The 55606-nt window shown below is 65.5% G+C and carries 56 protein-coding genes and 1 pseudogene (1 of these 57 cut by a window edge); 28 read left to right on the forward strand and 29 right to left on the reverse strand.

What is annotated here, in order from left to right; all coding sequences use genetic code 11:
* On the reverse strand, positions 1–988 hold a 988-nt coding region (gene apbC / locus ACLV74_RS00005), incomplete at its 3' end, for an iron-sulfur cluster carrier protein ApbC (protein ID WP_411877309.1).
* 156 nt (positions 989–1144) lie between these two features.
* Between apbC and metG the strand changes: the two genes are divergently transcribed.
* Complete coding sequence (gene metG, locus ACLV74_RS00010; RefSeq protein WP_411877310.1) at positions 1145–3223, forward strand: methionine--tRNA ligase; 2079 nt, start codon at positions 1145–1147, stop codon at positions 3221–3223.
* Positions 3224–3229: 6 nt separating this feature from the next.
* Here metG and ACLV74_RS00015 read toward each other — a convergent pair whose 3' ends face one another.
* On the reverse strand, positions 3230–5017 hold the full coding sequence (locus ACLV74_RS00015; RefSeq protein ID WP_411877311.1) for a 7TM diverse intracellular signaling domain-containing protein: 1788 nt from the start codon (positions 5015–5017) through the stop codon (positions 3230–3232).
* A gap of 256 nt (positions 5018–5273) precedes the next feature.
* On the opposite strand from ACLV74_RS00015, the gene ACLV74_RS00020 reads away from it, so the two are divergent.
* Entirely contained in the window at positions 5274–6944 is a 1671-nt protein-coding gene (locus tag ACLV74_RS00020; RefSeq protein WP_411877312.1) for a SulP family inorganic anion transporter, read from the forward strand.
* Here the strand turns inward: ACLV74_RS00020 and bamE are convergent.
* On the reverse strand, positions 6941–7462 hold the full coding sequence (gene bamE / locus ACLV74_RS00025) for an outer membrane protein assembly factor BamE (RefSeq protein ID WP_411877313.1): 522 nt from the start codon (positions 7460–7462) through the stop codon (positions 6941–6943). The two genes, ACLV74_RS00020 and bamE, sit on opposite strands and share 4 nt — an antisense overlap.
* Before the next feature lie 129 nt (positions 7463–7591).
* On the opposite strand from bamE, the gene ACLV74_RS00030 reads away from it, so the two are divergent.
* The 6 genes from ACLV74_RS00030 to nadB all read left to right on the forward strand — a co-directional run bounded on the left by ACLV74_RS00030 (position 7592) and on the right by nadB (position 15604).
* Positions 7592–7819, forward strand: coding sequence for a DUF3460 family protein (locus tag ACLV74_RS00030; protein ID WP_411877314.1), 228 nt, complete (start codon positions 7592–7594; stop codon positions 7817–7819).
* A 39-nt stretch (positions 7820–7858) separates the two neighbouring features.
* Positions 7859–8740: a segregation and condensation protein A gene (locus ACLV74_RS00035; protein WP_411877315.1), complete on the forward strand. Its 882-nt coding sequence runs from the start codon at positions 7859–7861 to the stop codon at positions 8738–8740.
* Between the two features lie 357 nt (positions 8741–9097).
* The gene (locus tag ACLV74_RS00040) at positions 9098–10762 is read left to right on the forward strand and encodes a ShlB/FhaC/HecB family hemolysin secretion/activation protein (protein ID WP_411877316.1); all 1665 of its coding nucleotides are present in this window, start codon (positions 9098–9100) and stop codon (positions 10760–10762) included.
* Positions 10763–10817: 55 nt separating this feature from the next.
* The gene (locus tag ACLV74_RS00045; RefSeq protein WP_411877317.1) at positions 10818–13004 is read left to right on the forward strand and encodes a filamentous hemagglutinin N-terminal domain-containing protein; all 2187 of its coding nucleotides are present in this window, start codon (positions 10818–10820) and stop codon (positions 13002–13004) included.
* A gap of 15 nt (positions 13005–13019) precedes the next feature.
* Complete coding sequence (locus tag ACLV74_RS00050; protein WP_411877318.1) at positions 13020–13817, forward strand: hypothetical protein; 798 nt, start codon at positions 13020–13022, stop codon at positions 13815–13817.
* Positions 13818–13984: 167 nt separating this feature from the next.
* On the forward strand, positions 13985–15604 hold the full coding sequence (nadB, locus tag ACLV74_RS00055) for an L-aspartate oxidase (RefSeq protein WP_411877319.1): 1620 nt from the start codon (positions 13985–13987) through the stop codon (positions 15602–15604).
* Here the strand turns inward: nadB and pabB are convergent.
* The 3 genes and pseudogenes from pabB to nadC all read right to left on the reverse strand — a co-directional run bounded on the left by pabB (position 15605) and on the right by nadC (position 19369).
* Positions 15605–17376 (reverse strand): annotated as a pseudogene (gene pabB / locus ACLV74_RS00060) (aminodeoxychorismate synthase component I).
* A gap of 5 nt (positions 17377–17381) precedes the next feature.
* The gene (gene nadA, locus ACLV74_RS00065) at positions 17382–18497 is read right to left on the reverse strand and encodes a quinolinate synthase NadA (RefSeq protein ID WP_411877320.1); all 1116 of its coding nucleotides are present in this window, start codon (positions 18495–18497) and stop codon (positions 17382–17384) included.
* Positions 18498–18499: 2 nt separating this feature from the next.
* Entirely contained in the window at positions 18500–19369 is an 870-nt protein-coding gene (gene nadC / locus ACLV74_RS00070) for a carboxylating nicotinate-nucleotide diphosphorylase (protein ID WP_411877321.1), read from the reverse strand.
* A 171-nt stretch (positions 19370–19540) separates the two neighbouring features.
* Here nadC and panD point away from each other — a divergent pair, with 171 nt between their 5' ends.
* From panD to ACLV74_RS00115, 9 genes are all read left to right on the forward strand, one after another.
* Positions 19541–19921, forward strand: a complete 381-nt coding sequence (gene panD / locus ACLV74_RS00075) for an aspartate 1-decarboxylase (RefSeq protein WP_411877322.1) — start codon at positions 19541–19543, stop codon at positions 19919–19921.
* Between the two features lie 62 nt (positions 19922–19983).
* Positions 19984–21318: an adenosylmethionine--8-amino-7-oxononanoate transaminase gene (locus ACLV74_RS00080; RefSeq protein ID WP_411877323.1), complete on the forward strand. Its 1335-nt coding sequence runs from the start codon at positions 19984–19986 to the stop codon at positions 21316–21318.
* A complete protein-coding gene (bioD, locus tag ACLV74_RS00085; protein ID WP_411877324.1) occupies positions 21311–22003 on the forward strand; it encodes a dethiobiotin synthase in 693 nt (230 codons plus the stop codon). Before ACLV74_RS00080 ends, bioD begins: the two co-directional genes overlap by 8 nt.
* A complete protein-coding gene (gene bioF, locus ACLV74_RS00090; protein WP_411877325.1) occupies positions 21994–23199 on the forward strand; it encodes an 8-amino-7-oxononanoate synthase in 1206 nt (401 codons plus the stop codon). The genes bioD and bioF overlap by 10 nt, the downstream gene beginning before the upstream one ends.
* Positions 23200–23255: 56 nt before the next feature.
* Positions 23256–24275: a biotin synthase BioB gene (bioB, locus tag ACLV74_RS00095; protein WP_411877326.1), complete on the forward strand. Its 1020-nt coding sequence runs from the start codon at positions 23256–23258 to the stop codon at positions 24273–24275.
* A gap of 100 nt (positions 24276–24375) precedes the next feature.
* On the forward strand, positions 24376–25269 hold the full coding sequence (gene panB, locus ACLV74_RS00100; RefSeq protein ID WP_411877327.1) for a 3-methyl-2-oxobutanoate hydroxymethyltransferase: 894 nt from the start codon (positions 24376–24378) through the stop codon (positions 25267–25269).
* A gap of 38 nt (positions 25270–25307) precedes the next feature.
* Entirely contained in the window at positions 25308–26156 is an 849-nt protein-coding gene (gene panC, locus ACLV74_RS00105) for a pantoate--beta-alanine ligase (protein ID WP_411877328.1), read from the forward strand.
* A gap of 9 nt (positions 26157–26165) precedes the next feature.
* Positions 26166–26636, forward strand: coding sequence for an N-acetyltransferase family protein (locus ACLV74_RS00110; protein ID WP_411877329.1), 471 nt, complete (start codon positions 26166–26168; stop codon positions 26634–26636).
* 87 nt (positions 26637–26723) lie between these two features.
* Positions 26724–27053, forward strand: coding sequence for a cupin domain-containing protein (locus ACLV74_RS00115; protein WP_411877330.1), 330 nt, complete (start codon positions 26724–26726; stop codon positions 27051–27053).
* Between the two features lie 24 nt (positions 27054–27077).
* On the opposite strand, the gene ACLV74_RS00120 is transcribed toward ACLV74_RS00115, so the two are convergent.
* The 4 genes from ACLV74_RS00120 to ACLV74_RS00135 all read right to left on the reverse strand — a co-directional run bounded on the left by ACLV74_RS00120 (position 27078) and on the right by ACLV74_RS00135 (position 29588).
* On the reverse strand, positions 27078–28106 hold the full coding sequence (locus tag ACLV74_RS00120) for an NAD(P)H-dependent glycerol-3-phosphate dehydrogenase (protein WP_411877331.1): 1029 nt from the start codon (positions 28104–28106) through the stop codon (positions 27078–27080).
* A 43-nt stretch (positions 28107–28149) separates the two neighbouring features.
* A complete protein-coding gene (secB, locus tag ACLV74_RS00125; protein WP_411877332.1) occupies positions 28150–28614 on the reverse strand; it encodes a protein-export chaperone SecB in 465 nt (154 codons plus the stop codon).
* Positions 28615–28806: 192 nt separating this feature from the next.
* Complete coding sequence (gene grxC, locus ACLV74_RS00130) at positions 28807–29070, reverse strand: glutaredoxin 3 (protein ID WP_411877333.1); 264 nt, start codon at positions 29068–29070, stop codon at positions 28807–28809.
* 107 nt (positions 29071–29177) lie between these two features.
* A complete protein-coding gene (locus ACLV74_RS00135) occupies positions 29178–29588 on the reverse strand; it encodes a rhodanese-like domain-containing protein (RefSeq protein ID WP_411877334.1) in 411 nt (136 codons plus the stop codon).
* A 135-nt stretch (positions 29589–29723) separates the two neighbouring features.
* Between ACLV74_RS00135 and gpmA the strand changes: the two genes are divergently transcribed.
* The 3 genes from gpmA (at position 29724) to ACLV74_RS00150 (ending at position 32968) form a co-directional block, all read left to right on the forward strand.
* Positions 29724–30467 carry a 2,3-diphosphoglycerate-dependent phosphoglycerate mutase gene (gene gpmA / locus ACLV74_RS00140; protein ID WP_411877335.1) on the forward strand — a complete coding sequence of 248 codons (744 nt, stop codon included), beginning with the start codon at positions 29724–29726 and terminating at the stop codon, positions 30465–30467.
* 190 nt (positions 30468–30657) lie between these two features.
* Positions 30658–32097, forward strand: a complete 1440-nt coding sequence (locus ACLV74_RS00145; RefSeq protein ID WP_411877336.1) for a S41 family peptidase — start codon at positions 30658–30660, stop codon at positions 32095–32097.
* A gap of 115 nt (positions 32098–32212) precedes the next feature.
* Entirely contained in the window at positions 32213–32968 is a 756-nt protein-coding gene (locus ACLV74_RS00150; RefSeq protein WP_411877337.1) for a HesA/MoeB/ThiF family protein, read from the forward strand.
* A gap of 6 nt (positions 32969–32974) precedes the next feature.
* Here ACLV74_RS00150 and ACLV74_RS00155 read toward each other — a convergent pair whose 3' ends face one another.
* On the reverse strand, positions 32975–34987 hold the full coding sequence (locus tag ACLV74_RS00155; protein WP_411877338.1) for an AsmA family protein: 2013 nt from the start codon (positions 34985–34987) through the stop codon (positions 32975–32977).
* 325 nt (positions 34988–35312) lie between these two features.
* Between ACLV74_RS00155 and ACLV74_RS00160 the strand changes: the two genes are divergently transcribed.
* The gene (locus ACLV74_RS00160) at positions 35313–35693 is read left to right on the forward strand and encodes a response regulator (protein WP_411877339.1); all 381 of its coding nucleotides are present in this window, start codon (positions 35313–35315) and stop codon (positions 35691–35693) included.
* Between the two features lie 2 nt (positions 35694–35695).
* Here the strand turns inward: ACLV74_RS00160 and ACLV74_RS00165 are convergent, their stop codons facing one another.
* A complete protein-coding gene (locus tag ACLV74_RS00165; RefSeq protein ID WP_007867910.1) occupies positions 35696–36328 on the reverse strand; it encodes a response regulator transcription factor in 633 nt (210 codons plus the stop codon).
* A gap of 156 nt (positions 36329–36484) precedes the next feature.
* On the opposite strand from ACLV74_RS00165, the gene ACLV74_RS00170 reads away from it, so the two are divergent.
* From ACLV74_RS00170 to ACLV74_RS00200, 7 genes are all read left to right on the forward strand, one after another.
* A complete protein-coding gene (locus ACLV74_RS00170; protein ID WP_411877572.1) occupies positions 36485–37801 on the forward strand; it encodes a CHASE3 domain-containing protein in 1317 nt (438 codons plus the stop codon).
* 191 nt (positions 37802–37992) lie between these two features.
* On the forward strand, positions 37993–38157 hold the full coding sequence (locus ACLV74_RS00175; protein WP_007867921.1) for a DUF1328 domain-containing protein: 165 nt from the start codon (positions 37993–37995) through the stop codon (positions 38155–38157).
* A gap of 119 nt (positions 38158–38276) precedes the next feature.
* Positions 38277–38660: a hypothetical protein gene (locus ACLV74_RS00180; protein WP_411877340.1), complete on the forward strand. Its 384-nt coding sequence runs from the start codon at positions 38277–38279 to the stop codon at positions 38658–38660.
* A gap of 46 nt (positions 38661–38706) precedes the next feature.
* Entirely contained in the window at positions 38707–39072 is a 366-nt protein-coding gene (locus ACLV74_RS00185) for a hypothetical protein (RefSeq protein WP_411877341.1), read from the forward strand.
* A gap of 23 nt (positions 39073–39095) precedes the next feature.
* On the forward strand, positions 39096–39548 hold the full coding sequence (locus ACLV74_RS00190) for a hypothetical protein (protein ID WP_411877342.1): 453 nt from the start codon (positions 39096–39098) through the stop codon (positions 39546–39548).
* Entirely contained in the window at positions 39545–40105 is a 561-nt protein-coding gene (locus tag ACLV74_RS00195) for a bacterioferritin (RefSeq protein ID WP_411877343.1), read from the forward strand. Before ACLV74_RS00190 ends, ACLV74_RS00195 begins: the two co-directional genes overlap by 4 nt.
* Positions 40106–40200: 95 nt before the next feature.
* On the forward strand, positions 40201–40515 hold the full coding sequence (locus tag ACLV74_RS00200; RefSeq protein ID WP_411877344.1) for a BON domain-containing protein: 315 nt from the start codon (positions 40201–40203) through the stop codon (positions 40513–40515).
* Between the two features lie 189 nt (positions 40516–40704).
* Here ACLV74_RS00200 and ACLV74_RS00205 read toward each other — a convergent pair whose 3' ends face one another.
* The 17 genes from ACLV74_RS00205 to ACLV74_RS00285 form a co-directional block, all read right to left on the reverse strand.
* Positions 40705–41211, reverse strand: a complete 507-nt coding sequence (locus ACLV74_RS00205) for a BON domain-containing protein (RefSeq protein ID WP_411877345.1) — start codon at positions 41209–41211, stop codon at positions 40705–40707.
* Positions 41212–41373: 162 nt separating this feature from the next.
* On the reverse strand, positions 41374–41895 hold the full coding sequence (locus tag ACLV74_RS00210; protein WP_411877346.1) for a thermonuclease family protein: 522 nt from the start codon (positions 41893–41895) through the stop codon (positions 41374–41376).
* A 79-nt stretch (positions 41896–41974) separates the two neighbouring features.
* Entirely contained in the window at positions 41975–42799 is an 825-nt protein-coding gene (locus ACLV74_RS00215) for a DUF429 domain-containing protein (RefSeq protein WP_411877347.1), read from the reverse strand.
* Between the two features lie 15 nt (positions 42800–42814).
* Complete coding sequence (locus tag ACLV74_RS00220; protein ID WP_411877348.1) at positions 42815–43696, reverse strand: EamA family transporter; 882 nt, start codon at positions 43694–43696, stop codon at positions 42815–42817.
* Between the two features lie 167 nt (positions 43697–43863).
* Positions 43864–44286 (reverse strand): BLUF domain-containing protein, encoded by a 423-nt coding sequence (locus ACLV74_RS00225; RefSeq protein WP_411877349.1) that lies wholly within the window; start codon positions 44284–44286, stop codon positions 43864–43866.
* Positions 44287–44288: 2 nt separating this feature from the next.
* The gene (gene folE / locus ACLV74_RS00230; protein ID WP_411877350.1) at positions 44289–45011 is read right to left on the reverse strand and encodes a GTP cyclohydrolase I; all 723 of its coding nucleotides are present in this window, start codon (positions 45009–45011) and stop codon (positions 44289–44291) included.
* A 133-nt stretch (positions 45012–45144) separates the two neighbouring features.
* Positions 45145–46371, reverse strand: a complete 1227-nt coding sequence (clsB, locus tag ACLV74_RS00235) for a cardiolipin synthase ClsB (RefSeq protein WP_411877351.1) — start codon at positions 46369–46371, stop codon at positions 45145–45147.
* A 125-nt stretch (positions 46372–46496) separates the two neighbouring features.
* Positions 46497–46943, reverse strand: coding sequence for a dihydroneopterin triphosphate diphosphatase (nudB, locus tag ACLV74_RS00240; RefSeq protein WP_411877352.1), 447 nt, complete (start codon positions 46941–46943; stop codon positions 46497–46499).
* 36 nt (positions 46944–46979) lie between these two features.
* Complete coding sequence (gene aspS / locus ACLV74_RS00245; RefSeq protein WP_411877353.1) at positions 46980–48785, reverse strand: aspartate--tRNA ligase; 1806 nt, start codon at positions 48783–48785, stop codon at positions 46980–46982.
* Positions 48786–48829: 44 nt separating this feature from the next.
* Positions 48830–49471, reverse strand: a complete 642-nt coding sequence (locus ACLV74_RS00250; RefSeq protein ID WP_411877354.1) for a DUF502 domain-containing protein — start codon at positions 49469–49471, stop codon at positions 48830–48832.
* Positions 49471–49839 (reverse strand): FmdB family zinc ribbon protein, encoded by a 369-nt coding sequence (locus ACLV74_RS00255; RefSeq protein ID WP_411877355.1) that lies wholly within the window; start codon positions 49837–49839, stop codon positions 49471–49473. The genes ACLV74_RS00250 and ACLV74_RS00255 overlap by 1 nt, the downstream gene beginning before the upstream one ends.
* A gap of 131 nt (positions 49840–49970) precedes the next feature.
* Positions 49971–51524 (reverse strand): ubiquinone biosynthesis regulatory protein kinase UbiB, encoded by a 1554-nt coding sequence (gene ubiB, locus ACLV74_RS00260; RefSeq protein WP_411877356.1) that lies wholly within the window; start codon positions 51522–51524, stop codon positions 49971–49973.
* Positions 51521–52132, reverse strand: coding sequence for a hypothetical protein (locus ACLV74_RS00265; RefSeq protein WP_411877357.1), 612 nt, complete (start codon positions 52130–52132; stop codon positions 51521–51523). The genes ubiB and ACLV74_RS00265 overlap by 4 nt, the downstream gene beginning before the upstream one ends.
* A gap of 165 nt (positions 52133–52297) precedes the next feature.
* Positions 52298–53302: a Tim44 domain-containing protein gene (locus ACLV74_RS00270; protein WP_411877358.1), complete on the reverse strand. Its 1005-nt coding sequence runs from the start codon at positions 53300–53302 to the stop codon at positions 52298–52300.
* A gap of 61 nt (positions 53303–53363) precedes the next feature.
* Entirely contained in the window at positions 53364–54095 is a 732-nt protein-coding gene (gene ubiE, locus ACLV74_RS00275) for a bifunctional demethylmenaquinone methyltransferase/2-methoxy-6-polyprenyl-1,4-benzoquinol methylase UbiE (protein ID WP_411877359.1), read from the reverse strand.
* Between the two features lie 167 nt (positions 54096–54262).
* Complete coding sequence (locus ACLV74_RS00280) at positions 54263–54676, reverse strand: gamma-butyrobetaine hydroxylase-like domain-containing protein (RefSeq protein WP_411877360.1); 414 nt, start codon at positions 54674–54676, stop codon at positions 54263–54265.
* Between the two features lie 91 nt (positions 54677–54767).
* A protein-coding gene (locus ACLV74_RS00285) for a DUF3683 domain-containing protein (protein ID WP_411877361.1) crosses the window boundary here: on the reverse strand, positions 54768–55606 show its end. Its footprint extends 3061 nt past the window's final position; the window shows 839 of its 3900 coding nt (coding positions 3062–3900); the start codon falls outside the window, past its right edge — the gene reads right to left on this strand; it ends in the stop codon at positions 54768–54770.

Below are 55606 nucleotides of genomic sequence, written 5' to 3' on the forward strand. Positions count from 1 at the left end.
CGGCGACCTCGCCGTCCGGGTCGGCCACCACGGTGGGCGTTCCGCTGTCGGCCTGCTGGCGGATGCGGATGTCCAGCGGCAGCGCGCCCAGGTAGTCCATCTTGTAGTCTTCGGCCATTTTTTTGCCCCCGCCCTCGCCGAAGATGTGCTCGGCATGGCCGCAGTTGCTGCAGATGTGCACCGCCATGTTTTCGACAATGCCCAGGATGGGCACGCCGACCTTCTCGAACATCTTGATGCCCTTCTTGGCGTCCAGCAGCGCGATGTCCTGCGGCGTGGTGACGATGACGGCGCCCGTCATGGGCACGCGCTGCGACAGCGTGAGCTGGATGTCGCCGGTGCCGGGCGGCATGTCGACGATCAGGTAGTCCAGGTCTTTCCAGTTGGTCTGGCGCAGCAACTGCTCCAGCGCCTGGGTGGCCATGGGGCCGCGCCAGATCATGGCTTCGTCCTGCGCGACCAGGAAACCGATGGACATCACCTGGATACCGTGGTTCTGCAGGGGCTCCATGTTCTTGCCGTCCAGGCTCTCGGGCCGGCCTTCAATGCCCATCATCATGGGCTGGCTGGGGCCGTAGATGTCGGCATCGAGCAGGCCCACGGTGGCACCTTCGGCCGCCAGGGCCAGCGCCAGGTTGGCGGCGGTGGTGCTTTTTCCGACGCCGCCCTTGCCGGACGCGACCGCGATGATGTTCTTGACGTTGGGCAGCAGTTGCACGCCGCGCTGCACGCTGTGGCTGGCAATCTTGACCGCGAGGTTGACCGAGACGTTGTCCACGCCCGGCACGGCCTTGACGGCGGCGACCAGGCTTTTGCGCAGGCCGGCGAACTGGCTTTTGGCCGGGTAGCCGAGCTCGACGTCAAAGGCCACGTCGCCGCCGTTGACCTGCAGGTTCTTCAATGCCTTGGTGCTGACGAAATCCTTGCCGGTGTTGGGGTCCAGTACGGTCTGCGCGGCATCGAGGATGGCCTGTGGGTCCAGTGGCATGGGGGAACTCTCCGTTGATTCTGTCGGGGGTGGGTCGGCTTGAAGTCTAACGCCGTGGCGGCGCCCATGGGGTCTTGGGGGCTTGCTGGGGCGCCTTCCCGCCCGAGAGACTTAAAATCGCGGGTTAGCCCTCATTAAGCCAACAAAGATCCTTCTATGTCCCAGCGCCGCCTGTTCGTCACCACCGCCCTGCCCTATGCCAACGGCAATTTCCATATCGGCCACATCATGGAATACATCCAGGCGGACATCTGGGTGCGTTTCCAGCGCATGCAGGGCCACGCGGTGAACTTCGTGGGCGCCGACGACGCCCACGGCGCGCCCATCATGATCGCCGCGGAAAAGGCCGGCAAGACGCCGCAGCAGTTCGTGGCCGACATCGCCGCGGGCCGCAAGCCCTACCTGGACGGCTTTCACATCAGTTTCGACAACTGGCATTCCACCGACGGCCCGGAAAACCACCAGCTGGCGCAGCAGATCTACCTGGACCTCAAAAAGGCCGGCCTGATCGCCACCAAGACCATCGAACAGTTCTTCGACGCCGAGAAGAACATGTTCCTGCCCGACCGCTTCATCAAGGGCGAGTGCCCCAACTGCCATGCCAAGGACCAGTACGGCGACAACTGCGAAGTCTGCGGCGCGGTGTATGCGCCCACCGACCTGATCAACCCCTACTCGGCACTGTCGGGCGCCAAGCCGGTGCTCAAAAGCTCGGAGCATTTTTTCTTCACGCTGTCCGACCCGCGCTGCGTGGAGTTCCTCGAAAAGTGGACGCAGGACGGCAAGCTGCAGCCCGAGGTGGCCAACAAGGTCAAGGAATGGTTCTCGGTGCGCGAGAACGCCGACGGCACCAAAAGCGAAGGCCTGGGCGACTGGGACATCAGCCGCGACGCGCCCTACTTCGGCATTGAAATCCCGGATGCGCCGGGCAAGTATTTTTATGTCTGGCTGGACGCGCCCGTCGGCTACCTGGCCTCACTCAAAAACCTGCTCGAAAAGCGCGGCGAAAACTACGACGCCTACATGGCCACGCCCGGCCTGGAGCAGTACCACTTCATCGGGAAAGACATCGTCACCTTCCACACGCTGTTCTGGCCGGCCATGCTGCACTTCAGCGGCCGCAAGACGCCGGACAACGTGTTCGTGCACGGCTTCCTCACCGTGAACAACGGCGAGAAGATGAGCAAGAGCCGCGGCACCGGCCTGGACCCGCTCAAGTACCTGAGCCTGGGCATGAACCCCGAATGGCTGCGCTATTACCTGGCCGCCAAGCTCAATGCGCGCAATGAGGACATCGACTTCAACGCCGACGACTTCATGGCGCGCGTCAACAGCGACCTGGTGGGCAAGTACATCAACATCGCCAGCCGCGCCGCGGGCTTCGTCAGCAAGCGTTTTGCCGGCCAGCTCGGCGAGGTGTCGGCCGACGGCGCCGCGCTGCTGGACGCGCTGCGCACCGCGAAGGACGTGATTGCGCCGCTCTACGAAAGCCGCGAGTTCGCCAAGGCCCTGCGCGAAACCATGCTGCTGACGGACCGCGTCAACGCCTATGTGGACCAGAACAAACCCTGGGAGCTGGCCAAGCAGGACGGCATGGACGCGCGCCTGCAGGACGTCTGCACGGTCTGCATCGAAGCCTTCCGCCTGCTCACGATTTACCTCAAACCCGTGCTGCCCGCGCTGGCCGCGCAGGTCGAAGCTTTCCTGAAAGTGGAGCCGCTGAATTTTTCAGACGCGGGCGCCATGCTGGGCAAGGGCCATGTGATCGGCGACTACAAGCACCTGATGCAACGTGTGGACGTCAAGCAGCTCGATGCGCTGTTCGAACCACCGGCTTCGGCCGAACCTGCACCGGCTGCACCCACGGACCTGCCGGGCGGTGAGGCACTGGCGCCCGCCATCACGATTGACGACTTCGCCAAGGTCGACCTGCGCATCGCAAAGATCGTCAACTGCGAAGCGGTGGAAGGCTCGACCAAGCTGCTGCGCCTGACGCTGGATGCCGGCGAAGGCCGCATGCGCAATGTGTTCAGCGGCATCGCCTCGGCCTACAAGCCCGAGGACCTGGTCGGCAAGCTCACGGTGCTGGTCGCCAACCTGGCGCCGCGCAAGATGAAGTTCGGCATCAGCGAAGGCATGGTGCTGGCCGCCAGCCACGGTGATGAAAAAGCCCAGCCGGGCATTTACGTGCTGGAACCGCTGCCCGGCGCCACGCCGGGCATGCGCATCCACTAAGAACCGTCAAGCCTGGGTCGGCGGCACGCTCCGCGTCTCGGCCGCATTCACAAAGCGCAGCGCGGTGCCGGACCGGCCCGCCAGTTCGCCGAGCACGGTGCCCAGCGACTGCAGCAGCAGCGTGGCCTCGTTGACCTGGAAAGGCGCCTCGGCCACTGCGATCTTGAGCTGCAGCACCGTGTTGGGCGGCAGCGCCGGGCTTTCGGACAAGCCGCGCGCGATCAGGCGCTGGCCGATGTCGGTGAGCTGGTCGCGCGTAAGGTGGCCCTGCAGGATCAGCACAAAATCGCCGTCGCGGTGCCGGGCCACGCTGTCACCCTCCTGCGCAATCGCCGTGATGCAGGCGCCGGCCTGGACCACCGCGCTTTGCGCCGTTTCCATGCCGTAGTCCTGGCGGATGTCGATCGCATTGCTGAGCCGCACGCGCACCACGGCGCCGGCACCGGGGTCGCGCTGCTGGCGCACCAGCAGGCTGTCCAGGCGCTGCAGCAGCACCCGGTGGTTGCCGACACCGGTCAGCGGGTCCGTGCGCGTCAACGCGTCCATGCGCGCCTGGTTGTCGCGTTTTTCGCGGCTGCGCAAATACAGCGCCAGCAGCAGCAGCGGGATTTCCAGCGCCGCGCCGACCTGCGCGCCGTACTGCGTGGCGGCGCTCAAAGCCATCAGGCCCTGGGTGCGCAGCAGCGGGAAGATGGAGCCCACCGTGAGGCAGACCATGGCGGCCAGCACCCAGATGCCGACGCGCGGCCGGCGCCAGGCGTACCACGCCGCCACCGCGAGGTAGGTGGCCATGCTTCCGAGGTAGTAAGGCGTGGCCATGGCGAAAACCCGGCCGCGGCCCACCACGACAAAAGTCAGCGCGATGCCCGCGCCCATCAGCGACAGGACCAGCAGGGAGCGCGACAGCCACGGCACGTCGCGGTCGACCACGAGCTGGCGCAAGAAGATGTGCAGCATGGCCGCCGTCGCCAGCGTCAGCGCCACCGGCGCGCGGTCGTTCCACCAGGCGCTGCCGGGCCAGAACAATTCCCCGCCAAGGCCCGTCAGCGCGAGTTGACCCAGGGCCACCACCAGCACGTAAGCCGCGAAAAAGAGATGGATGGAATCGCGCCAGGACAGCGCGTGGATGCCGCTGAGCAGCACGACCAGCAGTATGAAACCGATGTAGACGCCCAGCAGCAGATGCCACTGCTTGTCCTTGTCGTGAAAGCTGTCGGGCCCGGACAGCATCCAGTGCACGCTGATGGGGTAGTTGTTGACCACCCGCAGGTAGGTTGGCTGGCTTTCGCCGGGCATCAGCAGCAGCTCGAAGGCCGGTGTGAGGTTGCGCAGCGGCCACTCGGCCACGGGAATCAGGTCGCCTGAGCGCTCCAGCAGCCATTGGCTGCTGCCGTCGGCCTGCGGGGCGGGGCTGTAAAGGTCCACGCTGTCCATGGCGGCATGCGGCACGCTGAGCATGAGCGGCGTGGGCGCCTTGACGGCCGGCAACGCCAGGCGGTACCAGAGCGCGCTGCCGCCCCCGGTGGGCATGATCTGGTCGGGCCTGGACGGCCGGCCCTCGCCCGACCCGAACCGGCTGCGGACTTCCTCAAAACTCCAGGCGCCCGAGCGGTCTACCAGTACCTCGCCCTGGCCCACCACGCCGCGCCCGGGCCGGAAATCCTCCTGCGCCGCAGCGGGAGAGGGCTCTTCCGTCTGCAGGCCCGGGACTTGCTGCGCCCACACGCCGGCGTGGGCCAGCAGCAGTGCCGCCAGCCAGGCGGCAAGGCGTGACGACCAACGCGACAGCTTCAACCGGTGCGGCGCCAAAAACTTGGCAGAACGTAAAAAAGCAGGCAAACACTTCTCCAGGAAAAGCATGCTGAACCGACACCAGCCAACAACGCGCGAAGGGAACCACGGGGAGTATCGAACGGGTCAGGATTTAAAAAGTAAGCATTTCTACCTAATTCTTCTCTTTTACTCTATCGAATCTTTCGCTATCCGCAAATGGAAAAAGTCCCGCAAAAGACGCCTCAAAGCCGGGCGCGGCGCGCCACAATCAAAGCCCATGCACCTGCCCACTTACCTCGCGCCCTTCCGCCCCCGCCTGTTTGCGGCGATGGCCGGCTACACGCGCGAAAGGTTCCTGAAGGACGCCGGCGCGGGCATCACGGTGGGTATTGTGGCCTTGCCGCTGGCCATGGCCTTCGCCATCGCCTCGGGCCTCAAGCCCGAAGCCGGCATCTGGACCGCCATCATCGCCGGCGCGCTGATCTCGGCGCTGGGCGGCTCGGCGGTGCAGATAGGCGGGCCGGCCGGCGCCTTCATCGTCATCGTCTACGGCATCCTGGAACGCTACGGCCTGGCCAACCTGCTGATCGCCACCGCCTGCGCCGGCGTGCTGCTGTTCCTGCTGGGGTTTTTCAGGCTGGGCACGCTGGTGCGCTATGTGCCGGTCAGCATCGTGGTGGGTTTTACCAACGGCATCGCGGTGCTGATCGTGCTGTCGCAGGTCAAGGACCTGCTGGGCCTGGTCGTGCCCAAGATGCCCGCCGATTTTTTTTCGCAGATCAAGGTCCTGGGCGACCACCTGGACAGCTTCAACCCTTATGCGCTGGGCCTGGGACTGGCCTGCCTGCTGGGCCTGTTTGTCTGGCCGCGGCTCTTTAACCTGCAGGCGCGCGGCGCCAACGGCTTTACCGCGCGGCTGATGAAGCTGGTTCAGGCGGTCGAGGGCGTGCAGCTCAAGCGCGCCACGCGCACGGCCTCGCGCATGCCCGGCCCCATCGTGGCGCTGGTGACGCTGACCGCGTTCTCCTATGTCCTGACCCTGCCGGTCGACACCATAGGCACGCGTTTCGGCGGCATCCCGCGCGCCCTGCCCTCGTTCGCGCTGCCCGATTTTTCATGGGAAACCGTGCGCCTGCTGGTGGCGCCCACCATCACCATCGCCTTGCTGGGCGCGGTGGAGTCGCTGCTGTGCGCGCGTGTGGCCGACCAGGTTTCCGGCCTGCCGCGCCACGACCCCAACCAGGAACTGATGGCCCAGGGCGTGGCCAACTTCGTCGTGCCCTTTTTCGGCGGCATGCCGGCCACCGGCACCATCGCCCGTACCGTCACCAATGTGCGATCCGGCGCCACCTCGCCGGTCTCGGGCCTGGTGCATGCGCTTACGCTGGTCCTCATCGTGCTGGCGGCGGCGCCGCTGGCGGTGCACGTGCCGCTGGCCGTGCTCTCGGGCATCTTGCTGTACGTGGCCTGGAACATGGGCGAGTGGCGCGCGTTCGCCCGCCTGCGCCAGGCCAGCAGCCACTACCGGCTCATCATGCTGGGCACGTTTTTGCTGACGGTGGTGTTCGACCTCACGGTGGCGCTGCAGGTCGGGCTGATCCTGGCCTGCGTGCTGTTCGTGCGGCGCATGAGCAGCCTGTTCCGGGTGGTGGAGGTCTCGCGCGACGCGGACTCGGCGAGCTTCCAGCTCTACGGCTCGCTGTTCTTCGGCGCCGTGGCCAAGCTCGACCCCATCCTGAGCGTGGTGGAAAGCGCGCCCAAGGGCCTGGTCGTTCGGCTGGACGTGCAGTCGCTGCAGTCGCTGGACACCTCGGGGCTGGACGTGCTGGAGCAGTTGCACAAGGCCGTTGTGCTGCGCGGCGGCCGGCTGGTAATGGCCGGGCTCAACGCCCAGCCGCGCGCGGTGATGGAGCGCACGGGTTTCCTGGCGAAGATCGAAACGGTCTAGCGTGTACCGCCGGAGGGGCTGATGCTTTCCTCGTCGACCGATGCCGTGCCCTTGACCTTCAGGTCGGCGTCAAACACCACCGTGAAGATGCGCGCCGTACTGGGCGGGTTCAGGTAGCGCCAGTCGTAATGGGTTTCCTGCTTGAGCGCGTAGGGCGTGATCTTCATCGGCTTGCCCAGCATCTTGCGGACCTGCTCCATGCGCATGCCGGGCAGCACTTTCTCGAAGTTCTGCGGCGTCAGCACCTGCCTGAGCGCGCTCATCCTGCCGTCCGCCCCTATCGTGATCATGTAATTGACCTGGCCCTGCGGCTGGCGGTTGTATTCAAAGGTGCGGGCGCCCGGCGCCGCTGTAACGCCCGGCAAGGGGGTGTCGGCCATGTCGGCCGCGTCCCAGATTTTTTCGGGCTCGCCGAAACGGGCGCGCACGTCGGCCTCGGTGGACACACCCTCTTCAAGTTCGGCGATGCGCTGCGGGTCGCAGCCCACCAGGCCCAGGACAAATGAGAGCAAACCCATAGAGGCAAGCAACCTTCCCGAAACAGCGGAGAAAACACCCTTTGGGGCTGATGCGAAGGGCACAAATAAGGACGGCATGGCGGACCCCGGTAAAATCAGCCCACTATACGTTTCAGGCAGTTTAGACCCATGTCCCTCCTCAACTTCTTCCGCCGCTCCGACTACACCTCCGATACGACGCAGTTCATCGACCAGCTCAAGGCCAAAAAGCCCACGCTGGAGGCCGAGCAGCGCGCCGGGCGCGCCCTGTTGTGGGACAAAAACCTGAGCCGCGCCGAGCAGGCCGAATACGGCGAGGCACGCGTGCCCCAGCAGCCCTACGTCTACGGCACCACCAGCCATCCCAACGGCAAATAAACGCCAAACAGCCCCTGACACCCAGCAGCCGCTGTTTTCATGTCCCAGCCCCATTTCCCTCCCGCCCCCCAGGAACTGCCCCCGGCCGCCGGCCAGGCGCAGCCTGACGCGGCGGGTGCGGCCATGCCCGCGGTGATCGACCAGGTCGCGCTGGCGCGGCTGTACGGCGAGCCGCTGTTCGCCATGCCGCACGACCTGTACATCCCGCCGGATGCGTTGCAGGTCTTTCTTGAGGCCTTTGAGGGCCCGCTGGACTTGCTGCTTTACCTGATCCGCAAGCAGAACTTCAACATCCTCGACATCCCGATGGCGGCGGTCACGCGCCAGTACCTGACCTACGTCGACGAGATTCGCGCCACCAACCTGGAGCTGGCGGCCGAATACCTGCTGATGGCGGCCATGCTGATCGAGATCAAGTCGCGCATGCTGCTGCCGCCCAAGAAGGTGGCCGAGGGCCAGGAGCCCGAAGACCCGCGCGCCGAGCTGGTGCGCCGCCTGCTCGAATACGAGCAGATCAAGCTGGCTGCCCACAAGCTCAACGAAGTTCCGCAATTCGGCCGCGACTTCCTGCGCGCCCAGGTCTATGTAGAGCAGTCGCTGCAACCGCGCTTTCCCGACGTCAACGTGGTCGACCTGCAGGACGCCTGGCGCGACATCGTCAAGCGCGCCCGCCTGATCCAGCACCACGTCATCAGCCGCGAAGAACTCTCGGTGCGCGAGCACATGAGCATCGTGCTGCGCAAGCTGCAGGGCCGCAAGTTCCTGGAGTTCGAAGACCTGTTCGACGCCGCGCGCGGCATGCCGGTGCTGGTGGTGACCTTCATCGCGCTGCTGGAGCTCTCCAAGGAAGGCCTGCTGGAAGTCACGCAGGCCGAGGCTTTCGCGCCGATTTACGTGCGCCTGGCTTACACGCCCGCCTAGATTGCCCCCACGCTCGCTCACTGCCCTTTCATCACGTAAAGGGGCCGTTGCGCCTGCGGTCTGGCATAGCCAGTCCCGCGGCCCCGGCTGAAAATGACGCGACGCTGACCTCTGCCCGTGCGGCACACCACAGTCGCGACTCCTGAACGCCTGCGTCAGCGCGGCGTCCTACATCTCTTTACCCTTTTTACGCCGATGCTCATAGCAGGACTCAAGGCCTGTCGGATATGAAGCGAACGCACCCGATTTCACCTTTGATTTCGGGGCCCGCACGCATGAAGGGGTCTCTAGCACCCCGCTACCCGCAGCCGCATCCATGCGGCCGGGAGCAACGTCGTTCATGCCGAAAGGGCTCTTGTGAATCTCAAATTACTCCCGCTGGCGCTGCTGGCCGTGAGCCAACACCTTCTCGCCCAGCCCCTGCCCAACGCGGGCAGCCAGCTGCAGCAACTCCCCACGGTCCCGGCTCCGCAGCCCGCGGCCCCAGGCATCAGCGTTGAGCGCAGCAAGCCGCCGCCGGTCCGCGTGACCGAAGATGCAAAAATCCTGATCAACAGCCTGCGCATCACCGGTGCCCGGGTGTACAGCGAAGCCGAGCTGCTTGCCCTGACCGGTTTCACGCCGGGCAGCGAACTGACCCTGGCGGAATTGCGCGGCATGGCGGCAAGGATCACCGCGCACTATGCAAGAAACGGCTACTTCGTGGCCCAGGCTTACCTTCCGGCGCAGGACGTCACGGACAAGGCCATCACCATCGCCGTGCGGGAGGGTGAGTACGGCCAGATCGTCGTGCGCAACGAGACAAATCTCTCCAGCGCCATCCCCGACAACCTTCTTTCGGGCCTGAACAGCGGCGACGCCATTACTGCGGCGCCGCTGGAGAGCCGGCTGCTTCTGCTGTCGGACCTGCCTGGCGTGAAAGTCCATTCCACGCTGGTTCCCGGCGCCACGGCCGGCACCTCGGACCTGCTGGTCGACGTCACCCCGGGCGCGCGCGTCAACGGCAGCGTCGATGCCGACAACGCCGGCAACCGCTACACCGGCGAATACCGCCTCGGGGCCACGGTGAACCTCAACAATCCGCTGGGGCTGGGCGACGTCGCCAGCGTGCGTGTGGTGACTTCCGGCTCGGGCTTGAACTACGCCATCGCGTCCTACCAGCTGCAGGTCGGCAAAGGCCGTGCCGGCGTTGCCTACAGCAAGCTGCATTACGCGCTGGGCGAAGAGTTTGCCCCCCTGCGAGCCAACGGCACGGCGGAGATTGCCAGCGTATTCGGCAGCTACCCGCTGATCCGTTCACGCGACACCAATCTCTACATTCGCCTGGGTTACGACGCCAAAACCTTCCAGGACAGGGTGGACGCCATCCCTTCCGTCACGGACAAAAAGGCCGACGTATTGACCACCAGCCTGTACGGCAACCACCGCGACAACCTGGGCGGCGGCGGCATGAGCGCCTATTCCCTGTCCTGGTCGGCGGGCCGGCTCAACATACAGACGCCCGCGGCACTCGCCGTGGACGCCGCCAGCGCGCGCAGCAACGGCTCCTACGGCAAGCTCGGCTTCACCGTGATGCGGCTGCAGCGCGTGACCGACTCCGTGTCTCTCTACGGAGCGCTCAGCGGGCAGCTGGCCTCGAAAAATCTCGACTCCTCGGAAAAGATGGAACTCGGTGGCATGAACGGTGTGCGCGCCTATCCCCAAGGCGAGGCGCCCGCCGACCAGGGCTACCTGGCAACGCTGGAAGCCCGGCTGCTGTTGCCCAAATTTCCGGAGAACCTGCCGGGGCAGATGCACCTGATCGGTTTTGTCGATTACGGCAGCGTGACCATCAACAAAAACCCCTGGGCGGCGGGACAGAACCACAGAACCCTGAGCGCCGCCGGCATAGGCCTCACCTGGAGCGAAACCGACAACTTCCTGGTCAGGGCTTACTACGCCCGCCCCCTCGGAAACGAGACAGCCACTTCCGCGCCCGACAAATCAGGCCGGTTCTGGATACAGGCGGTGAAATATTTCTGATGCGACGGCCGGCACCGCGTGCCGCACAAGTATTGCAATCCACAAGGACACACCCATGAACCGCATTGACCCCTCCCCTGAAACCGAAACAACATCCGCCTTCAGAAACAAGTCGCATTTTGCGCTGAAGACCCTGACGGTTTCCCTGCTGCTGGCCTTTGGCTCCTCCGTCCATGCCCTGCCCCAAGGCGGCGTGGTGGCGGCCGGCAGCGCCAGCATCTCCGGCGGCGCGGCCAGCACGACCATCACGCAGACAAGCCAGAACGCCGTGATCAACTGGCAAAGCTTCGGCATCGCGGCCGGCCAGAGCGTGCAGTTCGTCCAGCCCGGCGCCAGCGCCGTGGCGCTGAACCGCGTGCTGGGCGCGGACCCTTCCAGCATCATGGGAAGCCTGTCGTCGAACGGCAAGGTATTCCTGCTCAACCCCAACGGCATCCTGTTCGGCGGCGGCGCATCGGTCAACGTCGGCGGGCTGGTGGCGTCGACCTTGAGCATCAGCGACGCCAACTTCATGGCCGGGCAATACACCTTGAGCAACCCGGGCGACGGCGCGATCCTCAACCAGGGAACGATCAACGCCGCGGACGGCGGCTATGTCGCCCTGCTGGGCCGCAACGTCAGCAACCAGGGTGTCATTTCGGCCAGGCTGGGCACCGTGGTCCTGGCCGCGGGCAATGCCATGACGCTGGACGTGGCGGGCGACGGCCTGCTCAACATATCTGTGGCACAGGGCAGCGTCAACGCGCTGATTCAGAACGGCGGCATGATCAGCGCCGCCGGCGGCAGCGTACTGCTGACGGCCCAGGGCGCGGGCAACCTGTTGCAGACCGTTGTGAACAACACCGGCGTGATCCAGGCGCAAACCATCGCCAGCCGCAACGGCAGGATCATGCTGCTGGGCGACATGCAAACCGGCACCATGAACGTCGGCGGCACGCTCGACGCCAGCGCACCCAACGGCGGCAACGGCGGATTCATCGAGACCTCGGCCGCGCACGTCAACGTGCTGGACGGTGCGCGCATCACCACCGCAGCGGCGTCGGGACTGACGGGCAACTGGCTCATCGACCCGCAGGACTTCATCATCGGCCCCGGCGGCAACATCTCCGGCGCCACACTTTCCGCGCAGCTTGTGACCAACAACATCACCATCGTCACGGCGCCCGGCCCCGGCAACGGCGACATCTTCGTCAACGACGCGGTGAGCTGGACAGCCAGCGGAACCCCCACCAGCCTGACCCTGAACGCCGCGCGCGACGTGAATATCAACGCCTCCGTGACGGCGGTGGACGGGAATTTCGGGGTGTGCTGCGGCCGCGACATCAACGTGAATGCGCCCATCAGCGCAACCCGTGGCAGCCTGCTGCTCAGCGCGGGGCGCAACCTGAACCAGAACGCGACCATCACGGTCACCGACGGCAACCTCTCCATGTGCGCGGCCAACGATGTCAACATCAACAGCGCCATCACGCTGACCCGGGGAAACCTGGACCCCACGCGCAGCCTGGGCTTGCCGCTGGGCCTGACGATACGCGCCGATACGGACGGGACCGGGCCGGGCGCGCTGGGCGGCACGGTGGTTTTCAGCCCCCTGGCGCCCTCCGTGACCGTGACAGGCCCGAACGCGCCCGCCAGTATTTTTTACAACCCCGTTTCTTACACGGCGCCCACGGACTATTCCGGCAAATTCGTCCTGACCGGAGGCGCCACACTGACGCAGCGCATGCTGGTGTTCCCCGAGGTGAGCAAGTCCTATGACGGCAGCAATACCGCCGTCCTCACGGGCCTGAAGGGCAACCCCGCCGGCGTCACGCTGGTCGCCGACCCGGGCAGCACGGCGACCTTCGACACTATAGACCCGGGCACGGGCAAGACCGTCACCTTCACCGGCTATCGGCTGGCCGGCCCCAACGCCGACCAATATGCGCTGGCCTCCACCTGCTGCGGACCCATCGCGGGGAAAACCACCGGGGACATCACCCCGAACGCGCTGTCGGCGCTGGCCGCCCTGACGGCTGCGAATGCGGCAAATCCCGCGAACGGCAGGAACTTTTCATCCTTCGGCCTGGCACCGCTCGCGAGTTTCGCGTTCTATTCGCAGGACTTCCTGCCGGCAGTTTACGCAGCGTCTGAGGGCGAACTCTTCATGCCGGGTGAGCAGGTCGCGGTGGCCGAGCCCGCTGCAATGCCGCAGCCAATCTACGTGGCACCCCGCTATTTGCCCAGGCAGCCGCGTAACTGAACGGACAGGATTGCAGTGACTTTTCAATCCTCCACGAACAATCCGCCCGCCCCGTACAGGGCGGCGACCGTCAAAGCCCTGGGCCTTGCCATGCTGCTGGCTGGTTTTGCCTTGCAAGCGGCGGCGGCAACGCAGGGCGCAGATCCGGCAGCGGCGAGCCCCTCACCGGCTGCCGCATCCGGAACCGCGGGAAACGCCAACCCTGCCGCGCAGGCCGACCACCCCCGCCATGCAGACTTCGGCCGCGAAAGCGCCTCCAGGGAGGCCGCGCAGGTCGCCCATTGGGTGGTCGCGTCCGCGGACAATCAAGGCATGCCTTTCCTCATCATTGACAAGGTGAACGCCAAGGTTTTTGTCTTTGATGCGCGGGGACATTTAAGCGGCGCCGCGCCCGCCCTGCTGGGCCTTGCGCGCGGCGACGACTCCACACCCGGCATCGGCGAGCGCAAGCTGTCCACCATTCGCCCCGAGGAGCGCACTACCCCCGCCGGGCGCTTCGTGGCATCGCTGGGCCAGGACCTTCACGGCGCGGAGATGCTGTGGATCGACTACGACACGGCCATATCCCTTCACCGTGTATTAAACGTGGCAGGTGAACGGCGGGCACAACGCATTGAAAGCGCCACCCCCTCGGACAACCGCATTTCCTACGGGTGCATCAATGTGCCCGTGAAGTTCTACGACAAGGTGGTCAGCCCGGCCTTCACCGGAACCAGCGGCATCGTTTACATCCTGCCGGAAACCCGCCCGGCACGCGAAGTCTTCAAATCCTTTGACGTGGACGAACAGGCACCGGCGCAAGGCGCTGGTTAGGCCGGGCCCTGCCCGCAAACGTTCGCGCCATCAACGGCCGTAAGCCCGCCATCAAGGCAGCGTCGTCGCCTGTCCGATAATCGGCGCAAGCTGCGGATTCCCGTGCCGGTTCCGCCCCGGCGTCGGGGCTGTTGCACCTCCCTACCAGGCAAAAACACCGTCTTCGCATGACACCTATTTCCGACACGCGGCACGCCTTCGACGTCCTCATCATCGGCAGCGGCCTGGCGGGCCTCACGGCCGCGCTCTTGCTGGCCCCGGGCCGGCGCGTGGCGGTCGTCACCAAGCGCGAACTCAACGACGGCTCCAGTGCCTGGGCGCAGGGCGGAATGGCTGCCGTGCTGGCCGAAGACGACACGCTGGAGCAGCACGTGAACGACACCCTGGTTGCCGGCGCGGGCCTGTGCGACCTGCCGGCCACACAGGCCGTGGTGCAGGGCGCGCCCGATGCCATCGCCTGGCTGCGCGGGCTGGGTGTCGCCTTCTCCGAAGACGCGGAACACCCCGGCGAACTGCACCTGACCCGCGAAGGCGGCCACAGCCGGCGCCGCATCGTGCATGCAGCCGACGCCACCGGCGCGGCCGTGCAGCGCACGCTGATAGAACGTGTGCGCGCCGAACCCGGCATCACGCTGCTCGAGCACCACATGCTGGTCGACCTCATCACCGACCGGCAGCTCAAGCGGCCCGGCAAGCGCTGCCACGGCGCTTACGTGCTCGACACCGCGAGCGGCGAGGTGCTGACCTTCAGTGCCGGCCAGACCATTCTGGCGACCGGTGGCGCGGGCAAGGTCTACCTCTATTCCACCAACCCCGACACCGCCACCGGCGACGGCATTGCCGCCGCCTGGCGCGCGGGCTGCCGCGTCGGCAACATGGAGTTCATCCAGTTCCACCCGACCTGCCTCTACCACCCCGAGGCCAAATCCTTCCTGATCACCGAGGCCGTGCGCGGCGAAGGCGGCAAGCTGCTGCTGCCGCCCTCGGCCGGCGGCGGGCGCTTCATGCCGGCGCACGACGCGCGCGCCGAACTCGCGCCGCGCGACGTGGTGGCCCGCGCCATCGACTTCGAAATGAAAAAGCACGGCCTGGACTGCGTCTACCTGGACATCTCGCACCAGAGCCCGGCTTTTTTGCGGGAACACTTTCCCAACATCCTGCAACGCTGCGCCGAACTGGGCATAGACATCACGCGCCAGCCGATTCCGGTGGTGCCGGCCGCGCATTACACCTGCGGCGGCGTGGTGACTGACCTGGCCGGGCGCAGCGACGTAAAAGGCCTCTATGCCATCGGCGAAACCGCCTGCACCGGCCTGCACGGCGCCAACCGCCTGGCCAGCAACTCGCTGGTCGAATGTGTGGTGCTGGCGCGCGCCGCCGCGGATGCCATCGCGGCCGAAGCCACCGCCGAAACGCCGGCCTTGCCGGCCTGGGACGACAGCCAGGTCACCGATGCCGACGAGGCCGTGGTGATCTCCCACAACTGGGACGAACTACGCCGCTTCATGTGGAACTACGTGGGCATCGTGCGCACCACCAAGCGGCTGGAACGCGCGGCGCACCGCATCGCCCTGCTCGATGCCGAGATCCAGGAGTTTTATGCCAACTTCCGGGTCACGCGCGACCTGCTGGAGCTGCGCAACCTGGTGCAGGTGGCCGACCTGATCGTGCGCTCGGCCCATGGCCGGCATGAAAGCCGCGGCCTGCATTTCAGCCGGGACTACCCTGAAACGGCCGAGGCCGCCGTGCCCACCATCCTGGTGCCGCCGGCCTACGGCGCGAACTGATCAGGCGGCAGACGTGGCTTCGGCCAGGTCGGCCGGTATCCAGCCTCGCAGGCTGTTCACAAAGGCCAGCGCCTGCACGCGCGGCAAATCCTGCAGCCGCACCACGGCTTCATCCACACGGCCTTCGCGCAGCGCGCAGGCGCGCCCCACGCCGGCAAGCAGGCCGCAATACAGCGGCGGTGTCACCCAGCGGCCGTCCAGCAAGAAGGCCACGTTGCCGCGCGTGCATTCGGTGAGTTCACCCTCGGCGTTCCACAGCAGGGTGTCGAACACATCGGGCTGCGTGGGCGTGAAGGCATCGTAGTGCGCGCGCCGTGTGGTCTTGAAGCGCACGAATTCGCCGTGCGCTTCGTCGAGCGCGCGTCCCGCCAGTTGCAGGCGCACGCGCGCCGGTGAGGCCGGCAGCGCATAGGCTTCGGCCTGCAGCTGCCCGTGCGCGGCCAGCAAAAGCCGCACGCGCCAAGCACTCTGCGGATGCTGCTGCGCCAGCGACTGCAACGCCGCCTCAGCCTGCCGGGCATCCCATGGATAGCCGAAATGCCGAGCCGCCTCGCCCATGCGCGCCAGGTGGGCCTCCATATCGCGCAGCGTCCCGTCGAAGAGCCCCAGCGTTTCGAGCAACTCAAACGGCGCGCTCGCACGTTGCACAAAGGCCTGCTTGAGGCCCCATTCGCGCCACTCGCCTTCGGCCGTGGCGCCCGAGGTGATGCCGCTGCCTATGCCGCAGCGGGCCTCGTTGCCGCGCAGGGTCACGGTGCGTATGGGCACATTGAAGGTGGCCGCGCCGCCGGGGCGCAGTACCCCATGGCGCCGCAGTACACCCCGCGCGGCGCGGCTTCCAGCGCATGGATGGCCCGCATGGCGCCCGCCTTGGGCGCGCCGGTGATCGAACCGCAGGGGAACAAAGCCGCGAACACGTCGGCCAGGCTGCAGCCGGGCCGCGTGCGCGCCTCGACGTCCGAGGTCATCTGCCACACTGCGGGCAAAGCCTCGGTGTGGAACAGGCGCGGCACGCGCACGCTGAAGGGTTCGGCGATGCGCGACAGGTCGTTGCGCAGCAGGTCCACGATCATCACGTTTTCGGCGCGCTCTTTGGGTGAGTTGCGCAGGGCCTGGGCCCGCGCGGCATCGTCCTCGGGATTCATGCCGCGCGGCGCCGTGCCTTTCATGGGCCGCGTGAGCAGCCTTTCGTCGCGCCAGTCGAAAAACAACTCGGGCGAGACCGACAGCAGTTGTTCCTCGCCCGTGTCCAGAAAAGCCGCATAGCCGCCGGGCTGTGCGCGCTGCAAAGCGTGGAACGAGGCCAGCGCCGTGGCGCCGCCCGCATCGCCGCTGAGCACACCGCGCATCTGCGCCGTGAAGTTGACCTGGTAGTACTCGCCATCGGCGATCGCGCGCTGCAATTCGGCGAGGGCGGCGTCAAAAGCCGGGCGCGTCATCGGCTCTTGCCACTGCACTTGCGGCGATGCCTCTTGTGTGGGCTGAGGCCACGGCAGCGCGACGTCATGCACCGCAAACCAGGCGAGCGGCCCCTCGGCCGGGTGCACAGCCAGCGCGGTATCAAAAGCGGGTGCGGCCTCATAGCGCAGGTAGCCCACGCACCAGGCGCCCCGCTCCGCAGCGGCCTGCGCGGCGTCCAGCACCGCACGCACGTCTTCGGGCCGCCGCGCCACCAGCACTTCGCCTGGCGTTCCGAAAGCCAGTCTCAGGCGCGGCGTGTCAGGCTGGCGAGGGTCGGCGAAGTCGATGAGCGCCGAGACAGGGCCTGTCACTTGAATCAGGCCGCGCCCATGTGCGGCACCAGCCCCGCGACCGGCCGCCCCGCTTTCAGGGCTTCGGTGAAGGCCAGCATGCGGTCAATCGGCAAGCGCGCGCGCAGGCCCAGCGCCGCATCGACCGTGACCTCGTTGGCGCCGCTTTCAAGCACCTGCGCCAGTCCGGCCAGCCCGTTCATGGCCATCCAGGGGCAGTGCGCGCAGCTTTTGCAGGTGGCGCTGTTGCCGGCGGTGGGGGCTTCGATAAAAATCTTGCCGGGGTTCAAGGTTCGCAGTTTGTGCAGCATGCCGCCGTCGGTGGCGACGATGAATTCCGTCGCGTCCATCTCCCGCGCGGCCTTGAGGATGGCCGAGGTGGAGCCGACGGCGTCGGCCAGGGCCACCACGTCGGCCGGCGATTCGGGGTGCACCAGCACGCGCGCGCCGGGGTGTTCGGCTTTGAGGGCCTGCAGCTCAAAGGCCTTGAACTCGTCGTGCACGATGCAGGCGCCGTTCCAGAAGACCATGTCGGCGCCGGTCTCGCGCTGGATATAGCCGCCCAGGTGGCGGTCCGGCGCCCAGAGGATTTTCTGCCCCAGGTCCTTGAGCGCGCGCACGATGTCCAGTGCACAGGCGGAGGTGACCACCCAGTCGGCGCGCGCCTTCACGGCGGCGCTGGTGTTGGCGTAGACCACCACGGTGCGGTCGGGATGGGCGTCGCAGAACGCGCTGAATTCATCGACCGGGCAGCCCAGGTCCAGCGAGCAGGTCGCGTCCAGGTCGGGCATCAGCACGCGCTTTTCGGGCGAGAGGATTTTGGCCGTCTCGCCCATGAAACGCACGCCGGAGACCACCAGGGTTTGCGCCGCGTGGTCGCGGCCGAAGCGCGCCATCTCGAGTGAATCCGCCACCAGGCCGCCGGTTTCTTCCGCAAGGTCTTGCAGGTCCGGATGCACGTAGTAGTGCGACACCATGACGGCGTTGCACGCCTTGAGCAGTTCGCGAATGCGGCTTTTGAGCGACTTGCGTTCGGCCTGCGTGGGCTCGGCCGGCACGCGGGCCCAGGCCTGGTGCGTGCTGCAGGCGCCGGCCGCTTCGGGTTGCTCGTAATCGATGCGGATGGGCGCCAGGGTTTGCATGTTTACACCGCCTGCGCGTCAAAACGCATCGAAAAATCAATCGCCCGCACGTCCTTGGTCAGCGTGCCGACGGAGATGCGGTGCACGCCGGTTTCGGCCAGGATGCGCAGGCCGTCCAGCGTGACGCCGCCCGAAATTTCCAGCACGGCGCGGCCGGCGTTGATGCGCACCGACTCCTTCAGGTTGGGCAGGCTCATGTTGTCCAGCAGGATCATGCGCGCGCCGGCGTCCAGCGCCTGGGCCAGTTCATCGAGATTTTCGACCTCGATCTGCACAAAGTCGGCCTGCGCCGCGACCTCGGCCGCGCGCGCCAGCACCTGGGCAATGCCGCCGGCCGCCGCGATGTGGTTTTCCTTGATCAGCACCGCGTCATACAAACCGACACGGTGATTGACGCCGCCGCCCGTCACCACCGCGTATTTCTGCGCCAGCCGCAGGCCGGGCAAGGTCTTGCGGGTGTCGACGATCTGCGCGGGCGTGCCCTTCACGATGTCGACGTAGATCGCCGTCTTGGTCGCGACGGCGCTGAGCAGTTGCAGAAAATTGAGCGCGGTGCGTTCGGCAGAGAGCAGGGCACGGGCACGGCCGCGCACCTCGAAGACCACCTGGCCGGCTTCGCAGCGCTCGCCGTCCTTGACATGCCAGATGAGTTGCGCCTGCGGGTCAAGCTGCCGCATGGTGGCCTCCACCCAGGCGGCACCGCAGACAACGGCGCTTTCGCGCGCCACCACCTGGGCCCGCGCCTGGCGCGCCGGGTCGATCAGGCCCGCCGTCAGGTCGCCCGCGCCCACGTCTTCGGCAAGCGCGCGCGCCGCGTCTGCCTGCGCCAAAACAGCGACCGCCTGAGCGGTGAAATCAAATGACTTTTTCATGAGCAATCTAAGATTGAAAGCACGCCATACCGTGCACTAAACTATTAAATAGAGCCGAAAACTGTCGCAAATGTTACAGCGACTGGCGCGTAGCCCCTTCGCCGCGATTTGCGGGGCGATTCATCCGCCCACAATGGCGCTCCCTGTTGCCCGATTCCACACACGCCCACCATGTTCAGAACCCTGCTCAAATCCAAAATCCACCGCGCCGCGGTGACGCATTGCGAACTCAACTACGAAGGCTCCTGCGCCATCGATGAAGACCTGCTGGACGCCGCCAACCTGGCCGAGAACGAGCAGGTGCACATCTGGAACATCAACAACGGCGAGCGTTTCATCACCTACGCGATACGTGCCGAACGCGGCAGCCGCATCATCTCGGTCAACGGCTCGGCCGCGCGCCGTGCCGCCGTGGGCGACCTGGTCATCATCGCCGCATTCGCGCAGGTGCATGAAGAACACGTCAAAGGCTTCAGCCCGAAGCTGGTGTTCGTGAACCCGGACAACCGCATCAAGGAAGAGCGCTCCACCATCCCGGTGCAGCAGGCCTGAGCCCTAGCGGCCCGCCGCAATGCGCGGCCGCGTTCCTTACCCCGTCTCTCACACAAGGCCCCATGGACAACGCAGCGATGACCCGGCGCAGCCTGCGCCACGTGTGGCACCCATGCACGCAGATGAAGCTGCATGAATCACAGCCGCCCGTGCCGATTGCGCGCGCCCAAGGCGTATGGCTTTACGACTTTGAAGGCAACCGTTACCTGGACGGCATCAGCTCGTGGTGGGTCAACCTGTTCGGCCATGGCCATCCGCACATCAAGGCGGCGCTGCGCGACCAGCTGGACACCCTGGATCACGTGATGCTGGCCGGCTTCACGCACGCGCCCGTCGTGGAACTCTCCGAGCGCCTGGGCGCGCTGACCGGCCTGGGCCATGCCTTCTACGGCAGCGACGGCGCCAGCGCCACCGAGATCGCGCTCAAGATGAGCGCGCACTACTGGCGCAACAGCGGCCGGCCGCAGAAAAACCGTTTCATCGGCCTGGCCGGCGGCTACCACGGCGAAACAGTGGGCGCGCTGGCCGTGACCGACATCGCGCTCTTTCGCGAAGCCTATGCGCCGCTCGTCCGGCTGGCCGCCATCGTGCCCAGCCCCGATGCGCGCGGCGCGCAGGCGGGCGAAAGCGGGGCGGACGTTGCGCACCGCGCGGCCGCAGGCCTGCAGGCCTGGCTGGAACAGCACCACGCGCAAACCGCAGCGCTCATCGTCGAGCCGCTGGTGCAGTGCGCCGCAGGCATGGCCATGCATGACCCGGCCTACCTGCGCGAAGCGCGCGCGCTGTGCGACCGCTACGAAGTGCATTTGATCGCCGACGAAATCGCCACCGGCTTCGGCCGGAGCGGCACGATGTTCGCGCACCAGCAGGCGGGCATACGGCCCGACTTCATCTGCCTCTCCAAAGGCCTGACCGGCGGTACGCTGCCGCTGTCGGCCGTGCTGACCACCGACGCGGTCTACGAAGCTTTTTTCGACGACGACGTGGCGCGCGGATTTTTGCATTCGCATTCCTACACCGGCAACCCGCTGGCCTGCCGCGCGGCGCTGGCTACCCTGGAACTGTTTGAGCAAACCGACGCGCTGGCGCGCAACGCCGAAACAGCGCAGATGCTGGACAAGGCTTTCGCGCCGCTGACCGGCCACCCGGCCGTGCGCAACGCCCGCAGGCTGGGCATGATCTGGGCCTGGGACATCAAACCCGGCCAGTTGCCCCACTTCGCCCGCCGCTACGCGCAGCACGCCATGGCGAACGGCGTGCTGCTGCGCCCCATTGGCCAGACGATTTACGCGATGCCGCCCTATGTGATGGATGCGGAATCCGCGCAGCACCTGGCGCGCGGCGCGCTGGCGGCGCTGAAGGCCACGCTGGCCGAAGAGGGAAGCACCCATGGCTGAAGCCGCGCGCAGGCCGCTCTCGCTGTTCGTGACCGGCACCGATACCGGCGTGGGCAAGACCCTGGTCAGCGCTGGACTGCTGCATGCGTTGGCCCGCCACCATGTGCGCGTGGTCGGCATGAAGCCGGTGGCGGCGGGCACGGTGAATGTCGATGGCGTAGACGTGAACGAAGACGTGGTCGCGCTGCGCGCCGCCTCCACCTGCCGCGTGCCGCCCGAACTCGACAACCCGGTGCTGCTGCCCGACCCGGTGTCGCCGCACATCGCCGCGGCCCGCGCCGGCCGGCCCATTCGCATCGCGGACCTGGTGGCCTGCCAGCGCCGGCTCGCGCTGCTGGCCGACGCCGTGGTGGTGGAAGGCGCGGGCGGTTTCCAGGTGCCGCTGTCAGACAGCGAAACCGGCGCCGACCTGGCCGAGGCACTGGGCCTGCCCGTGGTGCTGGTGGTGGGCCTGCGGCTGGGCTGCCTGAACCATGCGTTGCTCAGCGCCGGCGCCATACGCGCGCGCGGCCTCACGCTGGCAGGCTGGGTGGCCAACCACGTGGACGCCGCCATGCTCGCGCAGGAAGACAACATCGCCTTCCTGCGCAAAAAACTCGATGCGCCGCTGCTGGCCACCATCGCCTGGCAGGCCGTGCCCGACCCGCGCGCGGTCGCTTTTGACCTTCCCCCCGCATGGCAATGACGTCCGCTTCCTGGCTCGATGAATTTCCGGCGCGCCTGGCCGAACTGGACGCCGCGCACCTGCGCCGCAAGCGCCGTGTGGTGCTGCCCGAAAGCGGCGCGCGCCTGACGGTCGACGGCCAGAGCATGCTGGCTTTTTGCAGCAACGACTACCTGGGCCTGGCCACGCACCCGGCTTTGGTGCAAGCGGCCTGCGAGGGCGCGCAGGCTTATGGCGTGGGGGCAGGCGCTTCGCCGCTGGTCAGCGGCCACAGTGCGGCCAACGCGGCGCTGGAGCAGGAACTCGCGGCCTTTGTCGGCCTGCCGCGCGCGCTGTATTTTTATGCCGGCTATGCCACCAACATCGGCATCGTGCCGGCGCTGGTGGGCGCCGGTGACGCGATTTTTTCGGATGCGCTCAACCATGCCTGCCTGATCGACGGCGCGCGGCTGTCACGCGCGCAGATACACCGCTACGCGCACGCCGACCTGGACGCGCTGGCGAACGAACTCGCGCGCAGCGAAGCGCCGCGCAAGCTGGTGATCAGCGATGCCGTCTTCAGCATGGACGGCGACAGCGCCGACATTGCCGCGCTGCTTGCGCTGTGCGAGCGCCACGATGCCCTGTTGCTGCTCGATGACGCCCACGGCTTTGGCGTGCTGGGGCCGCAGGGTCGCGGCAGCCTTGCGGCCGCCGGGCTGCACGGCGCGCGGGCCTCGCGCCGCGTGCTCTACATGGCCACGCTGGGCAAGGCCGCCGGTGTGGCCGGTGCTTTTGTGGCGGGCGACGAGGCGCTCATCGAGTGGCTGCTGCAAAAAACCCGCAGTTATATCTTTGCCACGGCCGCGCCCGCGCTGCTGGCGAGCGCCCTTCGCGCCAGCCTGAAGGTCATCGAACAGGACGAGTGGCGGCGCGCGCATTTGCAGCGTCTTATTGCGCGCCTGCGTGATGGCCTCACGTCGGGCCTGCGGGGCAGCGGCTGGCAACTCTCGGCTTCGCAAACCGCCATCCAACCGCTGCTGATAGGCCCCAACGACCAGTCCCTGGCCGTGATGGAAGGCCTGCGCGCGCGCGGCATCTGGGTACCCGCGATACGCCCGCCCACGGTGCCCGAGGGCACGGCGCGGCTGCGCATTGCACTGTCGGCGGCGCACAGCGAGGCCGACGTCGGCCAATTGATCGAAGCCCTGGCCGCGCTGGCGAAGCAGGCCGCTTGATCACCCCGCAAATCTCTTCAGCTAGACTCCAAAACCCATCCCCGGAAGGAAGACACATGTCCCACGTTGCAGAACAAACCGTTACCTTGCACCGCCCCCGGCCCAAGGCTGAGCCAGCCCCCGCCGGCGACCAACGCTGGAGCGTGGACGCCATCGAGGCGCTGTTCAACCTGCCCTTCCCTGAACTGATGCACCGCGCGCAGACCGTGCACCGCGAAAACTTCGACCCGACGCGCATCGAGTTCGCCACGCTGCTGTCGGTAAAAACCGGCGGCTGCGCCGAAGACTGCGGCTACTGCCCGCAGGCCGCGCGCTACGACACCGGCGTGGAAGCCAGCAAACTCATGGAGCCGGCCGAGGTGCTGGCCGCCGCGCAGCGCGCGCAGGCCGCCGGCGCCACGCGCTTTTGCATGGGCGCGGCCTGGCGCTCGCCGAAAGACCGCGACATTGAAAAAGTCGCCGAACTCGTGCGCACCGTGAAAGCCCTGGGCCTGGAGACCTGCGCCACGCTGGGCATGCTGGAAGACGGCCATGCGCAAACCCTGCAAAGCGCCGGCCTGGACTATTACAACCACAACCTGGACAGCGCGCCCGATTTTTACGGCGACATCATCACCACGCGCGACTACCAGGACCGCCTGGACACGCTGGCGCGCGTGCGCAGCGCCGGCGTCAAGGTCTGCTGCGGCGGCATCGTCGGCATGGGCGAGACGCGCCGCCAGCGCGCCGGCCTGGTGGCCGAGCTCGCCAACCTCACGCCCTACCCCGAGTCGGTGCCCATCAATAACCTCGTGAAGGTCGAAGGCACGCCGCTTGCCAACCAGGCCGACCTGGACCCGTTTGAATTCGTGCGCACGATTGCCGTGGCCCGCATCACCATGCCGACCGCGCGCGTGCGCCTGTCGGCCGGCCGCCAGCAGATGGGCGACGGCGTGCAGGCCCTGTGTTTCCTGGCCGGCGCCAATTCGATTTTTTACGGCGACAAGCTGCTGACCACCGGCAACCCCGACACCGAGGCGGACGTGAAGCTGCTCGAACGCCTGGGCATGAGCCGCTCGGCGCCCGAGATCCGTTAAGCCCGTAACAGCAGACCCTGCCTTGTCTGGGCTCTCTAAACCGCGCGCCAAAAAGCACGGTGAAGCTGGTTAGACTCTCGCTAAATTCCGGACCCGCCCCATGACGACCCCTGCCAATACTTCCGTCACGCCTTACGGCACGCTGCCGCCTTCATCCACGCCGTCGGCGCGCAAGCCGCTGAGCCTGCCGCGCCTGCGCGAGATGCATGCGCACGGCGAAAAAATCACCATGCTGACGGCCTACGACGCAACCTTCGCGGCCGTAGCCGATGCGTCGGGTGTGGAATGCATCCTGGTGGGCGATTCGCTGGGCATGGTCTGCCAGGGCCTGACCAGCACCGTCGGCGTGACACTGGAGACCATGCGCCACCACACCGAATGCGTGGCCAACGGCCTGCGCCGCTCGCAGGCCACGGCCTGGCTGATCGGCGACCTGCCTTTCGGCAGTTACCACGAATCGAAAGAGCAGGCCCTGCGCAGCGCCGCGGTGCTGATGCAGGCCGGCGCCCACATGGTCAAGCTGGAAGGCGGCGGCTGGACAGCCGAGACCGTGCGCTTCCTGGTCGAGCGCGGCATTCCCGTCTGCGCCCACCTGGGCCTGACGCCGCAGACCGTGCATGCGCTGGGCGGCTACCGTGTACAGGGCAAGGGCGACGAAGCCGGCGCACTGCTCAAGCGCCATGCGCATGAACTGCAGGACGCCGGCGCCGCCATGGTGGTGCTTGAGATGGTGCCTGCGGCGCTGTCGGCCGAACTGACCAAAGAACTCGCGCACTGCCCCACCATAGGCATAGGCGCGGGCGACGGCACCGCCGGCCAGGTGCTGGTGCTGCACGACATGCTGGGCATGAACCTGGGCAAGATGCCGAAGTTCGTGCGCAACTTCATGGAAGGCGCCGACAACAAGACCGCGAGTGTGCGCGGCGCCATGGAAGCCTATGTGCGCGCCGTGAAAGACGGCAGCTTTCCGGTGAACGCCACCCACGCGTGGTGAGCCCCGCCCCCTTGCGCCCCCCCTTTTCTGGAGACATGATGCAGATCGTCCATACCATCCCCGAGCTGCGCGAGGCCCTGAGCCCTTTCAAGCGGCCGGCCTTTGTGCCCACCATGGGCAACCTGCACGATGGCCACATCGCCCTGGTCAAGCAGGCCAAGCCGCTGGGCGACGTCACCGTCTCCAGCATCTTCGTGAACCGCCTGCAGTTCGCGCCGCACGAGGACTTCGACAGCTACCCGCGCACGCTGGATGCCGACGCCGAGCGCCTGAAGGCGGCCGGCTGCAACGTGCTGTTCGCGCCGCTGGAAAAACACCTCTATCCCGAGCCGCAAACCTACAAGGTGCACCCGGCCACGGACCTGAGCGACATCCTTGAGGGCCACTTCCGGCCCGGTTTTTTCATCGGCGTGAGCACCGTGGTGCTCAAGCTGTTTTCCTGCGTGTTCGCCGGCATGCCTTCGGGCATCGCGGCTTTCGGCAAGAAGGACTACCAGCAGGTCATGGTGGTGCGCCGCATGGTGCAGCAGTTCGCGCTGCCCATCGAGATCCTGGCCGGTGAAACCCAGCGCGCCGAAGACGGCCTGGCGCTGTCGTCCCGCAACGGCTACCTGAGCGCCGCCGAGCGCGCCGAGGCCGTGGAACTGTCCAAAGCCATACGCGCGCTGGGCGAAGCCGCCCGCGCCGGCGGCACGCCCGACCTGCCCGCGCTGGAAGCCCAGGCCATGCAGGCGCTGGCGCGCCGCGGCTGGAAGCCCGATTACCTGACCGTGCGCCGCCGCGCCGACCTGCTGGCGCCGCAAGGCCCGCTGGCCGGCGAACCGCTGGTGGTGCTGGGCGCGGCCAAGCTGGGCAGCACGCGCTTGATCGACAACCTGGAAATCTAGTCCGCCGGCATGAGCGCGCCGTCCATCCGCCTCGCGGCCCTGTCCGACCTGCCGGCCTTGGCCGCGCTGTTTGACGCCTACCGGCAGTTTTATGAGCAGCCCGCCGACGCGGCGCTGGCGCTGCGGTTTATCGGCGACCGCATGCGAAACGCGGAATCGGTGATCCTGGTCGCGCAGGCCGCGGACGCAGCGAAAACCATCGTCGGTTTCTGCCAGCTCTACCCGGGCTTCTGCTCGGTGATCGCCCAGCCGATCTATACGCTGTACGACCTGTATGTGGCGCCCGAAGCCCGCCAGACCGGCGCCGGCCGCGCGCTGATGCAGGCCGCCCACGAACACGCGCGGCAGCACGGCTTTGCGCGGCTGGACCTGAGCACCGCCAGAACCAATCATGCGGCGCAGGCCCTGTATGAATCGCTGGGCTGGGTGCGCGATGAGGTCTTCCTGTACTACAACAAGACAGTTTTGCCGGCGGCCTGATCAGGTCAAACGTGAGGGCGCATGCCGCCGGCCTTGGGGTATAAAGTTCACAGACAGGCGCCCACCCCACGTTTGCAGGAGTTCACCATGGCCATTCCCCACGCCGCATCCGGGCAGCTCATTGACGTCCAGCCACTGGCGGGCAAGCTCTCCGAGGGACGCACCGTCGCGCTGTTCAAAAGCGAGGAGCTGGAGGTCATGCGCCTCATCGTGCCGGCCGGCAAGTCCGTGCCCTCGCACCAGGTCAAGGGCGAAATCACCGTGCAGTGCCTGGAAGGTGAAGTGGCCTTTACCGCGAACGGCCAGACCCAGCCCATGAAAGCCGGCCAGCTGCTCTGGCTGGCCGGCGGCGTGCCGCACGGCCTGACAGCGGTGCGGGACGCTTCGCTGCTGGTGACGTTGCACCTGCGCAAATAAACACACCCCGGTGTGACGTGGAATTCAGGCCAGCTCGGCCGTCGGCCCACGGCCCATCAGCATCGTCACCGCTTCGGCGGGCTGCAGTTTGCCGTCCAGCAGGGCCACGACGCTTTGCGCAATCGGCATCTCGACGCCCAGGCCGGCGGCGCGCTGCACCACGGTGCGGGCGCAATACACACCCTCGGCGACATGGCCCAGTGAATCAACCGCCTGCGCCAGCGTCCGGCCCTGGGCCAGCAGCAGGCCGACCTTGCGGTTGCGGCTCAGGTCGCCGGTGGCCGTCAGCACCAGGTCGCCCAGGCCCGAGAGGCCGGTGAAGGTTTCGGCGCGGGCGCCCAGCGCCACGCCCAGGCGCGTCATTTCAGCCAGGCCGCGCGTGATGAGCGCGGCGCGGGCGTTCAGGCCCAGTTGCAGCCCGTCGCACAGGCCCGTGGCAATGGCCAGCACGTTCTTGACGGCACCGCCCACTTCCACGCCCACCACGTCGTCGTTGGCGTAAACACGCAGGGTGGCGCCGTGGAACGCGGCGACCAGCGCGTCGCGCACCTCGGCATGTTCGCTGGCGGCGACAAGCGCGGTCGGCTGGCCGCGCGCGACTTCCTGCGCGAAGCTGGGGCCGCTGAGCACACCCGCCCTCAGATCGGGAGCGGCTTGCGCGCGGATTTCATGGACCATCAACCCGAACGGGGAAGAAGATGCCGGCACTGCAGCTATGGGGGCCACGGGCGCCTCAAACCCCTTGCTGAGCCAGGCCACGGGCGCGCCCGCATGCTGCAGGCTTTGCAGCATGCCGCGGGCCGCCGAAACCGGCGTCGCGAGGATGATGAGGTCTTGCCCGTCCACCACCTGGGGCAGCGGCACATCGCCGCCCTGCAAAGCCAGGGCGGCCGGCAAGGCAATGCCGGGCAGATAGCGGGTATTGGTGCGTTCTGATTTCAGGCCGGCAAGTTGCGCCGCATCACGCGCCCATAGCGTGACCCGGTGGCGCGAAGCACTGCTGACGGCCAGCGCCGTGCCCCAGGCGCCCGCGCCGATGACCAGTATTTTCATGAGGACATCATGAGGCGGCCGGGGCGTTCACCCCGGCGGGCCATCACACGATGATCTGGGACGCGGCCGGTGCGGCGGCGGCTTCGGCCTGCTGCTGCTCGTACATGGCCTGGAAGTTGATTTCAGCCATGTGCACGGGCGGGAAACCGCCGCGCTGGATCACGTCGGCGACGTTGCCGCGCAGGTAGGGGTAAACGATTTGCGGGCAGGCGATGCCCAGGATGGAACCCATCTGCTCGGGCGGCACGTTGCGGATTTCAAAGATGCCGGCCTGCTTGGCTTCGACCAGGAACACGGTCTTGTCGGCGATCTTGGTCTGCACGGTAGCCGTGACGGACACTTCAAAAAGGCCTTCAGCAATGGGGGTGGCGCCGACGCCGAGCTGGATGTCCACGCTGGGCTGGTCCTGGTTCAGCAGGATTTCGGGGGAATTGGGCTGCTCCAGCGACACGTCCTTGAGGTAAACGCGCTGGATCTGGAATACGGGGTCAAGATTGGCTTCAGCCATGGTGTTCTTTCGGGTGCTGGGGAAAGTTGAGATTCGGATGCGCGGCAAGCCGGCGACCAACAAATGATTATATGGACCCCACGGTTGCTCACTTGGTGTAGCTCCCTGCCCCCCCGAGGGAGCCGCTGCGCCTGCGGTCTGGCGAAGCCAGTCCCGCGGCCCCGGCTGGTGGGGAGAGGAGCCCTCTAACGCTCAAGCGTTGTTGTTCAGCAGTGGCATCAAGCCGCCACGGCCGTCGAGGGCCATCAGGTCGTCGCAGCCGCCCACGTGGGTCTCGCCGATGAAGATCTGCGGCACCGTGCGCCGCCCGGTGATGTCCATCATCTTCTGGCGTTCGCCGGGGACCATGTCGACGCGGATTTCATCGAGCTCGGTGACGCCGCGCTGCTTGAGCAGTTGCTTGGCCTGGATGCAATAGGGGCAGGTGCCGGTGGTATAGATCTTGACGGTTTGCATGGTTTCTCCGGATCGGGCCGGCGTGAGCGCGGCGCGTGAAAGTGGATGAATCAGGACCGGCCGGGTAAGGCAGGTTTCATGCCTGCCTTGGTCCGACCCAACCTGTCTCAGGCCTTTTCAAGGGGAAGGTTAGCCTCTTTCCAGGCCTTGAGCCCGCCGCCCAGGGATTGGGCTTGCTCGTAACCGAGTTTTTTGGCGACGGCGACGGCGCGACCGGCGCGTGCGCCCGTGGCGCAAACCAGGATCAGGGGAAGGCCCTTGTTCTTGACCGTGGCGGGGAGTTTTTCTTCCAGTTCGCCAAAAGGCACGTTTTTGGCGCCTGTGACGTGGCCGGCGGCGAACTCATCGGCTTCGCTGACGTCCACCACCACCGCTTTTTCCCGGTTGATCAGCTGCACCGCGCCGCTGGCGGTCAGCGCGCCGGCGTTCATGGTGCTGGAAATCATGGGCCAAACCAGCATGCCGCCCGAGGCGAGCGCTATCGAAATCAGCATCCAGTTATCGATCAGAAATTTCACGGTATACCCTTTGTGTATTTTTCAGCTAACCCGTGATTTTAGAATGGAGGGAGAAATGGCCCTGCCGCCGGCCCTCCTTATTCCCCTCTTTCTTCCTTTTTTCTTCCTTTTTTCCACTCCTCATCCTTTCCGACCATGTACAAACTCGTGCTCATACGCCACGGCGAATCGACCTGGAACCTTGAAAACCGCTTCACCGGCTGGACCGACGTGGACCTCACGGAAACCGGCGTCGAACAGGCCAAGAACGCCGGCAAGCTGCTCAAAAGCGAAGGCTACGACTTTGACCTGGCTTATACCAGCGTGCTCAAGCGCGCGACCCGCACGCTTTGGCATACGCTGGACGAAATGGACCGCACCTGGCTGCCCGTGGTGCACAGCTGGCGCCTCAACGAGCGGCATTACGGCGGCCTGCAGGGCCTGAACAAGGCCGAAACCGCGAAAAAATTCGGCGACGAGCAGGTCCTGGTCTGGCGCCGCAGCTATGACACGCCGCCCCCGCCGCTCGAGGCCGACGACCCGCGCAGCGAGCGCGGCGACCCACGTTACGCCAAGCTGCAGCCCGGGCAGGTGCCGCTGACCGAATGCCTCAAAGACACCGTGGACCGCGTCCTGCCTTTCTGGAATGAATCCATGGCGCCCGCCATCAAGGCCGGCAAGCGCATCGTGGTGGCGGCCCACGGCAATTCCATACGCGCGCTGGTGAAATACCTGGACGGCATCTCCGACAGCGACATCGTCGGGCTCAACATCCCCAACGGCATCCCGCTGGTCTACGAACTGGACGCCGAACTGCGTCCGCTGCGCCACTACTACCTGGGCGACAGCGAGGCCGCGGCCAGGGCCGCTGCCGCTGTGGGCGCGCAAGGCAAGGCCTGAGATTTCACCGGTTGGAGGCCTGTTGGTGCGGCTTTGTGTAAAAGTCCTGTAAACAGCCTGCTGTTTCGCTTCTTTTTTCGTGCCGCGCCGCGCCAGGGGCGGAACTGTGGTGCCCGGCCTTTCTCCAAGGTGTATATTGCTTCCCATAGGGGGAACAAGGGTTCCCCAACAGGCTAACGAAGGTATTTTTATGGGTCAAAAGCTCAAAATTGCAGGCTGGATTTCAATTGGCGCCGTGGCGGGTGCCCTCACCACGGTGCAATTGCAGGCGGTGGCCCGCGCGGGCATCGCCCCGCTGCCGCTCGAAGAGCTGCAGCAGCTCGCCGCCGTTTTCGGCATGGTCAAGACCGATTACGTGGAACCGGTGGACGAGAAAAAACTCATCACCGACGCCATTTCCGGCATGGTGGCCAGCCTGGATCCGCACTCGGTTTACTTCGACAAGAAGTCCTTCAAGGAATTCCGCGAAGGCACGACCGGCCGTTTTGTCGGCGTCGGCATCGAGATCAGCCAGGAAGACGGCCTCGTCAAGGTGGTTTCGCCGATCGAAGGCTCGCCCGCCGACCGCGCCGGCCTCAAGCCCAACGACCTGATCACCCGCATCGACGACACCGCCGTCAAGGGCCTGAGCCTCAATGACGCCGTCAAGAAGATGCGCGGCGAACCCAAGACCAAGGTGGTGCTGACGATCTTCCGCAAGGACGAAAACCGCACCTTCCCGGTCACCATCACGCGCGAAGAAATCCGCACCCAGTCGGTCCGCAGCAAGGTGGTCGAACCCGGCTACGCCTGGATCCGCCTGAGCCAGTTCCAGGAGCGCACGGTCGACGACTTCGTGACCAAGCTCGAGCAGATCTACAAGCAGGAACCCAACCTCAAGGGCCTGGTGCTCGACTTGCGCAACGACCCGGGCGGCCTGCTCGATGCGGCCGTCGCGGTGTCTTCGGCTTTCCTGCCTGAAAACGTCACCGTGGTGTCCACCAACGGCCAGCTGGCCGAAAGCAAGTTCACCTACAAGGCTGCGCCCGAGTTCTACCAGCGCCGCAACGGCGCAGACCCGCTCAAGCGCCTGCCCGCGGCCCTCAAGACCGTGCCGCTGGTGGTGCTGGTCAATGAAGGCTCGGCTTCGGCCAGCGAAATCGTGGCCGGTGCGCTGCAGGATTACAAGCGCGCCACCATCATGGGCAACCAGACCTTCGGCAAGGGCTCGGTGCAAACCGTGCGGCCGCTGGGCCCCGACACGGGCCTGAAGCTCACCACGGCGCGCTACTACACCCCCAGCGGCAAATCCATCCAGGCGCGCGGCATCGTGCCCGACGTGATGGTGGACGAAACCGCCGAAGGCAGCCCGTTCGCCGCGCTGCGCACCCGCGAAGCCGATCTCGAGAAGCACCTCAACAGCGGCCAGGGCGCCGAAGTGAAGGACGCCAACCGCGAAAAAGCCCGCGAGGAGGCGCTGAAACGCCTCGAGGAAGAAGCCAAGAAGACGCCTGAACAGCGCCGGCCGCCCGAACTGGGCAGCGACAAGGACTTCCAGTTGGCCCAGGCCATCAACCAGCTCAAGGGCCGCCCCGTGCTGGTCAGCAAGACGGCCGTGGTCGAACCCAAGAACGAGAAAAAAGAAAATTAAGGTCGTAATGGAATAGGGATAGCGCCGGGCAAATACCGGCACCGTCCCTGTTTCAGCCTGTTTTCGCACTCTCTCCCGGTCTGCCCTGCCCTCGCGGCAGCCCTTCTTCCTTCCTATGACCGACGACCAGCTGCTCCGCTACTCCCGGCACATCCTGCTCGACGAAATCGGCATCGAAGGCCAGGACAAACTCCTCAAGGCACGTGTGCTGATCGTCGGGGCCGGCGGGCTGGGCTCGCCGGTGGCGCTTTACCTGGGCAGCGCCGGTGTCGGCCACATCACCCTCGCCGACCACGACCGGGTCGATGCCACCAACCTGCAGCGGCAAATCGCCCACACGCTGGGGCGTGTCGGTGAATTCAAGGCGGAATCCGCCCGCCAGGCCATTGCGGCGATCAACCCCGACGTCCAGGTCACGCCCGTCACGCAGCGGGCCGAAGGCGCGCTGCTGGACCGTCTCGTCAGTGAAGCCGACCTGGTGCTCGACTGCACCGACAACTTCACCACCCGCCACGCCATCAACCGCGCCTGCGTGAAACACCGCAAGCCGCTGGTGTCGGGCGCCGCCATCCGTTTTGACGGCCAGGTCGCCGTCTTCGACGCGGGCGATGAGCAGTCACCCTGCTACGCCTGCGTGTTCCCCGAGTCGGAACTGCTGGAGGAGGCCCTGTGCGCCACCATGGGCGTGTTTGCGCCGCTGGTTGGCATCGTCGGCAGCACGCAGGCTGCCGAGGCCTTGAAGCTGATTTGCGGTGTGGGTGAGGTGCTCACCGGGCGCCTGCTGATGCTGGACGGCAAGCGCATGGGGTGGAGCGAAATGAAGCTGGTGCGCAACCCCGCTTGCGCGGTGTGCGGCAGCGCCCACCGCTAAGCCAGTTTATTTGAGGGAAACGGCCGCCGCGGGAATGCGCGAGCCGGCGCTGGAGTTCGTGGCCTTGGCCAGGATGGCCTTGCAGTTTTCGTCCTGGCCCGGTCCGGTCTCAATGGTGGCGGCCAGCGCCAGCAGCGGATTGACCACAGCGAGCGCCAGTGCGATACCGGCCCGCCCGGCCAGCGCCCCCTTGTCGGGCCCGGCGGACGGCGAGGCAAAGGTGCCGCCGATTTTCAGCGGTGACCTCAGGCTCAGGATGCTCCGGTCCTTGGGCGCCGGGTCCAGGATCAGGTCCAGCGTTTCATCGGCCAGGTTGATGGTCCCGCGCCCGTTGATCACCGTGTCCGTGGTGTCCAGCACGATGGTCTTGGTCGTCATCAGGCCCTGCTTGACCTCGAAGGCGGCGGCCGCGCAGCGCAGCCGCACGTTGCGGTCGCCGCGCACCAGGAATTTGATGACCTCGCCGCCGTCCAGCCCCATGAACTCGAGCAGGATGTTGCTCATCTCGCCCTTGCCCATCAGCACGGCGACGTCGCCCGAAGAAGTGCCCAGCATCTGCGCCAGCGAATTGCCGCGCCCCTTGAGGTCGAACTGGCCGCTGATCTTGCCCAGGCTGCTCTTGGTGGTTTCCACCGCCGGGAAAAGCTGGTTGAGCTGCACGGCGCGCACATCGAGCCGCGTGCTGAAGCCGGCCGGCACCAGGTTGGCGTCAATGCGTATGCTGCCGGCCACCGTGCCGCCCGCAATGCCCAGCGATATCGGCTCCAGCTGCAGCACGCCGCCGGTCAGCTTGACGTGGACGCTGCCCTTGTCCAGCGGCAGCACTTGCACGTGCCGGATGTCGGCCGCGGAATACACGACGTCGGCGTTCATGGCTTTGAGCCGGGTGACGTCGAGTGTGGCGACGGGCAGCACCTTGCGCGACGATGCGCCGGTTTTGGTGACTTTCGCCGGTGCGGGCACGGATTCGGTCTTGGCAGCCACTGCATTCACGGGCGTGGGCCCGGCCGGCGGAGGCAACCCTATCACCGGCGCCAGATCGGCGAAATCCAGCACTTTGGACTGAACCTTGCCGGTCAACAGCGGCACCGCCGCCGACTGGTCGAAACTGAGCGCGCCGCTGATGTCGGAACTGCCCAGGGTGCCCTGGATCTGGGTGGCGGCCCAGACCTCGCCGTGTTTGGCCAGCTTGCCGCGCAGCTTGTAGGGCGGCGTGGAGGGCATCACCACGCCCAGCAGCTTGTAGAGCTCTTCCAGGTTGCGGCCCTGCAGGTCGAAGCTGGCATCCACCCCTGCGAGGTTCGCGAGATTGGCAATGGTGCCTTTGGCCTTGAGGCTGGTTTTTCCGGCGACCGCATTCACCTCAATCGGGAAGGGCGCCTCGATGTCCTTACTCAGTTGCAACACGCCGCCGGTGCGTCCGTTCGCGCTGAAGGCATCGTTTTTCCATTTGCCCGTAGCTTTGTAGCTCAGCGGCAGTTGGCCGGCCGTCTCCTGGGCCAGCGAAAAATCGACATGGATGTTCGCGCCTTGCGCCGCCGCCTGGTAGTCCACGCTGCCGCCGTCGATCAACAGCGCATCGATGCGGGGAATCGCGCCTTCATCGGAAGTGTCGCGCGAGAGGGCCCACGTCCGGCGGCCGTCGGGCTCCATCTGCAGACCGATCTCCGGTGCCGTGAGTGCGATGCGGGGCAATTCCACCTTCCCCACCAGAAGCGGGAACAGCTTGATGTCGAATTCGGCGGCGGCGGCCTTGACCAGATAGGGCTTGCTGGCCCACTCGGGGTTGGCGAATTCCACGCCGTCGGCCCTGACCGTGGTGGTCCGCCCCAGGCGCACTGAAAGGTGCTGCGTGATTTCAAAGCGCCTGCCGAGCTGGTCCGAGACATAGCGGTTGATGGGGCCGCGAAGCATGTCCCACGGGAAAAACACCACCACCACGACCAGCACAACCAGGACCGCGGCTATGCCGATAAGCCATCGCCGCAAAAGGACCGGGCGGGACTGTGTGTTGTTCATGAGTGGGCTGTTCGTGTTGTCTGCATTGCGGGCGGCACTGAAGCAGACTGAAGCAGCTTCGCCGTATGTTCCACTATCTGCTGAATCAGCCGACGCGACAGTCGGCAGGCGCCATGACACGCTGTGAGCATGTGCCTACAGTCAGCGAAAGTGTGGCTGAGGCGCACATCCTGCGCCGCCGTAGGAGTCATCCTACAAGGACTGGCCTTAGCCGCTGGCAGAATGAACTTTAATGAAAAGATACATTAGGAAACAAGAGACACTCGCACTATTGGGCCTTTCGTAATACTTCGAAAGCCGCGCGCCTCCTACCTGGACCTGAGCAGTGAGACTGAAAACGTACATCGTAGAAGACAATCCCACCATTCGTGAAAACCTGATCGGGACACTTGAGGAATTAGCACGCATTGATGCCGTAGGCACCGCTGAAACCGAAAACGAAGGCAAAGCCTGGTTGACCGAGAACAGCGAGGATTGGGATCTGGCGATTGTTGACCTGTTTTTGAAACAGGGAAGCGGCCTGGGGGTGCTGGCCGCCTGCAGGGATCGCCCGGCCCGGCAGAAAGTGGTGGTGCTGAGCAACTACGCCACGGCAGACATTCGCCAGCGTTGCGCCCAGTTGGGCGTCGATGCGGTGTTCGACAAATCCAATGAAATCGACGCCCTGGTGGACTATTGCATCCAGCAGAGCGTCGCCTTCGATTGAACTCAGTCGATCAGCTTGTTCTTGAGCGCGTAGTAGGTCAGGTCGCTGTTGGAGGAAAGGCTCATCTTTTCCATCACGCGCGTGCGGTAGGTGCTCACCGTCTTCACGCTCAGGGACAAGGCCTTGGCGATGTCGCCGGCTGTCTCGCCCTTGGCCAGCTTCAGGAACACCTGGAACTCCCGCTCCGACAACTGTTCGTGCGAAGCCACGTCATTGGGCCGGTTCAGCTGCTGCGCGAGCAGCTCCGCCACCGCCGGGGTGATGTAGCGCTTGCCCAGCGAGATCACGCGGATCGCGTCGACGATTTCGGACGGGTCGCATTCCTTGTTGAGGTAGCCGCTGGCGCCCTGGCGAATCAGGTTGACCGCGTAGTGCTCCTCGGGGTAGCCGCTCAGGATCAGGATGCCGACGTCGGGCGCCTTGGCGCGGATCATGGCCAGCGCGTCGATGCCGCTCTGGCCGGGCATGGACAGGTCCATGACCAGGATGTCGAGCTCCACGTTGCGGACCAGGTCGATGGCTTCGCGGCCGCTGCCGGCTTCGCCGACGACGCGCAAGTCCACCTGATCCGAGAAAAACTGCTTGAGCCCCGAACGCACAATGGCGTGGTCGTCCACAATTCCGATTTTGATCATGTCGCTGTCTTTCTATAAAGCCTGCACAAGCGGGCAATGCTGTGAAAAGAGGCGCCTTGAACCGGCGCCTGCTCTAATTTTCAGCATCCATTATTGACGAATTCTTCACCGAAGTACCAAACGGAGTTTGCCGTGAAACCATTTGCGATACCCAGAATGGCCATCAGCCTGCCCTTGGCAGTGCTGGCTGCCGCCTTCCTCATCTTCATCAATGAGGCGAGTTTCCGCAAGTCTACCGAGGCGGCCGCCAACATTGAAGAGGCCCAGGTGACCCGCGGCGCCATCAATAAACTGCTGCAGCACATGCTGGACGCGGAAACCGGCCAGCGCGGCTACCTGCTGACGGGCGACGGGCGCTACCTGGAGCCCTACAACACGGCCCTGGGCGACATCGGCTCCAACCTGGACGCACTGCGCCAGCTGTTCACGCCCTACCCGGAGCAGCTCGCCGAATTCGCGCTGATGTCGCGGCACGTCTCGCGCAAGCTGGCCGAAATGGACCTGAGCGTTCGCATGCGCAAAGAAGGCAATGAGGAGGCCTGGAAGTTCGTACTGACCACCGACGTGGGCAAGGAGCACATGGAGGCCATCCGCGAGCAGTCCGCGAAGCTGGCCGCCAGCAGCGTCAGCAAAATGGAACAGGGGCAGGAACAGATCCGCAGGACGCTCCAGCTGTCGCGCATCGGCGTGGCCGCCATGGCGCTCGCCGGCCTGCTGGCCTTCTACATGTACCTGCTGCAGACCAAGGCGCTGCTGGCCTCCGGCCGGCGCGAGCAGGAGTCCCTGCAGCGCGAGCGCGACTTCCTCGAGGTGCAGGTGCGCGAGCGGACCGCCAACCTGGCCGAGCTGGCCACTCACCTGCAAAACGTACGTGAAGACGAGCGCGGCCATCTGGCGCGCGAACTGCACGACGAACTGGGCGCGCTGCTGACGGCGGCCAAACTCGACGTGGCCCGCCTGAAGTCGCGGCTGGCGGGCAACCTGCCGGAAGCCGCCGAACGGCTGGCGCACTTGACCAATACGCTCAACAGCGGCATCGCGCTCAAGCGCCGCATCGTGGAAGACCTGCGGCCCTCGTCGCTGTCGCACCTGGGTCTCGTGGCCTCGCTGGAAATCCTGGCGCGCGAGTTCGAGGAGCGTTCGGGACTTTCCATCACCACCGACCTTGAAACCGTCGAGCTCGGCGGTTCCGCGCAGCTGACCGTCTATCGCCTGGTGCAGGAGTCGCTGACCAACATCGGCAAATACGCCGAAGCCGAACAGGCGGAGATCAGCCTGCACAACTTCGACGGCTACATCACCGTGGAAGTCAAGGACAACGGCAAGGGCTTCAAGGTCGGCAGCGTGGGCGCGGGCAGCCACGGCTTGGCCGGCATGCGGCATCGCGTGGAGGCGGCAGGCGGGCGCCTCACCGTCACCAGCACCGAAGGCGAAGGCACACTGATCTCCGCAGTGCTGCCCAAGACGCTTTGACCTCAGCGTGAGGCCGGCGCGGCAGCGCCGCGCAACAAGGTGTCGGCCCCCTCCTACAGGGCATGGCCGCGCGAACTGACACAGGCACACGCTGGCAGCCGATGAGGTAAATCAGGGGCACTCACTAAGCTTGGCACAAGGCCGCTTCAAGCGAAGCAAGGCCGCCAACGCCACAGAGCAAGGAGCCCAAGATGTTGCACTATTCCGTCGTTTTTCTGGTGATCGCACTGATTGCCGCCGTGTTCGGTTTCGGCGGCATTGCAGCCGGGGCCGTCGAGATCGCCAAGATCCTGTTTTTCATCTTTGCCGTGATGGCGGTGGTGAGTTTCGTGATCAGCCTGTTGCGCAAGAACTGACGGCCCAGCGTTTTCGCCGGAGCCTTCTGCATGAGCCGCGTCACCCGGTGACCCGGCTTTTGTTTTCCCTCCCTCCTCTTTCCTTTCTTCCATTCCCTCAACTCACCAAGGACCCGACCATGAACACCCAGACCGCCGCCAACACCGCACGCCAAACTTCCGATGAGTTGCTGCAGACCGCCGAAAAAGCCGTTGACAGCACGCGCAGCTATGCCAACAACGCGCTCGACAAGGCCGAGAACAAAGTGCGCGACCTGCGCGGCAGCGTCGACCCCGTGGTCGACATGCTGGCCTCCAAGGCCCAGCACCTGGCGCGCCAGAGCCTGGACCTCGCGGCAGAAGCCAAGGAGCGCGCACAGCGTTCGCTGACCAACGCGTCGGCCGCCACTTCGCGCTATGTTGCCGACCAGCCCCTGCGCTCGGTGCTGATCGCCGCGGCCGTCGGTGCCGGTGTCGCGCTGCTGATTGCCTCGGCACGCAACCGCAGCCAGAACCGCTACTGATCCGCCGCTACCGCCCGAATTGCCGACACCGAGACCATCGCGCCCCATGATCCATCCCCTCTTCTCCACCATCGTGCAGCGGCCTGACCTGGTCGTGGACCACCTGTCGGCGTATGCCGCGCTGTTCCAGGAAGAGGCTTCGAACGCGGGCACCGACCTGGTCGCGCGCGCCGTGGCCTGGGTTGTGGCCGTGGTTGCGGCGGCGATATTCCTGAGTCTGGCGGGAACGGCCGTGATGCTGGGCATGCTGCAGAACCAGTTCCATTGGGCGCTGGTCGCGGTACCCGGCATTGCGCTGGCCATTGTGGTCGTTGCCGTGCTGCGTGCGCGCAAGCCGTCCGCAAGCGAGCGCTTTCCCGAGTTGAAAGCCCAGATCGACAGCGACGCCCGCGCCTTGCGCATGGCCGCGTGAGCCCCGCATTGACCGAGACCGCCATGGCAACCCTTACCGCTCCCACGCCGCAGGAAAGACTGGCGAACAGCCGCAAGGCCATCGTCAGGCACATGAGCCGCGAGCAATCGCACGACGAGGAGACGCAGGAAGGCACCGGGCAAGACGATGCGGCGCACACCGGGAGCGGCGGGACCTGGGGCATCTTCAGGCAGGCCATAGGCGCCTGGTGGCACCACCATCCGGTGAGCGTGGCGTTCAGCCTGGCCCGGCCGATGATCGGCAGATACGCCGAGGAAAAACCACTGCAGCTGCTGGGCATCGCCGCCTTGGCGGGTGCCGCGGCTGTCGTACTCAAGCCCTGGCGGCTGGTATCGCTGGGCAGCGTGCTGCTGGCCACGTTCAAGTCGTCGGAAATTTCCGGCGCCCTGCTGTCCATGCTCTCGCGCCCCCCGCAAGACACCGAACAACCCCAACAAACACAGAGAACACGATGAACAACCCCGTGATTTCCAAACCACCCCAGGCCGATACCGGCGGGCTGGTGCTCGACGAAACCGGCCTGGACGCGGCGCGCAAGAGTCTTGCCGACGGCGCCATCACGCCGGCCTACGGCCCGCACCGCGACGCCATCGTCAAGCTGCTCAACGACGCGCTGGCGACCGAGCTGGTCTGCGTGCTGCGCTACAAGCGCCACTATTTCACGGCCAGCGGCCTGTCGTCGCCGGCCATCGCGGATGAATTCCTGGTGCATGCCAATGAAGAATCGGGCCATGCCGACCGCATTGCCCGTCGCATCGTCCAACTGGGCGGTGAGCCCGATTTTTCGCCGGACACATTGCTGCAGCGCAGCCATGCCGACTACGACGAGTCCACAGACCTGAAGACCATGGTGCGCGTGAACCTCGTCGCCGAACGCATCGCGGTGGAAACCTACCGCCAGATGATCGCGCTGATCGGCGACAAGGACCCCACGACGCGGCGCCTGCTGGAAGACGTTCTCGCCGATGAGGAAGAGCACGCAGACGAGCTTAAAGACTGGCTGGACAAATAACCGTTACCGCAGGCCGGTGGGCGTGGTGCCGCCCACCGGCAGGCTTTTTAAACCTTGCACTAAACCATTGACATCAACCCAAAGAGGAAAACAATATGAAATACGCTCGCGCAATTGCATTCGCCGCCCTGGCAGGCATCACCATCATCAGCACCGGCTGCGCTGTCGGGCGTGGTCAATCCACCGCCGGTGAATACGTCGACGACGCCGCCATCACGACTTCCGTGAAGGCCAAGTTCGTTGAAGACAAAACCGTGGCAGCAACTTCCATCAAGGTGGAAACGCTCAACGGCACGGTCCAGCTGTCCGGCTTCGCCAAATCCAGCGCGGAAAAAGCCCAGGCTGAAAACATTGCCCGCAACACGAAGAACGTGAAAGCCGTTCGCAACGACATCGTCGTTCGTCCTTAAGCGGCTCTGACAAGCCCCGGCAGCCGCAAGGCGGCCGGAAAAGGCAGGCATGGGATTTCCATGGCCTGCCTTTTCTACGTCCGGGCTTTATCAGGTGCGGGAGCGAGGCAAAAAGAAACGCCGCCCGCTTCCGTCAGGAAACCGGGCGGCGAACGGGACGGCACCTGGCCATCCGGCGCAGTTCGGCGTTTAACTTGCGGCCTTGATCACCAGCTTGTTGTCTACTGAATTGACGCCCTTGACCGCCTTGGCGAGGCTGGTGGCTTTTTCGCGGGCGGCTTCCGTGGGCGCGGAGCCGTTGAGGGTTACCGCGCCGTTGCGGGTATCCACGTTGATCTTGAGCGCGCTCAGGTCGGGATCTTTGGCCAAGCCGGCCGTCACGGTCGTGGTGATCGTCAGGTCGTCGATTTTTTCACCTGCTTTGGCGGCCATGTCCTTGCCGGAGGCTTCAGCGCTTTGGGTCGCGTTTTTCATTGCGGTGCCGGCGCTGGCCATTTCGCTGGCGGCTTTGGCTTTCGCCTGGGCGGCTGCCTCTTCGGTTTTGGCAATGGCCGAGTCGAGCTGCTGGCCGGCGGTTTTTCCGTCGTCCTGTTTGTTGCAGGCTGTCAGCACCAGTGCCAGGGACAGCGCGCTCAGGACTGCCAGCGGCCGGAAGGCCTGGCCTGGCCGCACAGGATTGGAAAGGGTTGGGATCATGATGGCTCCTTGGTGATTGTGCGAAAGCCCGGCATGCAGGTCAGGCGCTATGGATGGCGAAGTGAAATTCGCGCACATCCACTCTAGCCAGCCACATCGGCACTGCACAGCGCCAACGGCTGAAACAGCCGTAGGACAAGGGACAGGGCCCGCGCTGGGCCGTTAATAGCAACTGCCGTGCTGCCGGCGAAACTGCGCGGGATACACCGGTGGCGCGCCGCTGGATGGTGAAAAAATCCCCAGCCCCGCCGCCCGGGCACGCCGCTGCTCCACGGCGTAAGGGCCTGCATTGGCGCGGTGGCGATAAGACCACGCCAAACCCTGCCTCACCATCCAAAGCCCCGTGTCCTCGCCCCGGAGCGTGACTACCGCAAGCAGGCGGCCGTAATCGTCATGGCGCCGGCCGTGCACCGCCACGCGCTGGCCCAGCACCCTGCGCATGAGCGCGTCGCGGGAGGCGGTGCCGCCGGCCTGGCAGATTTCCGGCGCATCTATGCCTTCGATGCGAACATTGACGGGCTTGCCGCCGCCTGGCGGCCTGACCCGGACGGTGTCGCCATCGACCACATAGGTGACCACGCCGGACCAGGCGGGCAATGAGCGCTTGGCCGGCGGCGATGCCTGGGCCGGGAGCCACGCGCCCGCCAGTGCGGCCAGCGCGAATACGCGTAAACAGGAAAACATTGAGACCCCTCTGCGGCAGGCAAGGGCTCTGAATATACTGGACAAATAGACAGCACTGCGCACGCTCCCCCGCGGAATCTCAGGCCGTGATGATCCAGCCTTCCAGCGCATCCATCTCCAGCGGCAGGCCATAACGCGGCGCGCCTTGCTGCATTGCCCAGGCCGCCTGCATCAGGCACAGCACGGCGTCCAGGCTGTCGCCGCTGGCGTCGTCGGCCAGCGCGTCGCGCTGGGCGTGGCTGACCTTGAGGCGCAACCCCAGCCGGGTTTGCCCGTTCTCCAGCGCGGTGATCAGGTCCTTGCGCGCAATCAGCCGCTCCGGCGTCTGTTTGGCCTTGTCGTCGCTCTTGTATGAGCGGCTGCCGAGCACCTCGCGTGCAAGCAACCCGGGGTAACCTTCCAGCGCGACGCGGCGGGTGTCGCCGTCATGCAGGCCAGGCAGGTGCACGCCGGCCGCCAGCAGCCGCGGCACGCCGGCATGCAGCATGTAGGCCACCGGGGGGTTGACCCATTTCATCGAGGGGCTGGAGCCGGCCGGGCCGTCGGCCGCGCGATGGGCGAATTTCCGCCCGGCGGGGCGCGCATCGCAAAACGCGGCAAAGGCTTGCCGGATGTCGGCGCGGCTCAGTACGGCGTAATGCGCCATCAGTGCGGGCCAGGCAAGGGGCCAGCCGAGATGCTCCACCAGTTCGCGCGGCAGGCCGAACGGAAAATCGAAAGCGCCCAGCCAGCCGGTAGTCTGCTGCAGCCAGGCCTCAAAAGCATCCAGCGATTCGAGGCGCTCCAGTTTCGTGAGCTGGACGCGTTCGTTTACGCGGGTCCCACAGGCCAGGACAATGGGCTTCCTGCGCGTTGGAGCGCTGGAAAAATCACATCCAATCAGTAAAGGCGTCTCAAGCGGCATGGCGGTATTTTGCTGTCAGCCCAGCGCCAGTGCCATCACACCCGCGGCAATCAGGACAGCGCCCAGCAGCCGCTGCAGGCGGTCGCCTTCACCGAGCAAATGCCCGCCGATCAGCGCGGCAAACAGCATGGAAACTTCACGCGCCGGCGCCACATGCGACAGCGGTGCCACCTGCATGGCATACAGCACCAGCACATAGGAGACCGGGCTGATGGCGCCGACCATCAGCGCGTACTTCCACTGCCGGCGCCACAGCGCGGCTGCGGCTGGCCGGTCACGCAGCACAGCAGGCGCGAGCACAGCTACCCGCACAAAATTTCCCAGGTAATCAACCAGGATGGGCGACATCAGCAAGAACCTCACGCCGTACCCATCCACCACGGTGTAGCTGGCAATGAAGGCGCCTGTGAGCAGGCCGTAAGCCATGCCTTTGTGCACGCGGCGGCGCTGTGCCGGGTCATGCGCCGCACTCAGCAGGCCGGGCCCGCCCGCAATCAGGAACACGCCGCCCACCACACCGGCAATGCCGGCCACGCCCACGGCGGAAATCTGCTCGCCCAACAAGGTGATGGCTACCAGCGAGGAGAGCAGGGGCCCGGAGCCGCGCGCCAGCGGGTAAACCACGGTCAGATCGGCTTTTCGGTAGCCGCGCAGCAGAACCACGTAATACAGCACGTGCAGCACACCGCTGACCGTGACAAGGGTCCATTCGGTCCAGCCCCACTGTGGCAACACCCCCCAACTGGCCCACAGGCCAACCGGCGCCCAGATGAACATCATCATCACGCTGGTGAAAAAGGCAAAGCGGGCATCCCCTCCCGCCTTTTTGGCGGCAATGTTCCAGCTGGCGTGAATCAGGCCGGCAAGAACAATCAAGGCAAGGGCGGAAAGGGGCACCCGTCAAGCCAACACAACAAGGCTGCAGTGCAGCATGAAGCGTTTCCTTACCAGCCAGGGCCGCGGAACCGGCTTCGCCGGGCCGCAGGCGCAGCGCCCCTCCTCCTCGAAGCCAGGGGCAGCGACTGCCGCAGGCTCGCAGCGGCGGAGCGTGGGGGGCAAAATGTTCAGACGCGCCCGCAGATGGAGGCGGTGGCCATCAGGTCTTCGAGCAGCGCGTACGAGACCTTGCCGGAGACGGAATACGGGTCGAGCTCGGCTTTTTCGGAGTACTTCAGCAGGATGGAGTGGTTGAGCTTGGAGAGGTTGACCTGCCCCATGGTCCAGCCGCCGAAACGCCGCTCGGAGATTTCCTCGAAGTGCAGCAGCACCACGTCCTTGTGGCGGGCGTCGTGCTGGATATGGCCGAACAGGTCGCTGACCGCCGTGCGCCCGCCTTCGATAGCCTGAAGGAAGATGCCGCCGCCGTAACAGAGGATGCCGGTGATGCCGGTGGCCGGGTTGTGCTGGCGCGACTGCGACAGGATGCCCTCGATGGCCTCCGGGCTGGTGTCGACGGCGCGGCTTGCGTAAAGTAAACGTACCAACATGGTTAGCCCTTTTGCGGAATCAGTGCGAGGAATTCGCGGCGCAATGTCGAATCCTTGAGGAACACGCCGCGCATGACCGAGTTGATCATCTTGCTGTCCATGTCCTTGACGCCGCGCCAGGCCATGCAGTAGTGGCTGGCCTCCATCACGATGGCCAGGCCGTCGGGCTGGGTCTTTTCCATGATGAGGTCGGCCAGTTGCACCACGGCCTCTTCCTGGATTTGCGGGCGGCCCATGACCCATTCGGCCAGGCGCGCGTATTTGGACAAGCCGATCACGTTGGTGTGCTCGTTGGGCAGCACGCCTATCCAGATCCGGCCTATGACCGGGCAGAAGTGGTGCGAGCAGGCGCTGCGCACGGTGATGGGCCCGACGATCATCAGCTCGTTGAGGTGCTCGGCGTTGGGGAATTCGGTGATGGTGGGCGGGGCCACATATCGGCCCTTGAAAACCTCGTTGAGGTACATCTTGGCCACGCGCCGCGCCGTGTTGTTGGTGTTGTGGTCGCCGGCGGTGTCTATGACCAGGCTGTCGAGCACACCCTGCATCTTGACCTCGACTTCGTCCAGCAGCTTTTCGAGTTCTCCAGGCTGGATGAACTGGGCGATGTTGTCATTGGCGTGAAAGCGCTTGCGTGCCAGGGCCAGCCGTTCGCGAATCTTGACGGAAACGGGCGTACCCTCGTCTGTCGCGTCCTGGGGGGGCGTGTCGGATTTCATAAGCATGCCAGATATTACCAGCCCGCCCTCCCGGCGTCTTGTCCGGAATCCGACAGGGTCTTTGGCTTTTTACCCTTTCCGCATGGGCAAACCCAGCTATCAATTTAGTAGCTGACCGCAGGCCGCATGCCCCTGGCCGTCAGTAGCGCTGCCTGGCTACCAGCAAAGCCAGCCGCACCAGGGCATAGGCCACCCACCCCCGCAGGCGCTGGCCCAGCGGCCTGTGGCTGTGGGCCGCTGGCTCCATGCGCCGTCCCTGGCTCACCATGGCCTCGCGCAATATGCCCGCAAGGCCTTCGGCAAAGGCCTTGTCCTCGACCACCACATTGGCTTCGCGCGCCAGCAGCAGGCTCAAGGGATCCAGGTTGGACGAGCCCACTGTGGCCCAGTGCCCGTCCACCACGGCGACCTTGGCATGCAGGAAGCCGGCTTCGTATTCATGGATCTCCACGCCCGCATCCAGCAGCGCGCCGTAAACCGGCCGCGCCGCGTGGTACTGCATGAAGTACTCGTAGCGCCCCTGCAGCAGCAAGGTGACGCGCACGCCGCGCCGCGCGGCCCCGATCAGCGCGCGGCGAAGCTTGCCGCCCGGCAGGAAGTAGGCGTTGGCGATGATGACCTCGCGATGCGCCTTGCCGATGGCCTTGCGGTAGGCGCGCTCTATGCTGCTGCGGTTGCGCAGGTTGTCGCGCAGGATCAGCGCGGCCTTGGGGCCGGCCGGGCCGCTGCCGTTGGCCGCCGCAAGCGGCGTGGTGCCGGTGCGCCCGCCGTAACCCGCGGCCTTGAATTTTTCCCAGGCCGCGTTCATGTGCCGCTGCCGCGCGCTGTAGCCCGCCTGCACGCGCCACCACAGCAGCGCCATGGCATCGGCGGCTTCCACGGCCAGCGGCCCTGTGGCGGCCACGGCGAAATCGACACGCGGAGCCTGAAGCTCGCCGTGGTTGGGATCGTAAAAATCGTCGAGCACGTTGATGCCGCCGCAAAACACCGTGTGCTGGTCGACGACGCAGAGCTTGCGGTGCAGGCGGCGCCAGCGCTCCGGCACCAGCAAGCTCAGCCCGTTCAGGCCCGTGCCCAAGGGCGAGTACACGCACCAGTCGACTTTGGCTTCAGCGAATCTTTCGCGCCACTGCGGCGGCAAAGGGCTGGTGCCTATGCCATCGACCAGCACCTGCACCGTCACGCCGCGCCCGGCCGCGCGAACCAGTGCCTCGGCTACCTCGGCCCCGGCGCCGTGGAAATCGAAGATATAGGTTTCCAGCTGTACCCAGGTTTGCGCCGCATCGAGCGCCTTCACGAGCGCCGGGAAAAAATCCCGGCCGCCCTGGAGCAGTTGCAGCGCGCCGGTCTTTTGAAGTGCAAGCATGGCCGGTGGCGTTCGTCCCCTATGGGGTGGAAAGTGGGCAAAGAATCCACCCCCATTTAAACCGACTGGCCGGTGTTTGCCAATCCCGTAAAACGCCCGTCACAAAGTGTTGCGCCTGGGTACCTTCAAGACAAAAAATTCGGCAGCAGCAACACCGCTTCGGCGTTCGATGGGGAAAAGCACAGGTCGGCGGCCGCATGCTGCGGCAGCCATTGCCAGGCGGTGTGCTCCCGGGGATTGAGCTTCACCTCTCGCGCTTGGGGCAGGCACAGGCTGAAGACATGCTCGGTGTTGCGAACGACCCCGGGCGCATAGCGATGGCGCCAGACCGGGTAGATCTCATACACATTGGAAAGGCCCCAGTCGCGGAATCGGCCGGGTGCGGCGGCGATGCCGGTTTCCTCAAACACCTCGCGCATCGCCGTCTCCAGCAAAGGCTCATCGACGGTGTCTTTGGACCCCGTGACGCTTTGCCAGAAGCCGGGGTTGTCGGCGCGCTCTATCAGCAGTACCTCGCGCCGCGGCGTGTGGATGACCACCAGCACCGATTCGGGGATCTTGAAGGCTTTCAAGGCATCCCCTCTCCGGGCCGGCGGTTGGCGCGCCGTTTAGACGGGCTGCGGGTTGCGCAGGCGGATGTGCAGTTCGCGCAGCTGCTTTTCGTCGACCGGGCTGGGCGCGTGCGTGAGCAAGTCCTGCGCGCGCTGGGTTTTCGGAAAAGCGATCACGTCGCGGATCGACTCTGCCCCCGTCATCATGGTGACGATGCGGTCCAGGCCGAAAGCGAGGCCGCCGTGCGGCGGCGCGCCGTACTGCAGCGCGTCCAGCAGAAAGCCGAACTTTTCCTGCGCTTCCTCGGGGCCGATTTTCAGTGCGCTGAACACCTTGCTCTGGACTTCGGCGCGGTGGATACGGACCGAGCCGCCGCCCAGTTCCCAGCCGTTGAGCACCATGTCGTAGGCCTTGGCGATGCAGCGGCCCGGGTCGGTGTCCATCCAGTCTTCGTGCCCGTCCTTGGGCGCGGTGAAGGGGTGGTGCACGGCGCTCCAGCGCTGGCCGTCCTCGTCGAATTCGAACATCGGAAAGTCCACCACCCACAGCGGCTTCCAGCCCTTGGTGAAGAGGCCGGTCTTCTTGCCGAACTCGCTGTGGCCGACTTTCAGGCGCAGCGCGCCTATGCTGTCGTTGACGATCTTGGCCTTGTCGGCGCCGAAAAAGAGGATGTCGCCGTTCTGCGCGCCGGTGCGCTTGAGAATTTCGGCGATGGACGCGTCATGCAGGTTCTTGACGATGGGGCTTTGCAGGCCGTCGCGGCCCTTGCTCACGTCGTTGACCTTGATCCAGGCCAGGCCCTTGGCGCCGTAGATTTTCACGAATTCGGTGTAGCCGTCGATCTCGCCGCGGCTCATCTCGGAGCCGCCGGGCACGCGCAGGGCCACCACGCGGCCGCCCACGGCCGTCGCCGGTGCGCTGAAGACCTTGAAGTCCACGTCGGCCATGACGTCGGTCAGTTCGGTGAATTCCAGGTTCACGCGCAGGTCGGGCTTGTCGGAGCCGAAGCGGTGCATGGCATCGGCGTAAGCCATGACGGGGAACTCGCCCAGGTCGGTGGCCAGCACGGTCTTGAAGATGTTGCTGATCATGCCCTGGAACAGGTCGCGGATGTCCTGCTCGCCCATGAAGGACGTCTCGATATCGATCTGCGTGAATTCCGGCTGGCGGTCGGCGCGCAGGTCTTCGTCGCGGAAGCACTTGGTGATCTGGTAGTAGCGGTCGAAGCCGGCCACCATGAGCAGCTGCTTGAACAGCTGCGGGCTTTGCGGCAACGCGAAGAACATGCCTTCGTTGACGCGGCTGGGCACCAGGTAGTCGCGCGCGCCTTCGGGCGTGCTCTTGGTCAGCATCGGCGTTTCGATGTCGATGAAGCCGTTGGCGTCGAGGAACTTGCGCGTTTCCATGGACACGCGGTAGCGCAGCATCAGGTTGTTCTGCATGTAGGGGCGGCGCAGGTCCAGCACGCGGTGCGTGAGGCGCGTCGTCTCCGACAGGTTGTCGTCGTCGAGCTGGAAGGGCGGCGTGACGCTGGGGTTCAGCACGATGAGCTCATGGCACAGCACTTCGACCTTGCCGCTCTTGAGGTTGTCGTTGGTCGTGCCGTCGGGGCGTGCCCGCACCACGCCCTTGACCTGCACGCAGAACTCGTTGCGCACGCCTTCGGCGGTCTTGAACATGTCGGCACGGTCCGGGTCGCAGACGACCTGGACGTAACCTTCGCGGTCGCGCAGGTCGATGAAGATCACGCCGCCGTGGTCGCGGCGGCGATTGACCCAGCCGCACAGGCTCACGGCTTGGCCCATGAGGGCCTCGGTCACCAGACCGCAATAGTTGGAACGCATTTGGGAAACGATGGCCATAAAAATACTCGAGCTTTCAGCGCCTATGGGGCAGTTTTCGCCGTTTAAAGCGGAGGGGTCAGGGGCAGGGTCGCGGGCAGCGGCGCAGGTTTTGCGGGCACAACGACACCCATGGAAATCACATAGGTCAGGGCTTCATCGACACTCATCTTGAGCTCGATACAGTCGCTTTTTTTCAGCATCACGAAGTAGCCGCCGGTGGGGTTGGGCGTGGTCGGGACATAGACGCTCAGGTAGTCGCCCTGCAGGTGGTTGACCACGTCGCCGCCGGGCGTGCCGGTCAGAAAGCCTATGGTCCAGACACCTTCACGCGGCCACTGCACCAGCAGGGCCTTGCGGAACGCGTTGCCGTTTTCCGAGAACACCGTGTCGGAGACCTGCTTTACGCTGGAGTAAATGGAGCGCACGATGGGGATGCGGCTCAGGAAGGAGTTGCCCCAACGGACCAGCTTCTTGCCGAAGAAGTTGCTGGCGATGGCGCCCATCAGCAGCACGATCAGCAGCGTGAGCAGCACGCCGAAACCGGGGATGTGGAAACCCAGCAGCTTGTCGGGATGCCAGGCGCCAGGCAGGATCAGGAGCGTCTGGTCCAGCGTGCCGACGATCCAGTCGAGCACCCACAGCGTGATCGCCAGCGGCACCAGCACCAGGAGTCCGGCCAGAAGCCATCGGCGGATCGAAGCCATCACGAAGACGTCTTGGAGGAATTGGAGGAAGAGTCGCCGCCCGAAGTCTTGGCAGGCGCGGCCGGTGCGGGGGCTGGAGCAGCAGCCGCCGCGGTGCTTGCCGGTGCGGATGCAGCTGCGTCGGCAGCCTTGCCGGCGCCCGCTTCAGCACCGTCGGTCTTGGGCGCCGGCGCCCCGGTGGTGTTGCCGCCGCGGAAATCCGTCACGTACCAGCCCGAACCCTTGAGCTGGAAACCCGCGGCCGTGACCTGCTTTTTGAATGTGGGCTGGCCGCATTGCGGGCACACCGTGAGCGGCGCGTCGGAGATTTTTTGCAGAGCGTCCTTGGCATGCCCACAGGACTCGCATTTATAGGCGTAGATTGGCATAGTGCTTAAGGCTTTGAGGGGCTGTCCCGGGTATTGGGAAATTCCCGGGAAATCTGCCTGGGAAAGGCTCCCAGATGCAAAGCCTTCAATTATAGGCCGTTGGGGGCCCTCCCCCTGACGGTTTCAGGGCTTTAGAAGAGCCGGACCCGCAAGACGATCTGCATGGCGATCAGCCCCAGAACAAAGCCCAGACCACCGTAAATCAGGCCCTGCAGCAGCTTGTTGGTGCGTTTTTGCTCGTACAGCAGCGCTTCAAGCTCCCGGCGATTGATGCCGGGAGGCGATTTCAGGTATTGGGACAGCAGCCGCGGCAGGCCCGGCAGCAGCTTGGCGTAAGCCGGCGCTTCGGCCTTGAGCTGCGCCAGCAGTTTTTCGGGGCCGACCTGCTCCAGCATCCATTTCTCGAGAAAAGGCTTGGCGGTGCTCCAGAGGTCCAGGTCCGGATCCAGTTCCCGGCCCAGGCCTTCGATATTGAGCAGGGTTTTTTGCAGCAGCACCAGCTGCGGCTGGATTTCAACGTGAAAGCGCCGCGAGGTCTGGAACAGGCGCATCAGCACCATGCCCAGCGAGATTTCCCTCAGGGGCCGGTCGAAATAGGGTTCGCAGCAGGCGCGGATGGCCGCTTCCAGCTCGTCCACCCGCGTTTCGGGGGGCACCCAGCCGGATTCGAGGTGCAGTTCGGCCACGCGCTTGTAGTCGCGCTGGAAGAATGCGCTGAAGTTCTGCGCCAGGTATTCCTTGTCGACCTCGGTCAGCGTGCCCACGATGCCGAAATCCAGCGAAATGTAACGGCCAAAGGTTTCCGGCGCCAGGCTCACCTGGATGTTGCCTGGGTGCATGTCAGCATGGAAAAAGCCGTCGCGGAACACCTGGGTGAAGAAGATGGTGACGCCGTCGCGCGCCAGCTTTTTCATGTCCACGCCGGCGTCGCGCAGGCGCTGCGCCTGGCTGATGGGAACGCCCTTCATGCGCTCCATCACCATGACGTCGGGCATGCAGAAGTCCCAGACCATCTCGGGGATCATGACCAGGTCGATGTTCTGCATGTTGCGGCGCAGCTGGGCCGCGTTGGCCGCCTCGCGCAGCAGGTCCAGCTCGTCGTGCAGGTACTTGTCGAATTCGGCCACCACTTCGCGGGGCTTGAGGCGCTTGCCGTCGGAAGACGCGCTCTCTATCCACCCGGCCATCATGTGCATCAGTGCCAGGTCTTTTTCAATGGCGGGCAACATGTTGGGCCGCAGCACCTTGACGGCCACTTCGCGGCCGTTCGGCAAGGTGGCGAAATGTACCTGGGCAATCGAGGCGCTGGCGATCGGCGTGTGCTCGAAGCTCGCAAAAATGCGGTCCAGCGGCCGGCCGAAGGCTTTTTCGATGATGGCGACCGCGATCACCGAGTCAAAAGGGGGCACCCGGTCCTGCAGGCGGGCCAGCTCATCGGCGATGTCGGGCGGCAGCAGGTCGCGCCGGGTGGACATCACCTGGCCGAACTTCACGAAAATGGGGCCCAGGCTTTCAAGCGCTTCGCGCAGGCGCGCACCGCGCGGCGCCTTGAGGTTGCGGCCCACCGAGACAATGCGTGTCAGCAGGCGTATCCAGGGGCGCTCGAAACTGGACAGCACCAGTTCGTCCAGCCCGAACCGCAGCATGGTCCAGACGATAAAGATGCCTCGAAAAAGCCGCGTCATGCAGAGGCCTTCGCGGCCGGGGCGCCCTCGCCTGCCGGTGCGGGGCTTGCCGGCGCCGTCGCCGGAGTGGGTGCCACGGACGCGCCGGGGGCCGGGGACAGCGGTGTCCTGGCCAGGAATTGCTTGAGCCCTTCAAACAGGCGGCGCCCGGCGTCGGCCGCCGCATGGGCGGGCGCGTCGCCGATCAGGCGCGACAGGTCTTCCTCGGCATCCCAGCGCAGGTTCTCGGCCAGCCAGCCGAGTTCGGCGGCGAGCTGCACGTCGCCCTCGATCTTGACCGGCGGCGGCTTGCCGGCCAGCACGGATTGCATGACGGTGAGGGGTGATTCGGTGGCGACGGCCAGCGTGAGGTCCGGCTTGGCGCCGGTTGCGGCGCGATCCACCAGGCCCGCCGGCGTTACCACCAGGTCAATCGAAAACAGGCCCCAGCGCAGGTGCACCACGCGCCCCTTTTGCCGCAACAGGCGGTCTTGCGCCTGTTTTTCCTGCATCAGCACATGGTTCAGGAACAGCACCAGCCGCTGCTGCCCCTCATCCACCACCCAGGCGGGCGGCTGAAAACGGGTGGCAATGGATTCCAGAAATGAAAAAGGGGTCGTGGTGTTCATACGACCCCGATTCTGACATGGCCCCCGCAGTCGCGCACTTAATGGCGTAACCCTGTGGAAAGGGTATTTAACCAGCAGGCGCCGCGGAACCAGCTTTGCCGGGCCGCAGGCGCCGCCCCCCTGAAAGGGGGGGAGCAGCCTACACGAAGTGAGCCTGGACGGGGGTTATTGGAGAGCTTGTACCCCGGCGACGAGCCAGCCGCTCCCGCCGCTGCGCGGCTTGGTCATGTTCCAGACTTCGCGGAAGGGGCTGGCGCCGGCGGAGGCGTCTTCGCGGATCATGCCGGAGAACTCCACGCTGGCCATGTAGACGTCGCTGAGTTCCTCGATGCCGAGCAGCTGGGCGTCCAGCATCACGACTTCGGTCTTGTTGACCTGGCCGCCGGTGTGCGATTCGCGGTCGGCGAGCTGGGTCTTGATCTGCTCGAGCATGTCGTCCGTCATCATGGCGCGCAGGTTCTGGATATCGGAGCGGTCCCAAGCGTCCTGCAGCGTGACGAAGTTGGCCTTGCTGGCCTTGAGGAAGCCTTCGGCGTCAAACCCGGCCGGAACGCCCCAGGACTGCGAACCCAGCAGGGCCGAGCCGATCATGGAGCCCCCAGCGGCGGGTGCGGCCGCATCGTATTTGTTGGCGTCGAAAGCCATGCTGCTGCGTTCCCAGGGACGCGCGGAGGCATCGTTACCCACGTTTTCGGGGCTGTAGTTCTTGGGGGTGGTGGCATTGCCCGCGCCCTGGAAGGCAAACGGCGCCTGGTCGCGCACGGGCGCCCCGGCCGCGCCGCCCTTGAGCTTGCGCATGACAAAACCGATCACCACCATGACCACCAGCGCCAGCAGGGCGAACATGATGATCTGGCCGAAAGCGCCGCCCAGGCCCAGCGACGAGGCCAGCCAGGCCAGGCCCAGGCCCGCGGCCAGGCCGCCGAGCATCGCGCCCCAGGGACGCTTGGGCGCCTGCGCGGGCGCCGCGGCGGGCGTGGCCGGCTTGGCGGCGGAATTGGTCGCGGAGTTGGCGCCGCCCGGCGCGGCTTCGCGTTGCGTGACGTTGGACGACTGTTTGCCGAACGACTTGCCGCCGCCCAGGCGCTTGGCCTCGGCCGACGTGCCTGCCAGGGCCATGACCGTGACCAGCACGGCGGAAAGAATTGCGGACCAGATTTTCGTTTTCATATCGTCTCCTTAATCACACTCAACACTCAGCACTCAATTACGGCAATGACGGTTCAATGCTTCAGCACTTGATTCCAACATGCAATGCCACTACCCCGCCCGTCATGTTGTGATAGTCCACATGGCCGAAACCACCTTTATGCATGAGGGCTTTGAGTTCGTCCTGGCTGGGGTGCATGCGGATCGACTCGGCGAGGTACTGGTAGCTCGAGTCGTCGTTGGCCACCAGCTTGCCCAGCCGGGGCAGGACCTTGAAGGAATACCAGTCGTAAATTTTTTCCAGCGGTTTGGCCACCTTGGAGAATTCCAGCACCAGCAGCTTGCCGCCGGGCTTGAGCACGCGGTTCATCTCGCGCAGCGCGTCTTCCTTGTGCGTCATGTTGCGCAGGCCGAAGGCGACGGTCACCACGTCGAAGCTGGCATCGGGAAAAGGCAGGTGTTCGGCGTCGCAGACCAGCGTCGGCAGGCTCACGCCGGCGTCCAGCAGGCGGTTGCGGCCTTCGCGCAGCATGGCTTCGTTGATGTCGGTGTGCACCACGCGCCCGGTGCTGCCGACCTTGGGGGCAAAGGCCAGCGCCAGGTCGCCGGTGCCGCCGGCGATGTCCAGGACCTGCTGGCCCTCTTTGACGTTGGCCACCAGCACCGTGTAGGCCTTCCAGGCGCGGTGCAGGCCCATGGACATCAGGTCGTTCATCACGTCGTACTTGGGCGCGACGGAATCGAAGACGCCGCGCACACGGCGCGCCTTGTCCTGCTCGTCGACGGATTCAAAACCGAAATGGGTGCTGCTCATGCGCCAATGCTAGAGGGCAAAGCGCGGATTGATCCCGACAACCCTGGGCCGACATAGGGCATTGCCGGTTTATTGCGGGCTTTTATGCTGGAAAAACAACAGTGCCGCAACATGGGCATTCGCAGCACCGGCACGGCGCGGCGACAGCCTTCGCGCCGCTCGCGTGATCAGTGGCTGGCGCAGCCGTGGCCGCCGGCTTCGGGCATGGGCGCATCGCGGTCCATGCCGGCCGCTTGCAGGCGCCGCTCGTAGTCGTCCCAGAGCCGGCTTTGCTCGGCGCCCAGTCGGTAGAGGTAGTCCCAGGAAAAAATCCCGCTCTGGTGGCCGTCGGAAAACACCGGTTTGACCGCGTAGTTCCCGATGGATTCGAGCTCGACCACGTCGACTTCACGCTTGCCGGTCTGCAGGATTTCCTGCCCCGGGCCGTGGCCCTGCACCTCGGCGGACGGCGAATAGATGCGCATCAGTTCGAACGGAATGCGGAACCCGGCGCCGTCGGAGAAAGTAATTTCAAGAACTCGCGACTGGCTGTGAACCGTCAGCGCCGTGGGTGTCGGGGAACCGGGTTGAAGGCCTGCCATGGGACGATCACTTTCTGAGGGAAAAAGGCCGGACGCATCCGGCCTTCATGGTTTTGGCAATAAGCCCGTTGACATCGAAGCCTCAGCCGGCCTAGACCAGCACCCGCTCGATGCCGCCGTGGTTGGCCGCCTCCACATAAGCCGGCAGCCATTCCTTGCCCAGGATCTGGTTGGCCATTTCCACGACGATGTAGTCGGCTTCGAGCAGGCCGTTCTGCAGGTCGTCGCCGTAGCGCGAGAGCCCTTGCAGGCAGCTCGGGCAGCTGGTGAGGATCTTGACGTTGCCGCTTTCGGCGACCGCGCCCGACTCCCGCAGCGTGGCTTCGCCCTTGCGCAGCTCTTCTTCCTTGCGAAAGCGGATCTGCGTGGAGATGTCGGGCCGGGTGACGCCCAGCGTGCCGGACTCGCCGCAGCAGCGGTCGTTCTTGAGCACGTTGTCGCCCAGCAGCGCCTTGACGGTCTTCATCGGCTCCTGCAGCTTCATCGGGCTGTGGCAGGGGTCGTGGTACAGGTAACCCGCGCCGGGCTGGTCGGTGCGCAGGGTGATGCCTTTTTCGAGCAGGTACTCATGGATGTCGATGATGCGGCTGCCCGGAAATATCTTGTCGAACTCATAACCCTGCAACTGGTCGTAGCAGGTGCCGCAGCTGACCACCACGGTCTTGATGTCCAGGTAGTTCAGCGTGTTGGCCACGCGGTGGAACAGCACCCGGTTGTCGGTGATGATTTTTTCGGCCTTGTCGAACTGGCCGCTGCCGCGCTGCGGGTAGCCGCAGCACAAGTAACCCGGCGGCAGCACGGTCTGCACGCCCGCGTGCCAGAGCATGGCCTGCGTCGCCAGGCCCACCTGGCTGAACAGGCGCTCGGAGCCGCAACCGGGGAAATAGAACACGGCTTCGGTTTCCGCCGTGGTGCTTTTCGGGTTGCGGA

It is taken from the genome of Polaromonas sp. YR568, from assembly GCF_943369415.1.
Classification (GTDB): Bacteria; Pseudomonadota; Gammaproteobacteria; order Burkholderiales; family Burkholderiaceae_C; genus Polaromonas.

Bases quoted from the DNA above. Each gene is read 5' to 3' on its own strand.
- metG (WP_411877310.1), top strand. From the start codon at position 1,145: ATGTCCCAGCGCCGCCTGTTCGTCACCACCGCCCTGCCCTATGCCAAC.
- ACLV74_RS00020 (WP_411877312.1), top strand. From the start codon at position 5,274: ATGCACCTGCCCACTTACCTCGCGCCCTTCCGCCCCCGCCTGTTTGCG.
- bamE (WP_411877313.1), bottom strand. From the start codon at position 7,462: ATGGGTTTGCTCTCATTTGTCCTGGGCCTGGTGGGCTGCGACCCGCAG.
- ACLV74_RS00030 (WP_411877314.1), top strand. From the start codon at position 7,592: ATGTCCCTCCTCAACTTCTTCCGCCGCTCCGACTACACCTCCGATACG.
- ACLV74_RS00035 (WP_411877315.1), top strand. From the start codon at position 7,859: ATGTCCCAGCCCCATTTCCCTCCCGCCCCCCAGGAACTGCCCCCGGCC.
- ACLV74_RS00045 (WP_411877317.1), top strand. From the start codon at position 10,818: ATGAACCGCATTGACCCCTCCCCTGAAACCGAAACAACATCCGCCTTC.
- nadB (WP_411877319.1), top strand. From the start codon at position 13,985: ATGACACCTATTTCCGACACGCGGCACGCCTTCGACGTCCTCATCATC.
- nadA (WP_411877320.1), bottom strand. From the start codon at position 18,497: ATGCAAACCCTGGCGCCCATCCGCATCGATTACGAGCAACCCGAAGCG.
- nadC (WP_411877321.1), bottom strand. From the start codon at position 19,369: ATGAAAAAGTCATTTGATTTCACCGCTCAGGCGGTCGCTGTTTTGGCG.
- panD (WP_411877322.1), top strand. From the start codon at position 19,541: ATGTTCAGAACCCTGCTCAAATCCAAAATCCACCGCGCCGCGGTGACG.
- ACLV74_RS00080 (WP_411877323.1), top strand. From the start codon at position 19,984: ATGGACAACGCAGCGATGACCCGGCGCAGCCTGCGCCACGTGTGGCAC.
- bioD (WP_411877324.1), top strand. From the start codon at position 21,311: ATGGCTGAAGCCGCGCGCAGGCCGCTCTCGCTGTTCGTGACCGGCACC.
- bioF (WP_411877325.1), top strand. From the start codon at position 21,994: ATGGCAATGACGTCCGCTTCCTGGCTCGATGAATTTCCGGCGCGCCTG.
- bioB (WP_411877326.1), top strand. From the start codon at position 23,256: ATGTCCCACGTTGCAGAACAAACCGTTACCTTGCACCGCCCCCGGCCC.
- panB (WP_411877327.1), top strand. From the start codon at position 24,376: ATGACGACCCCTGCCAATACTTCCGTCACGCCTTACGGCACGCTGCCG.
- panC (WP_411877328.1), top strand. From the start codon at position 25,308: ATGCAGATCGTCCATACCATCCCCGAGCTGCGCGAGGCCCTGAGCCCT.
- ACLV74_RS00110 (WP_411877329.1), top strand. From the start codon at position 26,166: ATGAGCGCGCCGTCCATCCGCCTCGCGGCCCTGTCCGACCTGCCGGCC.
- ACLV74_RS00115 (WP_411877330.1), top strand. From the start codon at position 26,724: ATGGCCATTCCCCACGCCGCATCCGGGCAGCTCATTGACGTCCAGCCA.
- ACLV74_RS00120 (WP_411877331.1), bottom strand. From the start codon at position 28,106: ATGAAAATACTGGTCATCGGCGCGGGCGCCTGGGGCACGGCGCTGGCC.
- secB (WP_411877332.1), bottom strand. From the start codon at position 28,614: ATGGCTGAAGCCAATCTTGACCCCGTATTCCAGATCCAGCGCGTTTAC.
- grxC (WP_411877333.1), bottom strand. From the start codon at position 29,070: ATGCAAACCGTCAAGATCTATACCACCGGCACCTGCCCCTATTGCATC.
- gpmA (WP_411877335.1), top strand. From the start codon at position 29,724: ATGTACAAACTCGTGCTCATACGCCACGGCGAATCGACCTGGAACCTT.
- ACLV74_RS00145 (WP_411877336.1), top strand. From the start codon at position 30,658: ATGGGTCAAAAGCTCAAAATTGCAGGCTGGATTTCAATTGGCGCCGTG.
- ACLV74_RS00150 (WP_411877337.1), top strand. From the start codon at position 32,213: ATGACCGACGACCAGCTGCTCCGCTACTCCCGGCACATCCTGCTCGAC.
- ACLV74_RS00155 (WP_411877338.1), bottom strand. From the start codon at position 34,987: ATGAACAACACACAGTCCCGCCCGGTCCTTTTGCGGCGATGGCTTATC.
- ACLV74_RS00165 (WP_007867910.1), bottom strand. From the start codon at position 36,328: ATGATCAAAATCGGAATTGTGGACGACCACGCCATTGTGCGTTCGGGG.
- ACLV74_RS00170 (WP_411877572.1), top strand. From the start codon at position 36,485: ATGGCCATCAGCCTGCCCTTGGCAGTGCTGGCTGCCGCCTTCCTCATC.
- ACLV74_RS00175 (WP_007867921.1), top strand. From the start codon at position 37,993: ATGTTGCACTATTCCGTCGTTTTTCTGGTGATCGCACTGATTGCCGCC.
- ACLV74_RS00180 (WP_411877340.1), top strand. From the start codon at position 38,277: ATGAACACCCAGACCGCCGCCAACACCGCACGCCAAACTTCCGATGAG.
- ACLV74_RS00185 (WP_411877341.1), top strand. From the start codon at position 38,707: ATGATCCATCCCCTCTTCTCCACCATCGTGCAGCGGCCTGACCTGGTC.
- ACLV74_RS00190 (WP_411877342.1), top strand. From the start codon at position 39,096: ATGGCAACCCTTACCGCTCCCACGCCGCAGGAAAGACTGGCGAACAGC.
- ACLV74_RS00195 (WP_411877343.1), top strand. From the start codon at position 39,545: ATGAACAACCCCGTGATTTCCAAACCACCCCAGGCCGATACCGGCGGG.
- ACLV74_RS00200 (WP_411877344.1), top strand. From the start codon at position 40,201: ATGAAATACGCTCGCGCAATTGCATTCGCCGCCCTGGCAGGCATCACC.
- ACLV74_RS00205 (WP_411877345.1), bottom strand. From the start codon at position 41,211: ATGATCCCAACCCTTTCCAATCCTGTGCGGCCAGGCCAGGCCTTCCGG.
- ACLV74_RS00210 (WP_411877346.1), bottom strand. From the start codon at position 41,895: ATGTTTTCCTGTTTACGCGTATTCGCGCTGGCCGCACTGGCGGGCGCG.
- ACLV74_RS00215 (WP_411877347.1), bottom strand. From the start codon at position 42,799: ATGCCGCTTGAGACGCCTTTACTGATTGGATGTGATTTTTCCAGCGCT.
- ACLV74_RS00225 (WP_411877349.1), bottom strand. From the start codon at position 44,286: ATGTTGGTACGTTTACTTTACGCAAGCCGCGCCGTCGACACCAGCCCG.
- folE (WP_411877350.1), bottom strand. From the start codon at position 45,011: ATGCTTATGAAATCCGACACGCCCCCCCAGGACGCGACAGACGAGGGT.
- clsB (WP_411877351.1), bottom strand. From the start codon at position 46,371: ATGCTTGCACTTCAAAAGACCGGCGCGCTGCAACTGCTCCAGGGCGGC.
- aspS (WP_411877353.1), bottom strand. From the start codon at position 48,785: ATGGCCATCGTTTCCCAAATGCGTTCCAACTATTGCGGTCTGGTGACC.
- ACLV74_RS00250 (WP_411877354.1), bottom strand. From the start codon at position 49,471: ATGGCTTCGATCCGCCGATGGCTTCTGGCCGGACTCCTGGTGCTGGTG.
- ACLV74_RS00255 (WP_411877355.1), bottom strand. From the start codon at position 49,839: ATGCCAATCTACGCCTATAAATGCGAGTCCTGTGGGCATGCCAAGGAC.
- ubiB (WP_411877356.1), bottom strand. From the start codon at position 51,524: ATGACGCGGCTTTTTCGAGGCATCTTTATCGTCTGGACCATGCTGCGG.
- ACLV74_RS00265 (WP_411877357.1), bottom strand. From the start codon at position 52,132: ATGAACACCACGACCCCTTTTTCATTTCTGGAATCCATTGCCACCCGT.
- ACLV74_RS00270 (WP_411877358.1), bottom strand. From the start codon at position 53,302: ATGAAAACGAAAATCTGGTCCGCAATTCTTTCCGCCGTGCTGGTCACG.
- ubiE (WP_411877359.1), bottom strand. From the start codon at position 54,095: ATGAGCAGCACCCATTTCGGTTTTGAATCCGTCGACGAGCAGGACAAG.
- ACLV74_RS00280 (WP_411877360.1), bottom strand. From the start codon at position 54,676: ATGGCAGGCCTTCAACCCGGTTCCCCGACACCCACGGCGCTGACGGTT.